This window comes from Streptomyces sp. NPDC055966, assembly GCF_042269865.1.
Classification (GTDB): domain Bacteria; phylum Actinomycetota; class Actinomycetes; order Streptomycetales; family Streptomycetaceae; genus Streptomyces.
Map to the genome: position 1 here is coordinate 110,026 of NZ_JBHJYK010000022.1, position 52,848 is coordinate 162,873.

Sequence of the window (52,848 nt, forward strand, 5' to 3'; positions counted from 1 at the left end):
ACGCACACCGACGAGGGCGTGCGCGCGGCCGTGCGGCTGCGCAAGACGTATCCGCGGCTCGGGGTGCTGGTGCTGTCGCAGTACGTGGAGGAGCGTTACGCCACCGAGCTGCTGGCCGGTTCCAGCCGGGGCGTGGGCTATCTCCTCAAGGACCGGGTCGCCGAGGTGCGCGAGTTCGTGGACGCGGTGGTGCGGGTCGCCGAGGGCGGTACGGCGCTGGACCCGGAGGTGGTCGCGCAGTTGCTCGGCCGCAGCCGCAAGCAGGACGTGCTGGCGGGGCTGACACCGCGCGAGCGCGAGGTGCTCGGGCTGATGGCCGAGGGCCGTACGAACTCGGCGATCGCGCGGCAGCTGGTGGTCAGCGACGGCGCCGTGGAGAAGCACGTCAGCAACATCTTCCTGAAGCTCGGCCTGGCGCCGAGCGACGGCGACCACCGGCGGGTGCTGGCCGTTCTCACGTATCTGAACTCCTGACGGCCGCCTCCTCCGTGCCCGCCCCGTCAGCTCCGCGTCAGACCGTCCGGCTTCTGTGGGAGGCGGGCGGGGAACCGTGGAACGTGCGGGGAGCGCCTTGACCGGTGCTCGAGCACGGCGGGACATCATGGAAGCCAGCTAGCCAAGCCAGCGCGACAGGCCGTCTCGAAATGTCGTCCAATCGGTGGATGGCCTCGGGAAGGCGACCCTAACCGACGTAGGGTTGATCTGGGATGGTCCGTGGGACGGCCAACCCCCGGACAGCCGCCTCGAAGGAGGTCCAGTTCAGTGACCAGCCAGGTCAGCAGCCCAGCGGAGCAGGCCGACGGAAACGTCGTGGGAGAGCAGCGCGATCCGGGCGACGCGAAGGACGTGCGGCGTCTGGACCGGGTGATCATCCGGTTCGCGGGGGACTCGGGTGACGGCATGCAGCTCACCGGTGACCGTTTCACCTCGGAAACCGCTTCCTTCGGCAACGACCTCTCCACCCTCCCCAACTTCCCCGCCGAGATCCGCGCCCCCGCCGGCACCCTGCCCGGCGTCTCCAGCTTCCAGCTGCACTTCGCGGACCACGACATCCTCACCCCGGGTGACGCGCCCAACGTGCTCGTCGCGATGAACCCGGCCGCGCTGAAGGCGAACATCGGCGACCTGCCGCGCGGCGCCGAGGTCATCGTCAACACGGACGAGTTCACCAAGCGCGCCCTGCAGAAGGTCGGCTACGACGCCTCCCCGCTGGACGACGGCTCGCTGGACGGCTACAACCTGCACCCGGTGCCGCTGACCACGCTCACGGTGGAGGCCCTGAAGGAGTTCGACCTCTCCCGCAAGGAGGCCGAACGCAGCAAGAACATGTTCGCGCTGGGCCTGCTGTCGTGGATGTACCACCGGCCGACCGAGGGCACCGAGAGGTTCCTGAAGTCGAAGTTCGCGAAGAAGCCCGAGATCATGGCGGCGAACATCGCGGCGTTCCGCGCGGGCTGGAACTTCGGCGAGACGACGGAGGACTTCGCGGTCTCCTACGAGGTCGCCCCGGCCGCCAAGGCCTTCCCCGTGGGCACCTACCGGAACATCTCCGGCAACCTCGCCCTCGCCTACGGCCTGATCGCGGCCTCGCGCCAGGCGGACCTGCCGCTGTTCCTGGGCTCGTACCCGATCACCCCGGCCTCCGACATCCTGCACGAGCTGAGCCGGCACAAGAACTTCGGCGTACGCACCTTCCAGGCCGAGGACGAGATCGCGGGCATCGGCGCGGCGCTCGGCGCGGCGTTCGGCGGCTCGCTCGCGGTGACCACGACGTCCGGCCCGGGTGTGGCGCTCAAGAGCGAGACGATCGGCCTGGCCGTCTCCCTGGAACTGCCGCTGCTGGTGGTCGACATCCAGCGCGGCGGCCCGTCGACGGGTCTGCCGACCAAGACCGAGCAGGCGGACCTGCTCCAGGCGATGTACGGCCGCAACGGCGAGGCACCGGTGCCGATCGTCGCCCCGAAGACCCCGGCGGACTGCTTCGACGCGGCCCTGGAGGCGGCCCGGATCGCGCTGACGTACCGCACGCCGGTGATGCTGCTCTCCGACGGCTACCTGGCCAACGGCTCGGAGCCCTGGCGGATCCCCGACCTGGACGAACTGCCGGACCTCACCGTCCAGTTCGCGCAGGGCCCGAACCACACCCTGGCCGACGGCACCGAGGTCTTCTGGCCCTACAAGCGGGATCCGCACACCCTGGCCCGGCCGTGGGCGATCCCGGGCACGCCGGGTCTGGAGCACCGCATCGGCGGCATCGAGAAGCAGGACGGCACCGGCAACATCTCCTACGACCCGGCCAACCACGACTTCATGGTCCGTACCCGCCAGGCCAAGATCGACGGCATCACCGTGCCGGACATCGAGGTCGACGACCCGGACACCGCGCGGACGCTGGTGCTGGGCTGGGGCTCGACGTACGGACCGATCACGGCGGCGGTACGACGCCTGCGCCGCTCCGGCGAGTCGATCGCACAGGCGCACCTGCGCCACCTCAACCCCTTCCCGCGGAATCTCGGTGAGGTGCTGCGGCGTTACGACAAGGTGGTGATCCCCGAGATGAACCTCGGGCAGCTCGCCACGCTGATCCGGGCGAAGTACCTGGTCGACGCCCACTCCTGCAACCAGGTCAACGGCATGCCGTTCAAGGCGGAACAGCTCGCCACGGCGCTGAAGGAGGCCATCCATGACTGACGCCGGCAACGGGCTGCTCCAGCTGGTCCCCAAGGCCGAGGCCAAGCAGTCGATGAAGGACTTCAAGTCGGACCAGGAGGTGCGCTGGTGCCCGGGCTGTGGTGACTACGCGATCCTGGCCGCCGTCCAGGGCTTCATGCCCGAGCTGGGCCTGGCGAAGGAGAACATCGTCTTCGTCTCCGGCATCGGCTGCTCCTCCCGCTTCCCGTACTACATGAACACCTACGGGATGCACTCCATCCACGGGCGCGCCCCGGCGATCGCGACCGGGCTCGCCACCAGCAGGCGGGACCTGAGCGTGTGGGTGGTCACCGGTGACGGCGACGCGCTGTCCATCGGCGGCAACCACCTGATCCACGCCCTGCGGCGCAACGTGAACCTGAAGATCCTGCTGTTCAACAACCGGATCTACGGCCTGACCAAGGGCCAGTACAGCCCGACCTCCGAGGTCGGCAAGATCACCAAGTCGACCCCGATGGGCTCCCTGGACGCCCCGTTCAACCCGGTGTCGCTGGCCATCGGCGCCGAGGCGTCCTTCGTGGCCCGCACGATCGACTCCGACCGCAAGCACCTGACCGAGGTGCTGCGCCAGGCCGCAGACCACCCGGGCACGGCCCTGATCGAGATCTACCAGAACTGCAACATCTTCAACGACGGCGCCTTCGACGCCCTGAAGGACAAGCAGCGGGCCCAGGAAGCACTGATCCGCCTGGAGCACGGGCAGCCGATCCGCTTCGGCGCCGACGGCGCGCGCGGTGTCGTACGCGACCGGGCCACCGGCGACCTCGAAGTCGTCACCGTGACCGCGGAGAACGAGGCGGACATCGTGGTCCACGACGCGCGCTCCGCGTCCCCGACCACCGCCTTCGCCCTCTCCCGCCTCGCCGACCCCGACACCCTGCACCACACCCCGATCGGCGTCTTCCGCAACGTCGAACGCCCGGTCTACGACACCGCGATGGCCGACCAGCTGGACACCGCCGTCGAGCAGAAGGGCAAGGGCGACCTCGCCGCGCTGCTGGCCGGGGGCGACACCTGGACGGTCGTCGGCTGAAGCGTCAGCTCTCGTCTCTCTCGCTCGGCTACGAGGCCCGGGACTGGATTTCCCGGGCCTCGTCGTATGCCCGCCGGGCACCGAGCACGTCGTCCATGCGCCGCGCGGTCCACTGCGCCAGCGCCCGCACCTGCTCCCCCGCCTCGCGGCCGAGGTCGGTGAGGGAGTAGTCGACACGGGGCGGGATGACGGGCTTGGCGTCCCGGTGGACGAGGCCGTCGCGCTCCAGGGTCTGGAGGGTCTGCGTGAGCATCTTCTCGCTGACCCGGCCGATCGCGCGGCGCAGTTCGCTGAAGCGGTACGGGCGGTCGAGGAGCTGGATCAGCACCAGCACACCCCAACGGCTGGTGACATGCTCCAGGACCAGGCGCTGGGGGCACATCGCCTCGCCGCCGCCCTTCCACTCACTTACCGACATGCGGGTACCTTACTTCAAAGTGGGTACTTTCCAACAGTTAGCGCCACTCCTAGGGTTAGCGAAGGACGCACCCGAGAAGGAGATCGCACATCATGAGCATCGTCGTCACCGGAGCCACCGGACACCTCGGCCGCCACGTCGTGGAGCAGCTGCTGGAAAAGGTTCCGGCGGAGCAGATCACCGCCGTCGTGCGCGACGAGCAGAAGGCCGCCGACCTCGCGGCCCGCGGCGTACGGCTCGCCGTCGCCGACTACAACGCGCCCGAGACCTTCGGCAGCCTCTTCGCCGCCGGCGACAAGGTCCTGCTGATCTCGGGCAACGAGTTCGACAAGGGCCGGGTGGCGCAGCACAAGGTCGTCATCGACGCGGCGAAGGCGGCCGGCGTTGCGCTGCTCGCGTACACCAGCGCCCCGGGCACCCTGAAGGCCGCCCTCGCGGACGACCACCGCGCGACCGAGGAGGTGCTGCTTGCCTCCGGCCTGCCGTACACGCTGCTGCGCAACGGCTGGTACTTCGAGAACTACACCGAGAACCTCGCACCGGTGCTGGAGCACGGCGCCGTCGTCCAGGCCGCCGGCGCCGGCCGGATCTCCGCCGCCTCCCGCGCCGACTACGCCGCCGCCGCGGTCGCGGTGCTGACCGGCGAGGGCCACGAGAACAAGACCTACGAGCTGGGCGGCGACGAGCCCTTCGGCTTCGCCGAGTACGCGGCCGAGCTCAGCCGGCAGACCGGCAAGGAGATCGCCTACACCCCGGTCACCCCCGAGGTGCTGACCGGCATCCTGACCGGCGCCGGGCTGCCCGCTCCGCTGGCCGGGATCCTGGCCGAAGTGGACGCCTCCATCGAGAAGGGCGAGCTGGTCGTCACCACCGGCGACCTCACCCGTCTGACCGGCCGCCCGGCGCAGTCGCTGGCGGAGGCGGTCAGCGCGGCCGTCAAGGGCTGACCCTTCCGCCTCCACCGGGTTTCCACCGGCTGTCATGACCGTATACCGATACGGGCATGACAGCCGGGGGTGCTCGGCACTACCTTCGTTCTCGCGCGCGCGTGTGCCGATGCACCACGAGAAGGAGGGGCCGTGAGCGGGACGTCCAAGAACTCCGGGAGCTCCGGAAGCGAGGACCGGACAGGCCTGCTGAACGGCTTCGCCGCCTATGGCATGTGGGGGCTGGTCCCCCTCTTCTGGCCGCTGCTGAAACCCGCCGGCGCGGTGGAGATCCTCGCCCACCGCATGGTCTGGTCCCTGGTCGTCGTCGCCGCCGCGCTGCTCTTCGTACGGCGCTGGGCCTGGGCCGGAGAGCTGCTGCGCCAGCCGCGCCGGCTCGCGCTCGTCGCCGTGGCGGCGACCGTCATCAGCGTGAACTGGGGCGTCTACATCTGGGCCGTGAACGCCGGCCATGTGGTCGAGGCCTCGCTCGGGTACTTCATCAACCCGCTGGTGACCATCGCGCTGGGCGTGCTGCTGCTCAAGGAACGGCTGCGGCCGGTGCAGTGGGCGGCGGTCGCGACCGGCCTCGCCGCCGTCGTCGTGCTGGCCATCGGCTACGGCCGCCCGCCGTGGATCTCGCTCGTCCTCGCCTTCTCCTTCGGCACCTACGGCCTGGTGAAGAAGAAGGTCGACCTCGGCGGCGTCGAGTCACTGGCCGCCGAGACCGCGATCCAGTTCCTGCCCGCGCTCGGCTATCTGCTCTGGCTCGTCGCCCATGGCGAGTCCAGCTTCGTGAACGACGGCTCCGGGCACGCCGCCCTGCTCGCCTCCACCGGCCTGGTCACCGCGCTGCCGCTGGTCTGCTTCGGCGCGGCGGCGATCCGCGTGCCGCTGTCCACGCTGGGCCTGCTCCAGTACCTCGCCCCCGTCTTCCAGTTCCTGCTCGGCATCCTGTACTTCCACGAGGCCATGCCGATGGAGCGGTGGGCCGGCTTCGCGCTGGTCTGGCTGGCGCTGATCCTGCTCACGGGCGACGCGCTGCGCTCCGCGCGCCGCACGCGGCGGTCGCTGGTGGTGGCGCGCGGCGGCCAGGCCGAGTCCGCCGCGGTGGACGCCTGACGGCTGTTCCACGGCCACGGCCGTCGTGGCGGGCCGCGGTCGTGTCCGACGGCCGCTGTCAGTGGCGCGCGCTATAAGTGACAGCCATGTCGACACAGACGCCCGCACCCCTGCACTGGAAGCTCGTCATCGACGCGGCCGACCCGCACGCCCAGGCCGACTTCTGGGCCGCGGCGCTGCACTACCCGGCCGAGGACAACAGCGCCCTGATCGAACGGCTGCTGTCCGCCGGCGCGCTGCCCGGCGAGGCCACGGTCGAGTACCACGGCCGCCCCGCCTTCCGTGACCTGATCGCCGTACGGCACCCCGACGACCCGTACGACCCCGCAACCGGCACCGGGCTGGGCCGGCGCCTGCTCTTCCAACGCGTCCCGGAGCCGAAGACGGCCAAGAACCGGCTCCACCTCGACCTGCACGCCGGCCCGGAGCGGCGCGCGCAGGAGGTGGCCCGGCTGGAGGCGCTGGGCGCGCGCGTGGTGCGCGAGGTGACGGAGCCCGCCGGGCAGTGGGTGGTGCTGACGGACCCCGAGGGCAACGAGTTCTGCGTGCAGTGAGCCGTGCGGTGAGCCCCGTGGGACCTCGCTCACGGCTGTACGGCGGCCGGGCTCACGGCTGTGCGGCGCGGGCCGCCCGGTCGGTCAGGCGGCCCATGCGGGCGCGGGCGGACTCCAGGGGGTGCAGGTCGTCGGCGGCGGGACCCGGCTCGGCGCTGAGGTCCGTCCACAGCTCGATCAGGTCGCGGCCCAGCCGCAGGCCCTCCTCGGGGTCACGCACCGCACGCCAGGCGGTCGCCGCGCTGCGGACGTTGCCGTAGGCGGCTTCCGCGTCCCGCGCCTGCCGGCGCAGCCGGGCGAGGTCCAGGGACTGCTCGAAGGCGCGGACCGGCTCGCCGCCCAAGTAGGCGATGTAGGCGGACAGTTCACGCAGGTGCAGCACCTCGGCATGGCCGGGGCCCAGCACGGTGGAGGCCTCGGTGACCGTACGGTCGGTGAGCTCCGCCGCCGCCTCGATCCGGCCCGCGCGCACGGCCTCGTTGATCCGCGTCATCGGCTCGGTCAGCAACTCGGCTCCCTCCGCCGTCTCCGTCAGCGGCCCGTCCCCGAGCACCTCCTCGGCGACGGCGTCGAACCCCCGGGCCGGCGTGTGGGCCGCGACCGGCGCCTCCGGCTCGGCGTACAGGGGGAGAGAGACCGAGAGGGAGGGGGAGGAGGCGGCGGGAGCAGGGATGTGGTCGGGGGTGGGGAGGGGTGCGGCTTCGGGCGCGGGGGCGACGGAAGAGGGAGTGGAGAGGGCGGAGGGAGCGGAGGGAGCAGCAGCCGTGGTGGCGGTTGTGGTGGCGGCGGCCGCCACCGGCGCGTCCATGACCGGCGGGGGGCCGAACTGCCCCGTCGGCACCCGCGCCGTCCCGGCCTTCGGTTCCGGGCACGACCCGGCCTGCTCCGCCGGCTGCGCCTTCTCCGCCTCGCGCGGCGGAGCCGTCCGCACCGGCTCCCCCATGACGCGGCTGGAACCGTCCGCCGAGACCTCCAGGGGAACCATGAGGCCCACCCGGTCGTCCTGGATCGTGGCACGTATCGGGGCGCCGAGGCTGATGGCGAGGCGCTGGAGGCGGTTCAGGACCGTCTGGTGGATCTCCTCGCCCGGCACGGCCGCCACCGACGTCCCGCCCACCGACGCGCCACCCGCGCCGAACACCCGGACCGGCACCGCCGCCCGGTGCTCCGCGGGCCGCTGCGCCCGCTTCTTCTCGAAGCTCAGTCGAGACATCGGTTTTCCCTCACTCCCCCGGCGTCGCGATTCCGGTCGTACGCGTCCTGCCCACCAGTGTCTCCGCTCGCCTCGGCTTCCGGGTCACCGCACCGTCACAGCCTCGCACCAGCCGCCTCCCGGGAGCATGCTCAGCGGCGGCGCGAAGACGCTCTTCGCGCGGGCCCGGCAGGGGCTCAGGCGCTGATGTCCTTCGTCGTGAACCTCGCCCAGGCCGCCGTGCCGAACACGGCCGCGTACAGCGCTTGGAGGCCGAGGTTCTTCTCCAGGCCGTCCCAGTAGACGGGGTCGCGGATCAGGTCGGCGAAGGACAGCCAGTAGTGCGAGAAGAAGTACGGCTGGAGGGCGTGCAGCTGGGGTATCTGGTCGAGGATCTGGACGGTGATGAGCAGCCCCACGGTGGTCGCCATCGCCGCGATGCCGCTGTTCGTGAGCGTCGAGACGAACAGGCCGAGGGCGGCCACGCCGACCAGGGAGAGGGCGACGACCAGGGCGATCAGCAGGGCTCGGCCGAGGCCCTCGGCGAAGCTGATCTGCGTGCCGGATATCGTCGTGAGGTCGCCCAGCGGGAAGAGCAGCACGCCGACGATCAGTGCCGAGACGGCGACGACCAGGGTGGCCAGCAGGCAGAAGGCCATCACCGTCGCGTACTTGGTGAGCAGCAGCCGGGTGCGGCCGGCCGGGGCGACCATCAGATAGCGCAGCGTGCCCGCGCCCGCCTCGCCCGCTATCGCGTCCCCCGCGACGACGCCGACGGCCATCGGCAGGAAGAACGGCAAGGTCGCGGCGAGTGCCGTGAACACCAGGAACAGGCCGTTGTTGGTGATCTGCGAGATGAACGCAGGGCCCTGGCCGCCGTGGTCCGCCGACCCGCCGCCGCGCGTCTCGATCTTCACCGCGATCCCGACCAGCACCGGCACCGCGGCCAGCACCCCGAGCAGGGCGAGCGTGCGCCAGCGTCGGACGGTCGTGACCAGTTCGCTGCGCAGCAGCCCGAACGTCCACAGCGGGCTCGGCCGGCGCACGGCGGGGACGAGGGCCGCCCCGGACCCGGGAGCCCTCTCGGACAGGGGATCCGTCTCAGCCCGCGACATCGAAGCCCTCCCCCGTCAGTGCCACGAACGCGTCCTCCAGCGAGGCCCGTTCGAGCGCGAGGCCGCGCACCCGCACGCCCGCCATGACCAGCGCGGCGTTCACCTCGGCGAGGTCCCGCGCGGGCGGTTCGCCGGTGACCCGGTCGCCGTCGGCGGTGACGTCCGCGACGCCCTGTTCCTTCAGCACCCGGGCAGCCTCGGCCGGATCCGGGGTGGTCACCACCAGCCGGCCGCGCGCCCCGGCAGCCAGGTCGGCCACCGCGCCCTGTGTGACGAGCCGGCCCTGCGCCATGACCGCCGCGTGCGTGCACACCTGCTCGATCTCGTCGAGGAGGTGGGAGGAGAGAAAGACCGTCGTGCCGTCGGCGGCCAGCTCTCTGATCAGGGTGCGGATCTCCCGCATGCCCTGCGGGTCGAGGCCGTTGGTGGGCTCGTCCAGGACGAGCAGCCGGCGCGGCTGGAGCAGGGCGGCCGCAAGACCCAGGCGCTGCTTCATGCCCAGCGAGTACGCTCTCGCCTTCTTTCCGGCGGCCGCCGCGAGGCCCACCCGGTCCAGGGCGGCGGCGACGCGGGCGCGCCGGGTGCGCGGGTCGGCGGTCGGGTCGGCGGCGTCGTAGCGCAGCAGGTTGTCCCGGCCGGAGAGGAAGCCGTACAGCGCGGGGCCCTCGATGAGCGCGCCGACCTCGGGCAGCACGGAGCGGGCCGCCCGGGGCATCGGGCGGCCCAGCACCCGGGCCGTGCCTGCGGTCGGCTCGATCAGGCCCATCAGCATGCGGATGGTCGTGGTCTTGCCCGAGCCGTTCGGACCGAGGAAGCCGAAGACACTGCCGGCCGGGACGGTCAGATCCAGACCGTCCACGGCGAGCTGTCCGCCGCGGTAGCGCTTGGTGAGACCGCGCGTGGCGATGACGCTCGCCTCGGCCTGCCCGGGGGCATGCCGCTCGGCGTCCCCCGCCTCCCGCTCCGTGGCGGACGGTCCGTCCATCGGCTCCCCCTCGGTTCGTGCTTCCGTAAAGGGTCAACGCACGATCACGGTCCGTAGTGCCCGGACAGGGTCACTTTCCTTCGTTCGCCGCCTTCACCAGGGCGTCCTTCGTCACCGCGCCGGCGTAGACCTTGCCGTCGTCGGTCATCAGGACGTTGACCAGGCGGGTGGAGAAGACCGTGCCCTTGCCGAACTTGCCCGAGACCTTGTCGCCGAGCGAGCCAAGGAAGCCGCTGAGGTCGCCGGCCTTGGAACCGCCGCTCGGCAGGCCGCCCTTGGCGCCCGTGTCGAACGTGGCGACGGACGTCCAGCCCTTGCCGATGACAGTGCCCTTGTCGTGGCCCTGGGCGAAGCCCCCGCCGGGCTTGAACCCGTCGTGCTCCCGGGCCGTGGCGCCCTTCTTCTGCTCCGTCACCTTCGCGCCCTTGGGCGGGGTGAAGGTGAACGTGGAGGCGGCCGGCCTGGCGAAGGAGACCTCGGTGAAGCCCGCGTCGACGACGGCGGCGCCGCCGCTCTTCGGGGTCAGCGTGAACTTCAGCGGCATGCCCGTCTTCGCGTCGACCGCGATGCTGATCGCGCCGACCGTGGTGCCCGACTGGCGCGGCTTGATCAGCAGCTTGTAGGCGGCGCGGCCGGCGACCTGCTCGGTGCCGTCGACGGTGACGGACGTGGTGCCGTCCACCGCCTTCAGCGCCTGGTCGGCGAAGTCCTTCGGCGTGGCCGGCGGCTGCTCGGCCCTGCGGTCCTTGCCCGTCTCGGGGGAGGTGCTGTGGGAGACGGAGTTGGTCTTGCTGTCGTAGCCCCAGACGTTCGTGCCGTCGTGGATGAGGCTGTACTCGGAGCCGCTCTCCAGCAGCGAGATCTTCTGCTTGTCCGGGCCGTCGGCGGCGACGCGCAGCGTGTGCGTGCCGGAGACCAGCTCGGTGAGCTTGGCCTGCGGGTCGGCGGAGGAGCCGGCGCCGGCGCCCTTGCCGGCCCCGGAGGCCAGGCTGCTCTCCAGGCCGCCGAGGTTCGGCAGGCCGAGGTCGGTGCTGATCTTCACCGTGCCGGACAGCTGCTGCACGTCCGACTTGGCGATCTTGTCGATGAGCTGCTTCGCGGTGATCTTGGGCAGGTCCGGGTCGCCCGAGGCGGCGAGCGCCGGGACCAGCCCGATCGTGGCCGCCGCCACGCCCACCACCGCGACCGGGACCGCGTAACGCGCGGCCTTGCGGCGTCCGGCGTGCGGGTTCTCGTCCCGCGCGACGTCCACCGCGTCATCGGATTCGTACGGTGCCATGTGTGCCTTACCTCCGTCGTCGGCGGCGGCTTTCCTCACGCTGGTCCACCCTGAGCCGCCATTCTCACCCGAATCGGTGAGGAGTGGTGATGTCCGTGTTCCCCATCTCACCAAATCGGCCATGAGGAAGCGTCAGACCACGGAGCCAACTCCGTGTACGCCTGCGGTATGACACGTAGGGGCGGCGACCACCGGGACCCCTAGGGGCCGGGCCCGGTCGCACGGATGCCGAAGGGCGCCGTACGGCCGTGTGCCATATCGCGGACACGTCAGCCACTGTCAGCGGGGACGAGCCGGTAGGCCGTCGCGGGCCGGCACGCCGTCGTGGGTGGCCCGGGGCCTCAGCCCGCGCGGTGCACCACCGCGTCGCACAGCTCCACCAGAGCCGCCTTGGCGTCGCAGTCCCGCAGCGGCGACAGCGCGGCCCGGGCCTCCTCGGCATAACGCACGGTGTCGCGGCGGGCCTGCTCCAGCGCGGGGTGCGCGCGCAGCGCGGTCAGGGCCTCGGCGTGCCGGGCGTCGTCGGTGAGGTCGGAGTCCAACAGCTCGCACAGCGCGAGGTCCTCGGGCAGCCCCAGCCGGGCCGCGCGCTCGCGCAGCCGGAGTACGGGCAGCGTCGGGATGCCCTCGCGCAGGTCGGTGCCCGGGGTCTTGCCGGACTCGTGCGAGTCGGAGGCGATGTCCAGGACGTCGTCGGCGAGCTGGAAGGCGACGCCGAGCCGCTCGCCGTACTGGGTGAGGACGTCGACGACCGTCTCGTCGGCGCCCGACATCATCGCGCCGAACCGGCACGAGACCGCCACCAGCGAGCCGGTCTTGCCGCCGAGCACGTCCAGGTAGTGCTCGACCGGGTCGCGGCCGTCCGAGGGGCCCGCGGTCTCCAGGATCTGGCCCGTGACCAGCCGCTCGAACGCGAGGGCCTGCACCCGGACCGCCTCGGGCCCGAGGTCGGCGAGGATCTGGGAGGCACGGGCGAAGAGGAAGTCGCCGGTGAGGACCGCGACGGAGTTGCCCCAGCGGGTGTTGGCGCTGTCCACACCGCGCCGCACGGCCGCCTCGTCCATGACGTCGTCGTGGTACAGCGTGGCGAGGTGGGTCAGCTCCACGACGACGGCCGACGGCACGATGCCCGGCGCGTAGCGGTCGCCGAACTGCGCCGCGAGCATCACGAGCAGCGGCCGGAACCGCTTCCCGCCGGCCCGTACGAGGTGCTGCGCGGCCTCCGTGATGAACGGGACCTCGCTCTTGGTGGCCTCGAGCAAGCCTTCCTCGACAGCCGCCAATCCGGCCTGGACATCGGCTTCGAGAGCCTGGTCCCGCACGCTCAGCCCGAACGGCCCGACGACGGTCACGAGGGGTCTCCTGTCTGCTGGTGTCTGCTGGCGATTACACGGTTTGTCGATAGGTCGCTGCCATCACTCAAGTCAGCGTATCCGGTCCTGTTTCGATCACCGATAGCGCCCACCGGTCCGGCCCGGGCGCTATTGGATCATGGCCGCTTTGTTTTCGATCAGATGGTAAGAACGGACATTCATCGACTTAACAGGACACCTTGCGCTTTGTCGCGAACCGAGGGGCGAGCGGAGTAACGGCTCCACCCTCACCCGCGGGCCATCTCACACCCACCCCTCACCCCATCCCTCGCCCACCCCCCTTTCCACGTCCCCCTTCACGACCGGCGCCACTCCGAGCGCGAGTCCCTGAAATCCGCTATGTCCCCTTTATGACTATTTGATACTTCGTGAGTTGGGTCACGGACGCCCATGTCCGCACACCGGCCGCCGAACCGCCCGTTCTCCTTGCCCGGCGCGCGAGTTGAGGGTTGGCAACCGCAAAGGATCAAGCACCACATAGGGTGCAGTTCAAGGTCAAACAGGACGTTGTGTGATTCCGGCACTTGTTCCCGACATGTGCTCTCGCATACGTTCCGGCTCGCTGGGCGGACGCCGAATCCTGCCGCCGCCCGCACAACCATCCGCGAACTCATTCGTACGGCAGGAGCGGGGGACCCAGGTAAGTCGCCGGACCGGTCGGCACACGTCGCACCGGAACGGCTAGGGGTGAAGCCGCGCCTTCTCGCGAAGGCACGGCCGGGCACCTCCCCGCCCGAACCCGACAGCTCACCTCGCAGGCGCCGGAGAGGAACTCCCCATGTCTGCTGCCGCTCAGCACAGCCGTACCCGCACCAGCCGTCTCATGCGCACCCTCGCCGTCGCCGGCACCGGTGCCGCCGTCCTCGCGATGCCGCTCATCGGCGCCACCAGCGCCTCCGCCGCCACCAGCACGCCCTCGACGGCCGCCGCGACCACGTCCCTCGTCCACACGTCCGGGTACACGAACACCCTCGACGGCTGGATCCGCGAGTCCCTCTCGATCATGGCCCAGAAGGGCATCCCCGGCTCCTACAACGGCATCTTCCGCAACATCATGCGGGAGTCCTCCGGCAACCCGCTGGCCATCAACAACTGGGACTCCAACGCCGCCGCCGGCATCCCGTCCAAGGGCCTGCTCCAGGTCATCGACCCGACCTTCCGGGCCTACCACGTGACCGGCACCGCGTTCGACCCGTACGACCCGGTCGCGAACATCACCGCGGCCTGCAACTACGCCGCCGCGCGCTACGGCTCGATCGACAACGTCCACAGCGCGTACTGAGACACCGGTCAGCCGGTCGGAAACAGTCTTTCGAGGACGACGGCGACGCCGTCGTCCTCGTTCGACATGGTGATCTCGTCGGCCACCGCCTTCAGTTCGGGATGCGCGCCGGCCATGGCGACCCCGTGCCCGGCCCAGTCGAACATCGGGATGTCGTTGGGCATGTCCCCGAAGGCCAGCGCCTGTCGGGCACCGACGCCGAGCCGCTCCGCGGCGAGCGCCAGCCCGGTCGCCTTGGTCACCCCGGACGGCTGGAGCTCCACGGTCCCCGGCCCCGACATGGTGACCGTCGCGAGCGAACCCACCACCGCGCGCGCGACGGCCGCCAACTCGTCGTCGGACAGGGCGGCATGGCGCAGCAGCACCTTGCTGATGGGCTTGTGCCACAGGTCGTCGCGCCGGTCGACCCGCACCGAGGGCAGGGTCGGGTGCGGCATCCGGTAGCCGGGCTCGATGAGCGTGAGCCCGTCGACGCCGTCCTGGTCGACGGCCGCGTAGACCTGCCCCACCTCGGCCTCGATCTTGCCGAGCGCCTCCTCGGCCAGTTCCCGGTGCAGCCGGACCGACCAGAGCAGGCGCCCGCCCCCGGCGTCGTAGACCTGCGCGCCCTGTCCGCACACCGCGAGCCCCGCGCAGCCGAGGCGCGCGAGCAGCGGCCGTACCCGAGGGGCCGGACGGCCCGTCACCACCAGATGCCGGGCACCGGCCCGCGCCGCCCGCGCGAGCGCGGCGAGCGACCGGTCGGAGACCGTGTCGTCGCCCCGCAGCAGCGTGCCGTCCAGGTCAGTGGCGATCAGTGCGTATGCGGCTGCCATGATCAGAGAATACGGACGCGGGGCCTGTCCGACTCACCTTGCCGTACTGCGTACTTACGTGCTCATCACCCCCAAGTGGCGCCCGCCGTCGGCCTGATGACACTGTCGGGGTCCCCTGTATGCCGTCGCCGTCCCCGGATGCGGCCGCTTCGTCAGCCGTGGGCCGCCGCCAGGTGCTTCGCCAGTCGCGGCGAGGCGAACTCCGTGCCGCACACGAAGCGCATCACCGGGCCGTACGACGCCGCCGCCGGCAGGCCGGTGAAGTACAGGCCGGGGACGGAGGAGACGCAGCCGGGGCCGAGCCTCGGCGCGCCGCGGCTCACGGCCAGCCGGGTGCGCAGGCCGTGGCCGAGGAAGTCCATCGCCGCGATGTCGACGCGGTAGCCGGTGGCCGCGATGACGTGGTCGGCGGCGAGCCGTTCCACGCCGTCGGCAGGGGTCTGCCCGCGCGGGCCGGTTCGGGAGCGGGAGAACGTGCGGACGGTGAGGACGGGGCTGCCGTCCGACGCCTCCGCGCGGACGATCCGCTCGACTTCCTGCACCTGTACGGCGCTGTCGAACCGCTCGCGCAGCCACCAGGCGCCGAGCGGTCCGAGGACGCGGCGGACCAGGTAGTGACGGGCGGCCTCGGGCAGGTGGCGGTAGGGGTGCGGGTAGTAGCTGAGCGCCCACAGCGACCAGGCGCGGCCGAAGGGGGATGCGGGGCGCAGCCTCGGCTGCTCCCAGGGCGGGGCGCCGAAGGCGACCCGGCCGCGGCCGCGCGCGACCACGCGCACGCGTGCGCCGGCTTCGGCGGCGAGCGCGGCCGTCTCCAGCGCGGACTGGCCGGCGCCGACGACGATCAGCTCCCGGCCGGCGAACCGCCCGAGGTCGTGGTGCTGGGAGCTGTGCGAGAGCGGTCCGGTGGCGGAAGGCCCGTCGGGTGCCGCGCCCGCGAGTTCCGGCGGAAGGTGGGCGAGGCCGGACAGGCCGGTGGCGACGACGACCGCGCGCGCGGTGCACAGCTCTCCCGAGTCCAGCTTGAGTTCGAAGCCGCCGCGCGCGTCACGGTCGACGGACACGACCCGCACCCGCTCCAGGCCGGGCAGCAGCTTCTGCTGGAACCACTCGCCGTAGGCGACGAAGGTCTCCACCGGGATGATGTCCTCGTCAGCCACCAGGCGGCGGATGCCGGCCGCGTCGCAGTAGTCGGCGAGGGTGTGGCCGGGCTGCGGGCAGTCCAGGCTCGACGCGGCGGGTGTCGACTTCAGGAGCATGCCCTCGGGCATGTGGGCGCGCCAGCTGACCATGGGGTCGCCGAAGACGCGGACAGGGATGCCGCGCGCGCGGAGATGGGCGGCGGTGGACAGGCCGAACGGCCCGGCCCCGATGACTGCAACCGGTCGAGTCACGAAGTCCCTCCCCAGGACACGGTGCGCCACTCTTGCTCGTCTTGGTGGCTTGGCCTACTTCGTGGAGGTGTTGCCGCCGCGGCGGTTGGTCCGCCACAGCTGATACAGGTGCTTCGCGCCCGGGCGCACGAAGCGGGCGAGCATCGTGAGGAACGGCAGCGGGTCGTCACCCGCGAACCAGGCCAGCTCCGTCCCGCTCGCCTTCGCCGGTGCGTGCGGCGTCGTGTAGCCGCTGCGGCGGTAGGCGAGGAGGGCGGGCAGGTCGATGTTCTCCACGACGTAGCGGTGGCCGGCGCGCTGTTCCCCCTCCGGTACGGCGCGGCCGGTCAGGTGCAGGTGCAGGGCGCGGACCACGTCCACCCCCGACTCGTTCTCGAAGAGCCGGAACTGGGCGCCCATGCGGGGGTTGAAGTCCAGGAGTTTGTACTGTCCGTCGCGCCGGTCGAAGCGCAGGTCGAGGTCGATGATGCCGCTGAAGCCGATCTGTTTGATGAAACGCGCGGCGAGGTCGGCGAGTTCCGGGTTGTCGACGACGTAGGCGTTCGCCGTCATCCCGGCGTGCGGCGGCCACGAGCGGACCTTGACGCCGGTGAACAGCGTGAGCGGGGTGGAGTCGGGGCCGAAGCAGGCGTGCACGATCCAGTCCTCGGCCTCCTCGCGCGGGAGGTACTCCTGGAGGATCACGCCCGGCTCGTCGCCCCAGTCGCGGGCCAGGGCGAGCAGGCCCTCCCGGGTGGCGATCCGTGTGGTGCCGTTCACGGCGGGCCGGCGCCGCCGTACGAACGCCTCGCGGTTCTTGGCCACCACCGGGAAGCGGGCCGTGTCCGCGAAGGCGACGATGTCGTCGTACGACTCCGGGAACGCGGCCGACGGGCTGGCGATGCCGTGCTCGACGCACAGTTCGTGCAGTCCCTGTTTGCTGGCGAGCCGGCGCGGCAGCCCCGGCTCGACCCTCGGGAAGAGAAAAGATCCGGCCAGCTCGTCCTGGTGCTCGGCGATCAGGACGGCGGCCTCTTCGTCGGTCGGTATCAGGACGGTCGGGCGGCCGATGCGACGGCCGACGCGCAGCAGCCCGTCGACCAGGTGGCTCGGGTCCTCCGCGCCGGTCGTCGGCCACACGAACGCCTTCTTCAGATAGCGCGAGGACGCCGCCGGCGTGTACGGATCCTCGGTGATGGCGTACATGGGCACGCCGAGGCGGCCCAGACTGCGAATGGCGCCGACACCGCCGTGGTGCAGCGGATAATCGCCGAACTTGACGATCAGCCCCGGCACGTCACGGTCGGCCTCGAACGGCACACTGACGGCGTCTCCGGCCACGGGTCCCCCCACGTGTCCCCCCAAACGGAACGGATCCAGCCCGTCCGTGTCCCCAAAGGACGCTAAGCCGGAATTGCCCACTCCGACAAGGCCTATTCGGAGCCTATTCGGACATTGCGAACCCTTTAGGTATCGTGCGGGCAACCTTCGGGGCACCTGGCGGGACGTGCACCGGGGCACGCCTCGGGGCTCTGCCCAAGACATGCGTCACGGCCGTAACGTGTGGCGCGACCACATGGAACGCATCGCCATGCATGGCCCGGATGAGAGTGAGGCAGCACCCCATGCCCCCCTTCGACGTCCCCGAGGGCGACCCCTTCGGCCCGCACAACCTTCCCTATGGCGTGTTCTCGCCCTCCGGCAGCACGGAGCGGAGGGTCGGCGTCCGGCTCGGGGACCACGTCCTCGACGCGGGCGCGGCGGCCGCCGCCCTCGGCTCACCGCACCAGGCGCTGCTCGCCCGCCCCACCCTCAACGCCCTCATGGGCGCCGGCCGCGCGACGTGGTCGGAGGTACGGGACGCCGTCACGGCCTGGGTCACGGACCCCGCGCACCGCGAGGCCGTGGAACCGCTGTTCCGCCCCTTGTCCGAGGTGACCCTGCACCTGCCCTTCGAGGTCGCGGACTACGTCGACTTCTACGCCTCGGAGAACCACGCGAGGAACGTCGGCCAGATCTTCCGCCCGGACGCCGCGGACTCCCTCACTCCCAACTGGAAGCATCTGCCGATCGGTTACCACGGCCGCTCCGGCACGGTCGTCGTCTCGGGCACGGACGTCGTACGGCCCTCGGGGCAGCGCAAGGGCCCGGACGACCCGGTGCCCGTGTTCGGCCCGTCGGTCCGGCTGGACATCGAGGCCGAGGTCGGCTTCGTCGTGGGCGTCCCGTCCGCACTGGGCAGCCCGGTCGCACTCGGCGACTTCCGGGAGCACGTCTTCGGCCTCTGCCTGCTGAACGACTGGTCCGCGCGGGACATCCAGGCCTGGGAGTACGTCCCCCTCGGCCCGTTCCTCGGCAAGTCCTTCGCCACCTCGGTGTCCGCATGGATCACCCCGCTGGACGCGCTGGAGCACGCGCGCGTGGCCGCACCGGAGCGCACGCACCCCCTGCTGCCCTATCTGGACGACGCGGCGCCGGGCATCGAGCCGGGCGGCTACGACCTGCGGATCTCCGTCGCGATCAACGGCCATGTGGTCTCCGAGCCGCCGTTCTCGACCATGTACTGGACCGCTGCCCAGCAACTCGCCCACATGACGGTGAACGGCGCCTCGCTGCGCACCGGCGACCTGTACGGCTCGGGCACGGTGAGCGGTCCCGAGGAACGCCAGCGCGGCTCCCTCCTGGAGCTGACCTGGAACGGCCGCGAGCCCCTCGAACTCCCCGACGGCAAGCGGGCCTTCCTGGAGGACGGCGACGTGGTGACGCTGTCCGCGTGGGCCCCCGGCCCGGACGGACGCCGGGTCGGGCTGGGGGAGGTCAGCGGCCGCGTCGTATCGGCGTGAGCCACGCGGTCGCCACGCGCGCGCGTGCGTGCGTGGCGGCGCGTGCCGGCGACGTCCGGCGCGGCGGCCCCGCCGGACGGCCTGGACCGGCCGGGCCGCCAACCGACCGTGACCTGCGACGGGACCGCGGGCACCGTGTCCACCGCGGTCCCGGTGCCGCTGTCCCCGGTCGCGCTGGTGACTTCGGACGGATCCGCGCCCGGCTCGCCGCCCGGGCTGGCAGCGGGCGACCGCCGGAGGGCGAACGACTGCCGACGCTACGGCGGCGGGCCCCATGGCGCGCGCGTGCCGCGAGCCGGAGGCGGCGTCGCTGGTCCGCACCCGGCGCGGCGCGGGGACGCCGGTCGCTCCACCGCCGCCGGGCGCCCGACACCGCGAGACGGCGGAACTCGCCGACGGTACGAGGGACTTCGCGGCCTGGACGCCCGCGCCGGGATTCGGGCCGGACGACGTGCTGGAGGCGGTGCGGCGGGCCGTGCGGAAGCGGGAGACGCAGGGCTTCCGCCCCCGGAGGCCGGCCGAGCCGGACGCGACGGAACGATGCGGCAGGGAGCGCGGGACAGATCACTGCCGAGACCTGCCTCTCACCGCTCCTCCCCGGCATACTGGGCGGACAACGCACCATGCGACGCGCCCCCGGCCCATCGCCCCGCACCACCCGCACCCGCGCCCCTCTCCGACCAGGAACCGGAGCCCCGGCATGACCGTCTGCCTGCTCCTGCTGAGCGTCGTCGCCCTGACGTCCGCGCTGCCGGCACCGCGCGCGCTGACCCGTGCCGCCTGGCCCGAGCGGGAACCCGTGGTCGCGCTGTGGGTGTGGCAGTGCCTGGTCGCCACCGTCCTGTTGTGCTGTCTGGCCGCGCTGGTCCTGGGCACGGCGGCCGTCTTCCACACCGTCCGCGACCGCGTGTTCGCCCCCGCGCCGCCCTCCGTCACCGCCGCGTACGACCTGTCCGCCACACCGGTGTGGGCCACCGCCCTCACCCTGCTGCTGGCCTGCGGGGCCGCGTGGACGACGGCGATGCTGGCCCGGGAGATCGTCGAGGCCCGCCGCAGCCGCGGCCAGGCTCGCGCACAACTGCGCGAACGAGCCCCCGACCTGCCGGCCGGACTGCCTGCGGCGCGGGGCCCGATGCTCGTGCTGGAGGACGAGTACCCGGACGCCTGGTGGATGCCGGGCCACCCGCCACAGCTGGTCGTCACCACGGGCGCGCTGCAACGCCTCACCGACCATCAGCTGGACGCCGTCCTCACACACGAACGCGGGCACGCGCGTGCCCACCACGACTGGCTGCTGCACCTGTCCACCGCGCTCGCCACGGGCTTCCCGCGCGTGCCGCTCTTCGCCCACTTCTGCGACCAGACGCACCGCCTGGTCGAGCTGGCCGCCGACGACACGGCGTCCCGCCGCTGCGGACACCTCACCACGGCCCTCGCGCTGATCGAGCTGAACCAGCATCGGGGTGTCCTCTCCTGCGACTCCAGCCGCCGCCTGCTGGGCGAGCGCGTGGACCGCCTCCTGGAGCCCCCGCCGCGGCTGCTGCGCCGACACCGGGCCCTGACGACGACGGTGGCCGCCCTGGTGCCGCTGCTGCCCCTCCTGATCACGTTCGCCCCGGGGCTGACGGCGCTGTCCTGACAGGCCCGCCGGTGGCAGATCTTCCCGCCCGCTGAGCGAGAACCGCAGCTCAGCGGTGTATCCAACATCCCCTCACCTGGCGCAACACTGCGGCAACACGCCTTTCCCCACCACATCGGTATGGTTCCAGCCATGCCACCCACCGACCGCCCCCGCGACCACGCCGGTCAGGGCGCCGCGACCACCGTCGCAGCCCACCGCGCACGTCGCCGGCTGCGTGCGGACCGGGCCCGGCAGCTCGCCGACCTGCTGCGCCACCAGCTCCTCACCGGCGCCTTCCAGGACGGCCCCCTCCCCCACGAGTCGATCCTCGCCGCCGACTACCGCGCCTCCCGCAACACCGTCCGCCAAGCCCTGGATCTGCTCCGGGCCGAAGGGCTGGTGGAGCGGCAGCCGGGGGTCGGCACCGTGATCGTCGCCCGGAAGTACCCGCACGGGCTCGACCGTCTGCTGGGCCTCGCGGAAACCCTCCGCGAACACGGCCGCGTCACCAACGAGGTCCGCACCATGGGCCCCGCTCCCGCACCCGCCCCGGTCGCCGACCGCCTCGGCGTACCGGCCGGCGCCGACGTGCTCTACATCGAGCGCCTGCGCCGCCTGAACGGCCTCCCCCTCTCCCTCGACCTGACCTACATCCCGCTCGACATCGGCACCGCCCTGCTCGGCGCCGACCTGGAGAACACCGATGTCTTCCGCCTTCTGGAAGCCATCACCGGCCAGCGCCTCGGCCACGCCGAGATCACCCTGGAGGCGGTGAACGCGGACGCCCACTCCGCCGCCGTGCTCCAGGCCCCGCGCGGCGGCGCCGTACTGATGCTGGAACGCCTCACCCACCTCGCCGACGGACGCCCCGTCGACCTGGAGTTCATCCGCTTCCGCGGCGACCGCATCACCATGAGCGGCCTGCTCCACCGGTCATAGCAAAGGCCGCCGTACCTCACCCTGCCTGCACGTTTCCTGGAGACAGCCATGCCCTTGGCGCCCCAGCGGGCCGACGTGCCCGTCACCATCGACGAGTCGAAGTGCATCGACGGCTGCACCCTCTGCGTGGACATGTGCCCGCTGGACTCCCTCGCCATCGACGAGAGCAACGGCAAGGCGTACATGCACGTCGACGAGTGCTGGTACTGCGGCCCGTGCGCGGCCCGCTGTCCCACCGGAGCCGTCACGGTCAACATGCCCTACCTGCTCCGGTGAGAGGTACAACCCCCATGAAACGCACGGCAGTTGCCTTGTCCGCCGCCGCACTCCTGCTCCCCCTGTCCGCCTGCGGCGGCAGCGCCGAGGCGGGCAGCGGCTCCACGGTCACCGTGACCGTCGGCTACCAGTCCAAGACCATCAACACCGTCACCGCGGGAACCCTGCTGCGCTCCCTCGGCTACTTCGAGCAGCAGCTCGACTCCCTGCACGACGGCCACACCTACAAGGTCGACTGGCAGGACTACGCCACAGGCGCCCCGATCACCGCCCAGATGACCGCCGGGAAGATCGACATCGGCTCGATGGGCGACTTCCCGCTCCTGCTCAACGCGGCCCGCGGCAAGCAGCTCGGCCGCCCCACGCACCTGGTCTCGGTCACCGGCTACAACCTGCGCGGCGGCCTCAACACCGTAGTCACCGCCCCTGATGCGAAGCTGGCCTCGCTGACGGACCTGAAGGGCAAGACGGTCTCCACGAGCATCGGCTCCGCCGCCGACGGCACGCTCGTACGTGCCCTTCAACGCGCCGGCATCGACCCGGACAAAGGCATCTCCAAGCTCAACCAGCAACCCGCTGTGGGCGCCTCGGCGCTGGCCTCCGGCAGCGTGGACGCCCTGTCGCAGTTCGTCGCCTGGCCCGGGCTGCTCGCCTACCAGGGCAAGGCGAAGGCCTTGTACGACGGCGCCCAGCTGAACCTGCCCACCTTCCACGGTGTGACCGCCCGCGAGGACTTCGCCCGGCGGCATCCCGCCGTCCTGGAGGCCTTCCTCAAGGCCCAGGCCGAGGCGACGGACTACCTCAACGCCCACCCCGTCACCGCCGCCGAAAAAGTCGCCCGGGCCACGGGCCTGCCCGCCGAGGTGGTCTACCTCTACAACGGCGCCCACGGCATCGCCACCTTCGACCCGGCCGTCAAGCCCCAGCTCGTCTCCGCGCTGAAGCAGGACGTGTCCGTGCTGAAGGCCGCCAAGCTGACCGGCGACATCGACGTGGACTCCTTCGTCGACGACCAGTACGTGAAGAAGGCCCTCGGCACCTCCTACGCACAGCGGCTCACCGCCGCGCCCGCGCCGGCCGCGAGCGAGGTGTGGGCCAGGAACAGCGACAAGACCCTCACCTTGAAGTCCCCGAGAGCGCTGCTGGCCTACGTGGCCGGGCACCAGGACGGCATCCGTGCCGCCTACGTGCCCGACGCCACCACCGGCACGCTCTGGTTCGCCGACAAGGCGGTCTGGGTGGCCGACGGCGACCGATTGCTGCCCTTCGTCACCCCGGACACCGCGCAGGCCTACGTCGCCGCCCACGGCGGCGCTCGCACCGTGTCGTACCGCGAGGCCCTGGAGCGGGCCTCATGACCCGCCGGCCCCTGACGCGATATGCGCTGCGCACCGCCTCCCTGGCGGCCTTCCTCGGCCTGTGGCAGCTGCTGACCGGCCTGAAGGTCGACCTGTGGCTGCGCTTCTCGCAGTTCCCGACCGCCACCGACGTGGCCCGTGCCTTCGCCGGCCGGCTCTCCGGTGACGACTACTGGACCGACCTCGCCGACAGCCTCACCCGGATCCTCACCGGCTTCGCCCTGGCCGCCGTCCTCGGCGTGGCGACAGGCGTGCTGGTGGCCCGCTCGCGGCTCGCCGAGGATCTGCTCGGTCCGGTCCTGGAGGTGATCCGCCCGATCCCGGCGATCGCCCTCGTCCCGGTCGCGATCCTCCTCTTCCCCTCCAACGAGCAGGGCATTGTCTTCATCACCTGCACCGCTGCCTATTTCCCCGTGCTGGTCTCCACCCGGCACGCGGTCCGCGCGCTCACCCCCGTCTGGGAGGAGGCGGTGCGCACCATGGGCGGTCGCCGACTGCGGATCCTCGCGTCGGTGGTGCTGCCGGGCGCGCTGCCCGGGATCTTCGGCGGGCTGTCGGTCGGTATCGGCGTGTCGTGGATCTGCGTGATCTCCGCCGAGATGATCTCCGGCCAGTACGGGGTCGGTTACCGCACCTGGCAGGACTACACGGTGGTGAACTACCCGGGTGTCTTCGTCGGCATGGTCACCATCGGCGTTCTCGGCTGGGTGACCTCCACGGCCGTGGAGCTCCTCGGCCGGCGTCTGACCCGCTGGCTGCCCCGAACCTCGTACGTCCCCGGCGGCCGCACCCGCGCGGCCCGGCCCGCTGTCGTCCCCGTTCGCGGCGGCCGCGATCCCGAGCAGCACGCCCAGCCCGAGCAGCAGGACCACCAGGACACCGAGGAGGCCCGCGATGACCACCTCGTCTGAGACCGTCACCGCTCCCGTCACCACGCCGGCGCCGGGGAGCGCACGTGGTACCCGGCTCACGTTCCGTTCCGCCGTGCTCGGGCGGCCGGACGCGCCGGTGCTGTCCGAGGTCGACCTGGACGTCGATCCCGGCGAGATCCTCACCGTCGTCGGCCCCTCGGGCTGCGGCAAGTCCACGCTGCTGCGCACGCTCGCCGGGCTGCTGCCCGTGCTGGGCGGCACGGCCGAAGCGGAAGGCAGTCCCCTGACCGGGCCGTCGGCCGACCGCGCGCTGGTCTTCCAGGAGGACGCGCTGCTGCCCTGGCGCACCTTGCGGGGGAACGTCGAACTGCCGCTCGCCATCAGCGGCGTACCGCGCGGTGAACGCCGTGCCCGGGCCGAGTCCTGGCTCGAACGCGTCGGACTCAGCGCGCAGGCGGGGCAGTTGCCGCACCGCGTGTCCGGCGGGCAGCGCCAGCGCGCCCAGTTGGCTCGCGCGCTCGCCGACAGTCCACGCGCGGTCCTGATGGACGAGCCCTTCGGCGCCCTGGACGCCCAGACCCGCTCCGGCATGCAGGACCTGCTGGTGGAGGTGCTCCGCGGCACGGGCGCGACCGTCGTCTTCGTCACGCACGACGTGGACGAGGCCCTCTTCCTCGGCGACCGCGTGGCCCTCCTCGGCTCCGGCCGGGTGGTGGCCGTGCGCGACGTCCCGGGCCCCCGCGACCGCGGGGCTGTGGACGCTCCCGCCCGTGTGGCCCTGCGCCGCGACATCCTGACCTCGCTCGGCTCCTGAAAGGCACCCCGGTGACCACCCCCGCGCCCACCCTCCCGGAGATCCCCGCCGTCACCGACGCCGAGGAGCTGACCTGCGACGTCCTCGTCATCGGCGGTGGCACCGCCGGCACCATGGCCGCGCTGACCGCCGCCGAGCGCGGCGCCGACGTCCTGCTGCTGGAGAAGGCCCACGTCCGTCACTCCGGCGCGCTCGCCATGGGCATGGACGGCGTCAACAACGCGGTTGTCCCGGGCCGCGCCGAACCCGACGACTACGTCGCCGAGATCACCCGCGCCAACGACGGCATCGTCGACCAGTCCACCGTCCGCCAGACCGCCACCCGAGGTTTCGCGATGGTGCAGCGGCTGGAGTCGTACGGCGTCAAGTTCGAGAAGGACGAGCACGGTGAGTACGCGGTGCGCCAGGTGCATCGCTCCGGCTCGTACGTACTGCCGATGCCAGAGGGCAAGGACGTCAAAAAGGTCCTCTACCGACAGCTGCGGCGGCGCGAGATGCGGGAGCGGATCCGCATCGAGAACCGGGTGATGCCGGTCCGGGTGCTCACGGCGGGCGGGCGGGCCGTGGGCGCCGCCGGCTTCCACACCCGTACCGGCGCCTTCGTCACCGTCCGCGCGGGGGCGGTCATCCTCGCGACCGGCGCCTGCGGCCGGCTCGGGCTGCCCGCCTCCGGCTACCTGTACGGCACCTACGAGAACCCCACCAACGCCGGTGACGGATACGCCATGGCCTACCACGCGGGCGCCGAGCTGACCGGCATCGAGTGCTTCCAGATCAACCCGCTCATCAAGGACTACAACGGGCCCGCCTGCGCCTACGTCGCCAACCCCTTCGGCGGCTACCAGGTCAACCGGCACGGGGAGCGGTTCGTCGACTCCGACTACTGGTCCGGGCAGATGATGGCCGAGTTCGCCGCCGAGGTCGCCGGTGACCGCGGCCCGGTCTACCTCAAGCTCAGCCATCTCCCCGAGGAGTCGGTGTCCGCGCTGGAGTCGATCCTGCACTCCACAGAGCGCCCCACCCGGGGCACCTTCCACGCCGGGCGCGGGCACGACTACCGCACCCACGACGTCGAGATGCACATCTCCGAGATCGGCCTGTGCGGCGGCCACTCCGCCTCCGGCGTCCGCGTCGACGACCACGCCCGCACGACCGTCCCCGGCCTGTACGCCGCCGGTGACCTCGCCTGCGTCCCGCACAACTACATGATCGGCGCCTTCGTCTTCGGCGACCTCGCGGGCGCGGACGCCGCACAGTACACCGCGTACGCCGGGGAGCTTCCCGCGGACCAGGTGCGCGAGGCGCACGAGCTGATCTACCGTCCGCTGCGCAACCCGGACGGCCCGCCGCAGCGCCAGGTCGAGTACAAGCTGCGCCGCTTCGTGAACGACTACGTGGCACCGCCGAAGTCCGGCGCGCGGCTCTCCCTCGCCCTGGAGGCCTTCGAGCGGATGCGCGCCGACATCGCCGCCATGGGCGCCCGTACCCCGCACGAGCTGATGCGCTGCGCCGAGGTCACCTTCATCCGCGACTGCGCCGAGATGGCCGCCCGCGCCTCCCTCGCCCGCACCGAGTCCCGCTGGGGTCTCTACCACGACCGTCTCGACCATCCCGGACGGGACGACGCCTCCTGGTTCCACCATCTCGATCTGCACAAGTCCCCCTCTGGTGCGATGGAGTTCACGGCCCGTCCCGTGGCTCCCTATCTGGTCCCGGTCGAGGAGTTCGCGCCCGTCGGCGGTCCCTCCCGGCGGATCGGTGAGGTCCGCCCCGAGCACGTGGCGACGGCCGGTCCGCGCGAGGCGACACCGGTCGCCGCGGGACCGGCCCCCGCACGCGCCGCTGCCTCCGGCGCGCGGGCCGGCGCCCACGGCTCCGCCTCGCCCCGACTCCTCCAGCTGCTGGAGCTGGCCGAGGCGGAGCCGGAACTCGCCGCTCTGGAGCCCTACTTGACGGACTCCGACCCCGCTGTGCGCCGTACGGCCGTCGCGGTGCTCACCGAGACCGTGCCGTCCGGCGGTGGGCTGGCCCTGGCCGGTGCGCTCGCCGACCCCGACGCCGGGGTCCGCGCGGCCGCCGCGGCCTCCCTGCGCGAGCTCGTCGAGACCCTGCCGCCCGACCCCGCCCTGGGCGGCGCCCTCACCGGTGCGCTCGACCAGGCCGACCCCGTGGTCCGGGCCGCCGCGCTCGATGTGCTGCGCGCCCTGCGGCTCGGCCGAGCCGGTGTGTTCGCTGCGGCACTGGACGACCCCGACATCGCCGTCCGCACCGAGGCCGTACGGGCGCTGGTCTCCGTCGACGCCGTCCGCCCGCTTGCCGGTGCCGCGGACGATCCCTCCCGGGAGGTCCGGGTCACGGTGGCCAGGGCGCTGGCCGCCGTCGCCCCGGCGGCGTCGGCGGAAGCCGACCAGCAGCTGCTCAGGGCCACCCTGGACCGGCTGACGGAGGACACCGATGCCCTGGTGCGCGGCGCCGCGCTCGGCGCGCTGGCCGGCACCGGCTGCCCGGCGCCGCTCGCCGCCCGGGCCGTGGCCGCCCTGTCCGACCCGGCCTGGCAGGTCCGCTCCGGCGCCGCCACCGCGCTGTCGGCCGCGACCGCCGACGCGGCCGTACCCGCGCTGGCCGAGGCCCTGGGCGACGCCAATGCCGACGTACGCAAGGCGGCCGTCCTGGCCCTGACGCGGCATCGGGGCACGGCACAGGCCCGCGCGGCTCTCGCCACGGCCGCGACCGACTCGGACGCGGACGTCAGGGCCTACGCGGCACGGGGGCTGTGACGATCCCCCGCGTCTCCTCAGGCCGACCTGCTCGACCTGCTCGGCCCGCTAGATCCAGTCGTCGGGCTCCGGCTCCTCGTCGGGCTCCGGCCAGTCGGCGTCCTGCACGGCACCGACGGCCGGAGCCGAGCCCCCCGCGCCCGTCGGACCCGCCGGATCGTCCAGGGAAGCCAGCACCGCCAGTACGCCCTCCCCGTACGTGGCCAGCTTCTTCTCGCCGACGCCGCTCACCGTGCCCAGCTCGCGCACCGAGGTGGGATTCAGGGTGACGATGGCGCGCAGGGTGGCGTCGTTGAAGACGATGTACGGCGGGACACCCTGCTCGCGGGCCTGTTCGGTGCGCCAGGCGCGCAGGGCCTCGAAGGCGGGCAGCAGCTCGTCGGGCAGTTCGGCCGCGGCGGCCTTGGCCTTGCTGCCGCCGGACGCGCCCGCCGACCGCGACCGGGCCACGGCCGGCTTCTTCGGCTCCTTGCGCAGCGGCACCTCCCGCTCCTGCCGCAGCACCGAGCCGCTCTCCTCGGTGAGCACCAGCGTGCCGTACTCCCCCTCGACCGCCAGCAGCCCCTGGGCCAGCATCTGGCGGATGGCGCCCCGCCACTCGGCCTCGGTGAGGTCCGTACCGATACCGAAGACGGACAGCTGGTCATGGTCGAACTGGATGACCTTGCCGGTGCGCTTGCCGAGCAGGATGTCGACGATCTGCACGGCGCCGAACTTCTGCCCGCGCTCGCGCTGGAGCCGTACCACGGTCGACAGCACCTTCTGCGCGGCGATCGTGCCGTCCCAGGTCTCCGGCGGGGTCAGGCAGGTGTCGCAGTTGCCGCAGCCCGCCGGATCGGGGTCCTGGCCGAAGTAGGCGAGCAGCTGGCCGCGGCGGCACTGGGCCGTCTCGCACAGCGCGAGCATCGCGTCGAGGTGGGCGGAGGCACGGCGGCGGAAGGCGTCGTCGCCCTCGCCGGACTGGATCAGCTTGCGCTGCTGTATGACGTCGTTCAGGCCGTAGGCCATCCACGCCGTGGACGGTTGTCCGTCGCGGCCCGCGCGGCCCGTCTCCTGGTAGTAGCCCTCGATCGACTTGGGCAGGTCCAGGTGGGCGACGAACCGTACGTCCGGCTTGTCGATGCCCATGCCGAAGGCGATGGTCGCCACGACGATCAGGCCGTCCTCGCGCAGGAACCGGGACTGGTGGGCGGCGCGCACGCCCGCGTCCAGGCCCGCGTGGTAGGGCACCGCCTCGATGCCGTTGGCGGCCAGGAACTCCGCCGTCCGCTCCACCGAGTTGCGTGACAGGCAGTACACGATGCCCGCGTCGCCCGTGTGCTCCTGCCGAAGGAAGGCGAGCAGCTGCTTCTTCGGGTCGGCCTTGGGCACGATCCGGTACTGGATGTTGGGCCGGTCGAAGCTGGCGACGAAGTGGCGGGCCGTCGGCAGGTTCAGCCGTTGGGTGATCTCCTGGTGGGTGGCGCGGGTCGCCGTGGCGGTGAGGGCGATCCGCGGGACGTCCGGCCAGCGCTCGCCGAGGAGGGACAGCGCGAGGTAGTCAGGGCGGAAGTCGTGGCCCCACTGGGACACGCAGTGCGCCTCGTCGATCGCGAAGACGGAGATCTTGCCGCGCGAGAGAAGGTCGAGCGTGGTGTCCAGACGCAGCCGCTCCGGGGCCAGGTAGAGCAGGTCCAGCTCGCCGGACAGGAACTCGGCCTCGACCAGGCGGCGCTCGTCGAAGTCCTGCGTGGAGTTCATGAAGCCGGCGCGCACACCGAGGGCGCGCAGGGCGTCGACCTGGTCCTGCATCAGGGCGATCAGTGGGGAGATCACCACGCCTGTACCGGGTCTGACCAGGGCGGGGATCTGGTAGCAGAGCGACTTGCCGCCGCCGGTCGGCATGAGGACGAGGGCGTCGCCGCCGGCCACCACATGCTCGATGATCGCTTCCTGCTCGCCGCGGAAAGCCTCGTATCCGAAGATCCGGTGCAGCGTGGCCAGCGCCTCGCTGTCGGCCGCGCCCGGCCCCTCGGTCACCTGTGGCATCTCGCTGATCCCGCCCGTCGCTTTCATGGTCCTGTCCCCCGCCGGTCCCCCGTGTGTCGTATCCCGACCGCTGCCTCCACGATAGGGGGCCGCACCGACAGCCACGGAGTTATCCACAGGCTCACTCCATTCTCCTGCGTGACTGCCGCTAACCTGACGCAACCATCCGGTCTCCGCCGCGGGAGCACACATGAACGTTGCCGTCGAGACTTCGGCACCCCCTGGCCCGTTCCTCGCGAAGGCGGATGGACGGCCGACGATCTGGACTCCCTTCCGGACCTTCCGCCCCGCACGCGGCTGATCGACGCGGTGCGCGAGACCAAACCCGTCAAGTACGCCCGCGTGAGATCCCCCACTGCTGGCGGGTCGAGAACGAGGACGGCCGGGCCGCTGTACACGTCTTCGAACTGGAACCGACGACCGGCGCCTGCACCGGCACCGCGGCCCGGCACCCGCCTCATGAGGGGTGCCGGGCCGCGGCATGTACAAGCAGAGCGTCAGCGCACGAAGACTCCCGCCTGGCTCGCCAGGTTCAGGAAGTACTGCGGGGCCACGCCGAGCACCAGGGTCACCGCCACGCCCAGGCCGATCGCGGCCATGGTCAGCGGGGACGGGACGGCCACCGTCGGGCCGTCCGGGCGCGGTTCGCTGAAGAACATCAGGACGATCACGCGGATGTAGAAGAACGCGGCGATCGCCGAGGAGATCACACCGATGACGACCAGCGGGGCCGCGCCGCCGGCCGCCGCCGCCTTGAACACGGCGAACTTTCCGGCGAAGCCGGAGGTCAGCGGGATGCCGGCGAAGGCGAGGAGGAAGACCGCGAAGACGGCTGCCACCAGGGGGGAGCGGCGGCCCAGCCCCGCCCACTTGGACAGGTGGGCGGCCTCGCCGCCCGCATCGCGCACCAGCGTGACCACCGCGAAGGCGCCGATCGTCACGAAGGAGTAGCCGGCCAGGTAGAAGAGGACGGACGAGACACCGTCCTTCGAGGTGGCGATGACACCCGCGAGGATGAATCCGGCGTGTGCGATCGAGGAGTACGCCAGGAGGCGCTTGATGTCGGTCTGGGTGATCGCGACGATCGCACCGCCCAGCATGGTGACGATCGCCACCGCCCACATGACCGGCCGCCAGTCCCAGCGCATGCCCGGCAGGACGACGTACAGCAGGCGCAGCAGCGCGCCGAACGCGGCCACCTTCGTCGCCGCCGCCATGAAGCCCGTCACCGGGGTCGGCGCGCCCTGGTAGACGTCGGGCGTCCACATGTGGAACGGCACCGCGCCCACCTTGAACAGCAGACCCATCACGATCATGGCACCGCCCATGAGCAGCAGGGCGTCGTTGCCCATGGTGTTGGCGAGTGCCGGGTCGACGTTGGTGACCGTGCCGTCGACGACCTGCGCGATGCGCGCGTACGACACCGAGCCCGCGTAGCCGTAGAGCAGGGCGATGCCGAACAGGGTGAACGCCGAGGCGAACGCGCCGAGCAGGAAGTACTTGACCGCGGCTTCCTGCGACATCAGCCGCTTGCGGCGGGCCAGCGCGCACAGCAGGTACAGCGGCAGGGAGAAGACCTCCAGGGCCACGAACAGCGTCAGCAGGTCGTTGGCCGAGGGGAAGACCAGCATGCCCGCGATGGCGAACAGCAACAGCGGGAAGACCTCTGTCGTGGTGAAGCCCGCCTTCACCGCCGCCTTCTCGCCGTCGCTGCCCGGCACCGCGGCGGCCTGTGCGGCGAAGGAGTCGACGCGGCTGCCGTGCGCGGCCGGGTCCAGGCGGCGCTCGGCGAAGGTGAACAGGGCGACCAGTCCGGCCAGCAGGATCGTGCCCTGGAGGAACAGGGCCGGTCCGTCGACGGCGATCGCGCCCATGGCCGCGATGTGCGCCTTGGTGGTGCCGTAGCCGTCGGCCGCGAGCCCGACCACCGCGGCGAACGCGGCGCACAGGGCGACGACGGACACGAACACCTGGGCGTAGTAACGGGACTTGCGCGGGACGAACGCCTCGATCAGCACGCCGACCAGCGCGGCACCGACGACGATCAGCGTCGGCGACAATTGTCCGTATTCGATCTTCGGCGTCGGGATCTTAGCGATCGGATCGGCCGCGGTTGTCCACAGGCTGTGGACGGCTGCTGTGCTCACTTGGCCGCCTCCACCGAGGGCTTGGGGTCGGTCTTGTGTACGTCGGACATGGTCTGTTTGACCGCCGGGTTGACGATGTCCGTGACGGGCTTCGGGTAGACGCCCAGGAAGATCAGCAGCACGATCAGCGGGGCGACCACCATCAGCTCGCGCGCGCGGAGGTCGGGCATCGCCGAGACCGCGGGCTTCACCGGGCCCGTCATCGTCCGCTGGTACAGCACGAGGGTGTAGAGCGCGGCGAGGACGATGCCGAAGGTGGCGATGACGCCGATCGCCGGGTAGCGCGTGAACGTGCCGACCAGGACGAGGAATTCGCTCACGAACGGTGCGAGGCCGGGCAGGGAGAGGGTGGCCAGGCTGCCGATCAGGAACGTGCCGGCGAGTACCGGGGCGACCTTCTGCACCCCGCCGTAGTCGGCGATGAGCCGCGAGCCGCGCCGGGAGATGAGGAACCCGGCGACCAGCATCAACGCGGCTGTGGAGATGCCGTGGTTGACCATGTAGAGCGTGGCGCCGGACTGGCCCTGGCTGGTCATCGCGAAGATGCCCATGATGATGAAGCCGAAGTGCGAGATCGACGCGTACGCCACCAGGCGCTTGATGTCCCGCTGCCCGACGGCGAGCAGTGCGCCGTAGACGATGCTGATCAGGGACAGGACGAGGATGACGGGCGTCGCCCACTTCGACGCCTCCGGGAACAGCTGGAGGCAGAAGCGGAGCATCGCGAAGGTGCCCACCTTGTCGACGACCGCGGTGATCAGGACGGCGACCGGGGCGGTGGCCTCCTGCATGGCGTTGGGCAGCCAGGTGTGCAGCGGCCACAGCGGCGCCTTCACCGCGAAGGCGAAGAAGAAGCCGAGGAACAGCCAGCGTTCGGTGCTGGTCGCCATGTGCAGCGAGCCCGTCGCGCGCGCGTGCGCGATGTCGGCGAGGCTGAAGCTCCCGGCGACGACGTAGAGGCCGATCACCGCGGCGAGCATGATCAGGCCGCCGACGAGGTTGTAGAGGAGGAACTTCACGGCCGCGTACGACCGTTGCGTCGAAGCCGCCGCCTCGCCCTGTGCGTGGGCGCGGTCGCCGAAGCCGCCGATGAGGAAGTACATCGGGATGAGCATGGCTTCGAAGAAGATGTAGAAGACGAAGACGTCGGTGGCCTCGAACGAGATGATCACCATCGCCTCGACGGCGAGGATCAGCGCGAAGAAGCCCTGTGTGGGCCGCCAGCGCCGGCTTCCCGTCTCCAGCGGGTCGGCGTCGTTCCAGCCGGCGAGGACGATGAACGGGATCAACAGGGCGGTCAGCGCGACCAGCGCCACCGCGATGCCGTCCACGCCCAGCTCGTACCGCACCCCGAAGTCCGCGATCCAGGCGTGGGACTCGGTGAGCTGGTAGCGGGCGCCGCCCGGGTCGAAGCGGACCAGGATCGTGATGGCCAGGGCGAGTGTGGCGAGCGAGACGAGCAGCGCCAGCCACTTGGCGGCGGTACGCCGCGCGGCCGGTACGGCGGCCGTGGCGACGGCTCCCACGGCCGGGAGCGCCGCCGTCGCTGTCAGCAGAGGAAAGGACATCGGTATCAGACCGCCCTCATCAGCAGGGTCGCGGCGACGATGAGTGCCGCGCCGCCGAACATCGAGACCGCGTAGGAGCGGGCGAAGCCGTTCTGGAGCCGGCGCAGCCGCCCGGACAGGCCGCCGAAGCCGGCCGCCGTGCCGTTGACGACACCGTCGACCAGGGTGTGGTCGACGTACACCAGGGAGCGCGTCAGGTGCTCGCCGCCACGGACCAGGACCACGTGGTTGAAGTCGTCCTGGAGCAGGTCGCGGCGGGCCGCGCGGGTGAGCAGCGAGCCGCGCGGGGCGACGGCCGGGACGGGCCTGCGGCCGTACTGCGCCCAGGCGATGCCGACGCCGATGACCAGGCAGACCATGGTCGCCCCGGTGACTGTCCAGGCGCTGACCGGGGAATGGCCCTCGCTGTGTCCGGTGACCGGCTCCAGCCAGTGCAGGAAGCGGTCGCCGATGCTGAAGAAGGCGCCACCGAAGACCGAGCCGACGGCGAGCACGATCATCGGGATCGTCATGACCCTCGGGGACTCGTGCGGGTGCGGCTCGTTGCCGTTCGCGTCGGGCTGCCAGCGCTTCTCGCCGAAGAACGTCATCAGCATCACGCGCGTCATGTAGAAGGCGGTGATGGCCGCGCCCAGCAGGGCCGCGCCGCCGAGGATCCAGCCCTCGGTGCCGCCCTTCGCGAAGGCCGCCTCGATGATCTTGTCCTTGGAGAAGAAGCCGGACAGGCCCGGGAAGCCGATGATGGCGAGGTAGCCGAGGCCGAAGGTGACGAAGGTGACCGGCATGTACGTCCTGAGGCCGCCGTACCTGCGCATGTCGACCTCGTCGTTCATGCCGTGCATGACCGAACCGGCGCCGAGGAACAGCCCGGCCTTGAAGAAGCCGTGCGTCACCAGGTGCATGATCGCGAAGACGTAGCCGACGGGGCCGAGGCCCGCGGCGAGGATCATGTAGCCGATCTGCGACATGGTCGAGCCGGCCAGCGCCTTCTTGATGTCGTCCTTGGCGCAACCGACGATCGCACCGAACAGGAGCGTGACCGCGCCGACGACGGTGACCGCCAGCTGCGCGTCGGGAGCGGCGTTGAAGACGGCTCCGGAGCGGACGATCAGGTACACGCCCGCGGTCACCATCGTCGCCGCGTGGATCAGGGCCGAGACCGGGGTCGGGCCCTCCATGGCGTCCCCGAGCCAGGACTGCAGCGGCACCTGGGCCGACTTGCCGCAGGCGGCGAGCAGCAGCATCAGGCCGATCGCGGTGAGCCTGCCCTGGGAGGCGTCGGTCGCGTGGCCGAGGACCGGCCCGAAGGCGAACGTCCCGTACGTCGCGAACATCAGCATGATCGCGATCGACAGGCCCATGTCGCCGACGCGGTTGACCAGGAAGGCCTTCTTCGCGGCCGTCGCGGCGCTGGGCTTGTGCTGCCAGAAACCGATCAGCAGGTACGACGCGAGACCGACGCCCTCCCAGCCGACGTACAGCAGCAGGTAGTTGTCGGCGAGGACGAGCAGCAGCATCGCCGCGAGGAACAGGTTGAGATAGCCGAAGAAGCGGCGGCGCCGCTCGTCGTGCTCCATGTACCCGACCGAGTACAGGTGGATCAGCGAGCCGACGCCCGTGATGAGCAGGACGAACGTCATCGACAGCTGGTCGAGGCGGAGGGTGGCGTCCGCCTGGAAGCCGGCCACCGGGACCCAGCTGAACAGGTGCTTGATCAGGGTGCGGTGTTCGGCGTTCCTGCCGAGCAGGTCGGCGAAGAGGATCAGGCCGAACACGAAGGAGGCGGCCGACAGGAGCGTGCCGATCCAGTGGCCGACGCGGTCCAGGCGCCGGCCGCCGGTCAGCAGGACGGCCGCTCCGAGCAGGGGCGCCGCGATGAGCAGCGCGATCAGGTTCTCCACGATTCTTCCGACCCCTTACAGCTTCATCAGGCTGGCGTCGTCGACCGAGGCCGAGTGGCGGGTACGGAACAGCGACACGATGATCGCGAGGCCCACCACGACCTCCGCGGCGGCGACGACCATCGTGAAGAACGCGATGATCTGGCCGTCGAGGTTGCCGTGCATCCGGGAGAAGGTGACGAACGCGAGGTTGCAGGCGTTCAGCATCAGCTCGATGCACATGAAGACCACGATGGCGTTGCGCCGGATCAGGACGCCGGTCGCGCCGATCGTGAACAACAGGGCCGAGAGATACAGATAGTTGACCGGGTTCACTTCGACGCCTCCTCGGACCGCTTGAACGTCGTCGGTTCGATCGCCGTACGCTCCAGGCGTTCCTGCGAACGCTGCTCCAGCGCCCGCAGGTCGCCGAGCGCCTCCGCCGAGACGTCGCGGATCTGACCGCGTTCGCGCAGCGTCTTGCTGACGGTCAGCTCGGACGGGGTGCCGTCGGGCAGCAGGCCGGCGATGTCCACGGCGTTGTGCCGGGCGTAGACACCGGGGGCGGGCAGCGGCGGGACGTGCTTGCCCTCGCGGATGCGCTGTTCGGACAGCTCGCGCTGGGTCTTGGCGCGCTCGGTGCGCTCCCGGTGCGTGAGCACCATGGCGCCGACGGCGGCCGTGATCAGCAGAGCGCCGGTGATTTCGAAGGCGAAGACGTACTTGGTGAAGATGAGGGAGGCGAGGCCCTCCACGTTGCCGTTCGCGTTCGCCCGGCCGGTGCCGTTGAACTCCTTCAGCGAGGCGTTGCCGATGCCGGCGAACAGCAGCACGCCGAAGCCGACCCCGCACGCAAGGGCCAGCCAGCGCTGACCCTTGATGGTCTCCTTCAGCGAGTCCGCGGCCGTCACGCCGACGAGCATCACCACGAACAGGAACAGCATCATGATCGCGCCGGTGTAGACGACGATCTGCACGATGCCGAGGAAGTAGGCGCCGTTGGCGAGGTAGAACACCGCCAGGACGATCATGGTCCCGGCGAGGGAGAGGGCGCTGTGCACGGACTTCTTCATGAAGACGGTGCACAGGGCGCCGATCACCGCGACGGTGGCGAGCACCCAGAACTGGAAGGCCTCGCCGGTGGAGGTGGTGTAGGCGGCGAGCTGCGCGCTCATGCGTCCACCTCCCGCTCCTGGCCCTGGCCCTGGCCCTGGTCCTGGTCCTGGTCCTGCTGCCGGTCCTCGGGGGACTCGCCCTTGGAGACGGCGACCTGCCGTACGGTGCCGGGCGCGGCCTGGGTCACCAGACCGCGGTAGTAGTCCTGTTCGTCGGTGCCCGGGAAGATCGCGTGGGGCGTGTCGACCATGCCGTCCTCAAGGCCGGCGAGCAGCTGCTCCTTGGTGTAGATGAGGTTGGCGCGGCTGGAGTCGGCCAGCTCGAACTCGTTGGTCATCGTGAGCGCGCGCGTGGGGCACGCCTCGATGCACAGGCCGCACAGGATGCAGCGGGCGTAGTTGATCTGGTAGACGCGGCCGTACCGCTCACCCGGCGAGTAGCGCTCCTCGTCGGTGTTGTCGGCGCCCTCGACGTAGATCGCGTCGGCGGGGCAGGCCCAGGCGCACAGTTCGCAGCCGACGCACTTCTCCAGGCCGTCCGGATGGCGGTTGAGCTGGTGCCGTCCGTGGAACCGCGGGGCCGTGGTCTTCTTCTGCTCGGGGTACTGCTCGGTCAGCCGCTTCTTGAACATGGCCTTGAAGGTCACGCCGAAGCCGGCCACGGGGTTCAGGAAACCGGGCTTGGTCTCCTTGGGCTCCTCAGCCATCGGACGCCTCCTTTCCATCCGAAGATCCGTCACTGACAGTGTCCGACCCGCCACTGACAATCAGCTCCCGCTCGCTGCGGGGGCGGCGCCTCGGCACCGGCGGGAGCTCCTGCCCGGGCAGCGGCGGGACCGGGAATCCGCCCGCCATCGGGTCGAACCCGGCCTCCTGCGCGGCGGGCGGCTCGGTTTCCTTCGTCTTCTCGCGGAACATGTCGGCGACGAAGGAGAGCAGCAGCAGGGCGAGGACTCCGCCGCCGACGTAGAGGGCGATGTCGGCGAAGTCGTAGTGCTCGTTGCGCAGGGCCCGTACCGTCGCCACCAGCATCAGCCAGGTCACCGAGACCGGGATGAGGACCTTCCAGCCGAGCTTCATCAACTGGTCGTAGCGCACGCGCGGGAGCGTGCCGCGCAGCCAGATGAAGAAGAACAGCAGCAACTGGACCTTGATCACGAACCAGAGCAGCGGCCACCAGCCGTGGTTGGCGCCCTGCCAGAAGGTGCTGATCGGCCAGGGGGCGCGCCAGCCGCCGAGGAAGAGCGTGGTCGACACGGCCGAGACCGTCACCATGTTCACGTACTCGGCGAGCATGAACATCGCGAACTTGATGGACGAGTACTCGGTGTTGAAGCCGCCGACCAGGTCGCCCTCGGACTCCGGCATGTCGAAGGGGGCGCGGTTGGTCTCGCCGACCATCGTGACGATGTAGAGGATGAAGGAGACCGGCAGCAGCAGGATGTACCAGCGGTCGTGCTGCTGCTCCACGATCGTGGACGTCGACATCGACCCCGAGTAGAGGAACACGGAGGCGAACGCGGCGCCCATGGCGATCTCGTAGGAGATCATCTGTGCGCAGGAGCGCAGGCCGCCGAGCAGCGGGTAGGTGGATCCGGAACTCCAGCCCGCCAGCACGATGCCGTAGATGCCGACGGAGGCGACCGCGAGGATGTAGAGCATCGCGATCGGCAGGTCGGTGAGCTGCATCGTGGTGCGGTGGCCGAAGATCGAGATCTCGTTGTCGGCCGGGCCGAAGGGGATCACCGCGATCGCCATGAAGGCCGGGATGGCCGCGACGATCGGCGCGAGGACGTAGACCACCTTGTCCGCGCGCTTGACGATGAGGTCTTCCTTGAGCATCAGCTTCACGCCGTCGGCGAGCGACTGGAGCATGCCCCAGGGGCCGTGCCGGTTGGGGCCGATGCGCAGTTGCATCCAGGCGACGACCTTGCGCTCCCAGACGATGGAGAACAGCACGGTCACCATCAGGAAGGCGAAGCAGAACACCGCCTTGACGACGACCAGCCACCAGGGGTCGCGGCCGAACATCGAGAGGTCTTCAGCGGCGAGGAACGGGCTCATGCCTCCACCTCCTTGGGGGCCTCTTCGGCGACTGCCGCCGGGCCGATGCGGACGAGGGAGCCGGGCTGTGCCCCGGTGTCGGAGGCGACGCCGGCACCGGCGGAGTTCAGCGGGAGCCAGACCACGCGGTCGGGCATCTCGGTGACCTGGAGCGGGAGTTCGGTGGTGCCGGCCGGGCCGGTGACGGCGAGGAGTTCGCCGTCCCGCACGCCCGCCTCGGCGGCCGTGGCCGCCGACACGCGCGCGCGTGCGGCGTGCCGGGTGCCGGCGAGCGCGTCGTCGCCCTGCTGGAGGACGCCCTGGTCGAGCAGCAGCCGGTGCCCGGCGAGCACGGCCTCGCCGACGGCCGGACGCGGCAGCACGCCCGAGGACTCCTGGGGCTCGGTGGCGTGCGGGCCGTCCCAGGAACCGAGCCGGTCGATCTCCGCGCGCGCGGTGCGCAGATCCGGCAGACCGAGGTGGACGTCCATGGCGTCGGCGAGCATATGGAGCACGCGCGCGTCGGTCGGCGCGAGACGGCGGGTCATCTGGTCGGGCTTGAGGGCGGCCTCGAAGAGCCGCACCCTGCCTTCCCAGTTGAGGAAGGTGCCCGCCTTCTCTGCGGCCGCGGCGACCGGCAGGACGACGTCGGCGTGCTGCGTGACCTCGCCGGGCCGCAGCTCCAGCGAGACCAGGAAGCCGACGCTGTCCAGTGCCTCACGCGCGCGTGCCGGGTCGGGCAGGTCGGCGACCTCCACGCCGGCGACGACGAGCGCGGACAGTTCGCCCGTGGCGGCGGCCTCCAGGATGTGGTGCGTGTCGCGGCCGTAGCGCAACGGGAGTTCGGCCAGCCCCCAGGCGGCGGCGACCTCCTCCCGCGCGCGCGGGTCGGTCGCCGGGCGGCCGCCCGGCAGCAGCGACGGCAGCGCGCCGACCTCGACGGCGCCGCGTTCACCGGCCCGGCGTGGGATCCACACCAGCCGGGCGCCGGTCGCGGTGGCGGCGCGGACGGCGGCGGTGAGGCCGCCCGCGACCGAGGCAAGCCGTTCGCCGACGACGATGACCGCGCCGTCGCCGCGCAAGGCCTCCGCCGCGCGCGCGCCGGGCTCCTCCAGGCCGACGCCGCTCGCGAGGGCGTCCAACCACTCGGTCTCGGTGCCCGGCGCGGCCGCCAGCAGCGTGCCGCCCGCCTTCTGGAGGCCCCGCGTCGCGTGCGTGGCCACCGCGAAGACCTGCTGCTTGTGCCTGCGCCAGGCCTTGCGCAGCCGCAGGAAGACGCCGGGCGCCTCCTCCTCGGACTCGAAGCCGACCAGCAGGACGGCGGGCGCCTTCTCCAGGGAGGTGTACGTGACGCCCGTACCGTCGAGGTCACGGCCGCGGCCGGCCACCTGGGACGCCAGGAAGTCGGCTTCCTCGCCGCTGTGCACGCGCGCGCGGAAGTCGATGTCGTTGGTGTCGAGCGCCACGCGCGCGAACTTGCTGTACGCGTAGGCGTCCTCGACGGTGAGCCGGCCGCCGATGAGGACGCCGGCCCGGGAGCGGGCTACGCTCAGCCCGCGCGCGGCCGCGTCCAGGGCCTGCGGCCAGGAGGCTGGCTCCAGGACGCCGTCGGCATTGCGGACCAGCGGGGTGTCGAGGCGGTCCTTCGCCTGCGCGTACCGGAACGCGAAGCGTCCCTTGTCGCAGATCCACTCCTCGTTGACCTCGGGGTCGTTCTCGGCGAGCCGCCGCATGACCTTGCCGCGCCGGTGGTCGGTGCGGGTGGCGCAGCCGCCGGAGCAGTGCTCGCACACCGAGGGCGAGGAGATGAGGTCGAAGGGGCGGGAGCGGAAGCGGTAGGCGGCCGAGGTCAGGGCGCCGACCGGGCAGATCTGGATGGTGTTGCCGGAGAAGTACGACTCGAACGGGTCGCCCTCGCCGGTGCCGACCTGCTGGAGTGCGCCCCGCTCCAGCAGCTCGATCATCGGGTCGCCCGCGATCTGGTTGGAGAACCGGGTGCAGCGGGCGCACAGCACGCACCGCTCGCGGTCGAGCAGCACCTGGGTGGAGATCGGTACGGGCTTCTCGTAGGTGCGCTTCTTCCCGTCGAAGCGGGACTCGGCGTTGCCGTGCGACATGGCCTGGTTCTGCAGCGGGCACTCGCCGCCCTTGTCGCAGACCGGGCAGTCCAGCGGGTGGTTGATGAGCAGCAGCTCCATCACGCCGTGCTGGGCCTTCTCGGCGACCGGCGAGGTGAGCTGGGTCTTCACCACCATGCCGTCGGTGCACGTGATGGTGCAGGACGCCATCGGCTTGCGCTGGCCCTCGATCTCGACGATGCACTGGCGGCAGGCGCCGACGGGGGCGAGGAGGGGGTGGTCGCAGAACCGGGGGATCTCGACGCCGACCTGCTCGGCGGCCCGGATGACCAGGGTGCCCTTGGGCACGCTGATCTCGATACCGTCGATCGTCAGCGTGACGAGGTCCTCCGGCGGGACCGCCGCCTGCCCCCCTCCGGTGGGGGCGCTGGTGGTCACGGTCATGCGTTCACCTCCGGGCGGTCCGCCCAGGCCGTCGACTTGGCCGGGTCGAAGGGGCAGCCCCGGCCCGTGATGTGCTGCTCGTACTCCTCGCGGAAGTACTTCAGCGAGGAGAAGATCGGGGACGCGGCGCCGTCACCGAGGGCGCAGAACGACTTGCCGTTGATGTTGTCGGCGATGTCGGCGAGCTTGTCGAGGTCGGACATGACGCCCTTGCCCGCTTCGATGTCCCGCAGCAACTGCACCAGCCAGTACGTCCCTTCGCGGCAGGGCGTGCACTTGCCGCAGGACTCGTGCGCGTAGAACTCGGTCCAGCGGGTCACCGCCCGCACCACGCAGGTCGTCTCGTCGAAGCACTGGAGCGCCTTGGTGCCGAGCATGGAACCAGCGGCGCCCACTCCTTCGTAGTCGAGAGGGACGTCGAGGTGTTCGTCGGTGAACATCGGCGTCGAGGAGCCGCCGGGCGTCCAGAACTTGAGGCGATGGCCGGGCCGCATCCCGCCGCTCATGTCGAGGAGCTGGCGGAGCGTGATGCCGAGCGGTGCCTCGTACTGGCCGGGGCTCGCGACGTGGCCGCTGAGCGAGTAGAGCGTGAAGCCCGGGGACTTCTCGCTGCCCATCGACCTGAACCAGTCTTTCCCATTTTTCAGGATGGCGGGAACCGACGCGATCGACTCGACGTTGTTCACAACAGTCGGGCAGGCATAGAGCCCTTCGACAGCAGGGAAGGGAGGACGCAGCCGCGGTTGACCACGGCGGCCTTCGAGCGAGTCCAGCAGTGCGGTCTCCTCACCGCAGATGTACGCGCCCGCGCCCGCGTGCACGGTGAGCTGGAGGTCGAGCCCGCTGCCCAGGATGTTCTCGCCGAGGTAGCCCGCCGCGCGGGCCTCGCGCACGGCCTCGTGCAACCGCCGTAGAACGGGGACGACTTCACCACGCAGATAGATGAAGGCATGCGACGACCTGATGGCGTAACACGCGATCACAATGCCCTCGATGAGGCTGTGCGGGTTCGCGAAGAGGAGCGGGATGTCCTTGCAGGTCCCTGGCTCCGACTCGTCGGCGTTGACAACTAGATAGTGCGGTTTTCCATCACCCTGCGGAATGAACTGCCACTTCATTCCGGTCGGGAACCCCGCGCCACCGCGGCCGCGCAGACCGGAGTCCTTGACGTACGCGATCAGGTCGTCCGGCGACATGGCGAGTGCCTTGCGCAGCCCCTCGTACCCCTCGTGCCTCCGGTAGACGTCCAGCGTCCAGGACCGGTCCTCGTCCCAGAAGGCCGACAGCACGGGTGCGAGCAGCTTCTCGGGGCTGGTGTCCTTGAGTTCGGCTGCCACGGTCATCACTCCCCCTCCTCTGCGTCCTGGTCGGCGGACGGCGTGTCCTGGGGTTCCTCGTGCGGACCTCCGCGCGGATGGACCACGCGCGCGGGTGCGGCCTCTCCCCTTGCCAGGCGAAGGCCCACCAGCGACGCGGGTCCCGCACTGCCGCCCTCCTCGACGGCCCCGGGCCGCTCGTCGGGGAAGCCGGCCAGCATCCGCGCGGTCTCCTTGAAGGTGCACATCCGCGCCCCGCGCGTGGGCTGCACGGGCCGCCCCGCGCGCAGGTCGTCGACCAGGCGCTTGGCGCTGCCGGGCGTCTGGTTGTCGAAGAACTCCCAGTTGACCATCACGACCGGCGCGAAGTCGCAGGCCGCGTTGCACTCGATGTGCTCCAGGGTGACCTTGCCGTCACCGGTGGTCTCGCCGTTGCCGACGCCCAGGTGCTCCTGGAGGGTCTCGAAGATCTCGTCGCCGCCCATCACCGCGCACAGCGTGTTGGTGCACACGCCGACCTGGTAGTCGCCGGACGCCTTGCGCCGGTACATGGTGTAGAAGGTGGCGACGGCGCTGACCTCGGCCGTGGTCAGGTCCAGCACGTCCGCGCAGAACCGCATTCCGGTGCGCGTGACGTGGCCCTCCTCCGACTGCACGAGGTGGAGCAGAGGCAGCAGGGCGGAGCGGGAGTCCGGGTAGCGCGCGACGATCTCGCGCGCGTCCGCCTCCAGCCGGGCCCGGACGTCGTCCGGGTACGCGGGCGCGGGCAGTTCGGGCATGCCCAGGCCGACGCCCCGCTCCGAAGAAGAGGTGGTCACCGGTCGACGCCTCCCATCACGGGGTCGATGGACGCGACGGCGACGATCACGTCGGCGACCTGGCCGCCTTCGCACATCGCCGCCATGGCCTGCAGGTTGGTGAAGGACGGGTCGCGGAAGTGGACCCGGTAGGGGCGGGTGCCGCCGTCGGAGACGGCGTGCACGCCGAGTTCGCCCTTGGGGGACTCGACGGCCGCGTAGGCCTGTCCCGGCGGGACGCGGAAGCCCTCGGTGACGAGCTTGAAGTGGTGGATCAGGGCCTCCATGGAGGTGCCCATGATCTTCTTGATGTGGTCGAGGGAGTTGCCGAGTCCGTCCGGTCCCAGGGCGAGCTGGGCGGGCCAGGCGATCTTCTTGTCAGCGACCATGACCGGTCCGGGCTGGAGCCGGTCCAGGCACTGCTCGACGATCCCGAGCGACTGGCGCATCTCCTCCAGGCGGACCAGGAAGCGGCCGTAGGCGTCGCAGGTGTCGGCGGTCGGGATCTCGAAGTCGTACGTCTCGTAGCCGCAGTACGGCTGGGCCTTGCGCAGGTCGTGCGGCAGGCCCGCGGAGCGCAGGATCGGGCCGGTGGCGCCGAGGGCCATGCAGCCGGCCAGGTCGAGGTAGCCGATGTCCTGCATGCGGGCCTTGAAGATGGGGTTCCCGGTGGCGAGCTTGTCGTACTCCGGGAGGTTCTTCTTCATCTTCTTCACGAACGCGCGGATCTGGTCCACCGCGCCGGGCGGCAGGTCCTGGGCGAGTCCGCCGGGCCGGATGTACGCGTGGTTCATGCGCAGGCCCGTGATGAGCTCGTAGAGGTCGAGAATCATTTCACGATCGCGGAATCCGTAGATCATGATCGTGGTGGCGCCCAGCTCCATGCCGCCGGTGGCGATGCACACCAGGTGGGAGGAGAGCCGGTTCAGCTCCATCAGGAGCACCCGGATGATCTTGGCGCGCTCGGTGATCTCGTCCTCGATGCCGAGGAGTTTCTCGACGGCGAGACAGTAGGCGGTCTCGTTGAAGAAGGACGTGAGGTAGTCCATGCGCGTGACGAAGGTGGTGCCCTGCGTCCACGTGCGGAATTCGAGGTTCTTCTCGATGCCGGTGTGCAGATAGCCGATGCCGCAGCGGGCCTCGGTGACGGTCTCGCCCTCGATCTCCAGGATCAGGCGAAGCACTCCATGGGTGGACGGGTGCTGCGGACCCATGTTGACGACGATGCGTTCGTCGTCGGCGCGGGTCGCGGACTGGACGATCTCGTCCCAGTCGCCACCGGTGACCGTATATACGGTGCCCTCGGTGGTCTCGCGCGCCGATGCGGCGTCGGCCGCGGATGCTGACTGCGTGCTCACGAGTACGACCTCCGCTGGTCCGGAGCCGGGATCTGGGCGCCCTTGTACTCGACGGGGATGCCGCCGAGGGGGTAGTCCTTGCGCTGCGGGTGGCCCTGCCAGTCGTCCGGCATCATGATCCGCGTCAGGGCCGGGTGACCGTCGAAGACGATCCCGAAGAAGTCATAGGTCTCGCGCTCGTGCCAGTCGTTCGTCGGATAGACGGGGACCAGGGACGGGATGCGCGGGTCGCTGTCGGGAGCGCTGACTTCGAGGCGGATCAGCCGGTTGTGGGTGATCGAGCGCAGGTGGTAGACGGCGTGCAGCTCGCGGCCCTTGTCGTTCGGGTAGTGGACGCCGCTGACGCCGGTGCACAGCTCGAAGCGCAGGGCCGGGTCGTCACGCAGGGTGCGGGCGACACGGACCAGGTGCTCGCGTTCGATGTGGAAGGTCAGCTCGGCGCGGTCGACGACCGTCTTCTCGATGGCGTTCTCCGGGAGGAGTCCCTGTTCCTCCAGGGCGCCTTCGAGTTCGTCGGCGACCTCGTCGAACCAGCCGCCGTAGGGCCTGCTCGCGGGACCCGGGAGGCGGACCGAGCGGACCAGTCCGCCGTAGCCGGAGGTGTCGCCGCCGTTGTTGGCGCCGAACATGCCGCGCTGGACGCGGATCTCCTCGCCGCCCTGGCCGCGCTGGCCGGGGAGGTTGGAGGCGGACAGGTCCTTCTCCGGGTTGACGCCGTTCGCGGATCCGTTCGCGCCGCCCGTGCCGTTGCCGTTCGCGTCGCTCACCGCAGCAGCCCCTTCATCTCGATCGTGGGCAGGGCCTTGAGCGCCGCCTCCTCCGCCTCGCGGGCGGCTTCCTCGGCGTTCACGCCGAGCTTGGAGGTCTGGATCTTCTGATGGAGCTTGAGGATCGCGTCCATCAGCATCTCGGGGCGGGGCGGGCAGCCCGGCAGGTAGATGTCGACCGGGACGATGTGGTCGACGCCCTGGACGATCGCGTAGTTGTTGAACATGCCGCCCGAGGAGGCGCAGACGCCCATGGAGATCACCCACTTGGGGTTGGGCATCTGGTCGTAGACCTGCCGGAGCACCGGCGCCATCTTCTGGCTGACCCGGCCGGCGACGATCATCAGGTCGGCCTGGCGCGGCGAGCCGCGGAAGACCTCCATGCCGAAGCGCGCCAGGTCGTAACGGCCGGCGCCGGTCGTCATCATCTCGATGGCGCAGCACGCGAGGCCGAAGGTGGCCGGGAAGACGGACGCCTTGCGCACCCAGCCCGCGGCTTGCTCGACGGTGGTGAGCAGGAAACCGCTCGGCAGCTTTTCTTCGAGTCCCATGTCGTTAAAGGCCCCTCAGTCCCATTCCAGGCCGCCGCGCCGCCATACGTACGCGTACGCGACGAAGACGGTGAGCACGAAGAGCAGCATCTCCACGAGCCCGAAGATCCCCAGGGCGTCGAAGGTGACGGCCCAGGGGTAGAGGAAGACGATCTCGATGTCGAAGACGATGAAGAGCATCGCCGTCAGGTAGTACTTGATGGGGAAGCGCCCGCCGCCGGCCGGCGTGGGGGTCGGCTCGATACCGCATTCATAGGCCTCGAGCTTCGCGCGGTTGTACCGCTTCGGCCCGATCAGCGTGGCCATGACCACGGAGAAGATCGCAAAGCCTGCCCCGAGGGCTCCCAGTACGAGGATGGGCGCATACGCGTTCACCGCTCCTCGCTCCTCTCAGTCGGCGCTGACTGCTGGCGGTTCACAGGGCCCACACCCGCCTCACCGGTCCCACGCGCCCCGCTCGTCCCGGGCGAAGATCGAGAACATGTGAAGCAGGTCACAAGCCCAACTGCCTCGCATCTTATGCCCGCCGCTCTGTGATCTGCGACACGGGGTATTCCACAAGCTTTGTGATCTCCACCACCTGACGAAGGATCATGAAGTCGGATGATGGGTGATCTTCATACGCGAAGCGTTCAGTTGATCACCAGAAGTGACATTCCGGCTTGTCGTCGCAGGCCGGAGGGGGCGTCTCAATATCAAGAGACTTCGCTTGCATGCAAATTGGTGCTGGACGCGACTGCCTGCTAGAGAGCCGCGTTCACACATCAGGGGGAGCGCGGAGCGCGATGTGGACGCGTGCACGCGTTCACGAGCTCCGCGCACACGGGACGCCACCCTTCCGGTAACCGTTCCGTGACCTCCGCCACATCGATGAGAGGGTCATGAGAACCGGGGTTGGCCAACCATCCCAACCGGTGGTAGGTGCGGGGCAATTCGGACGTAATGATCAAAGACCGTGATCAAGGGCTTGATCGCCAACGTCCGCTATGTCCGTTACGGCGTCAATAAAGAGCGACACACCCGAGATTCAGGGTCTCGATTGAGCAACTGTGGCGCAGCACACGTTTCTTGAAGATATGAAGGAGCCCCTGGTACCCGTTGTCCTCATGTCCCACACCGCTCACATACGCAGCCACCGGAAGCCCCGCCGCAGCGCGTCGACCTTCGCGATGCGGGCCGGAGTTGCCGGTGGCGTCCTCGGCACTCTGGCAGTCGCCGGGGCGTCCGGCTCGGCGAACGCGGCCGAGCCGGTGACGCAGACCCTCGAACTGCCCACCCTGACGGCCGACCTGGCCGCCCAGGCCGCCCAGTCCGCGGACGCCACGCAGCAGGCCGCCGCGAACTACCAGCTCCAGGCGGAGCGCGACGCGGCCGCCGCGAATGCCGCGAAGCAGGCCAAGGCGGACCTCGCCGAGGCCCAGCAGAAGGCCGCGGCGGCCAAGAAGAAGGCCGAGGAGCAGGCCCGCATCGAGGCCGCCGCCCGTGCCTCGCGCAACGCGGAGCGCACCACGCTCTCCGCCTCGTCGAGCACCGGCACCTCCTCCACCGACACCGGCTCCGCGACCGGTTCGGCCGCCACGGTCATCGCCTTCGTGAAGGCGCAGATCGGCAAGTCCTACGTCCTGGGCGCCTCCGGCCCGAGCGCCTACGACTGCTCCGGCCTGGTGCAGTCCGCCTTCAAGCAGATCGGCGTCGACCTGCCGCGCGTCTCCCAGGACCAGTCGACCCAGGGCACTCAGGTCTCGCTGAGCAACCTCCAGCCGGGCGACATCCTCTACTGGGGCGGCGCGGGCAGCGCGTACCACGTGGCGGTGTACGTCGGCGACGGTATGTTCGTCGGCGCGCAGAACCCGTCCACCGGCATCGTCGAAAGGCCGCTGTCGTACGACCCGCCGACCGGCGCCGTGCGGGTGCTCTGAGGGCACCGGCACCACTCAACGCGCGTAGGGCCGCAGCCGCTCGGGGGCAGCGGCCCTTGCGCCGTACCTGCGTGCGGGCCGGTCCTTCCTGACATGCTCGGTCCGGGCCGTCGTACGGCGGTCCGGTCACGAGCGAAGGAGACCGCGCGATGCCACGCGTGTTCGTACAGGGAAGTCCCGTCGACTACTACCCGCGCCACGCCCCCGAGTCCGGGCGTGGGACGGTGCGCCGGGTCACCGAGGTCGGCGAGGAGGTCCTGCACAAGCCGTGCCGGGACGTCACGGAGTTCGGGCCCGACCTCGCCGCGCTCATCGACGACATGTTCCTCACCATGTACGTCGCCGAGGGAGCCGGCCTCGCGGCCAATCAAGTGGGCGTCGATCTGCGTCTGTTCGTGTACGACTGCCCCGACGACGATGGTGTCCGACATGTCGGGCACATCGTCAATCCCGTGCTGGAGTCCGCCCCGGCCGGGCGTCGGCTGATCGACGAGGGCGAGGGCTGTCTGTCGGTGCCGGGCGCCGTGATGGCCGTACCGCGGCCGGAGCGCGCCGTCGTGCGCGGGCAGGACAGGGACGGCCGTCCGCTCGTCATCGAGGGCACGGGATATTTCGCCCGCTGTCTGGCCCACGAGACCGACCACACCCACGGGCACGTCTACCTGGACCGGCTCTCCACACGCGAGAAGAAGAACGCGCTGCGGCAGATGGCGGACCGGCGGGACGAGGTCTTCGCCCGCCGGGCCGCCCGCACCGGGGAACTGAGCCGGCCCTAGGGGGTGCTCACGCCTTCGGGGCCACCCGGCTCAGGCCGTTGATCACGCGGTCCATCGCGTCGCCGCCCGTGGGGTCGGTGAGGTTCGCGAGGAGCTTGAGGGTGAACTTCATCAGCATCGGGTGTGTGAGGCCGCGCTGGGTGGCGATCTGCATGACCTTCGGGTTGCCGATGAGCTTCACGAAGGCGCGGCCGAGCGTGTAGTAGCCGCCGTAGGTGTCCTTGAGGACGCGCGGGTACCGCTGGAGGGCGATCTCGCGCTGGGCGGGCGTGGCCCGCGCGTGGGCCTGGACGACGACGTCGGCGGCGATCTGGCCGGACTCCATGGCGTAGGCGATGCCCTCGCCGTTGAAGGGGTTCACCAGGCCGCCGGCGTCACCGACGAGCAGCAGCCCGCGCGTGTAGTGCGGCTGGCGGTTGAAGGCCATGGGCAGGGCGGCGCCGCGGATCGGGCCGGTCATGTTCTCGGGGGTGTAGCCCCAGTCCTCGGGCATGGAGGCGCACCAGGCCTTGAGGACCTCGCGCCAGTCCAGTTCCTTGAAGGAGGCGGAGGTGTTCAGCACACCGAGGCCCACGTTCGACGTGCCGTCGCCCATGCCGAAGATCCAGCCGTAGCCGGGCAGCAGGCGGTCCTCGGCGCCGCGGCGGTCCCACAGTTCCAGCCAGGACTCCAGGTAGTCGTCGTCGTGGCGGGGCGAGGTGAAGTAGGTGCGCACGGCGACCCCCATCGGGCGGTCCTCGCGGCGGTGCAGGCCCATCGCGAGGGACAGCCGGGTGGAGTTGCCGTCGGCGGCGACGACCAGCGGCGCGTGGAAGGTGACCTCGCGCTTCTCCTCGCCGACCTTGGCGGTCACACCGGTGATGCGGCCCGTGCGGTCGTCGATGACCGGGGCGCCCACGTTGCAGCGCTCGTACAGCCGCGCCCCCGCCTTCTGCGCGTTGCGGGCGAGCTGCTCGTCGAAGTCGTCGCGCTTGCGGACGAGTCCGTAGTTCGGGTAGGCGGCGAGATCCGGCCAGTCCAGCTGGAGGCGGGAGCCGCCCCCGATGATGCGCAGGCCCTTGTTGCGCAGCCAGCCGGCCTCCTCGGAGATGTCGATGCCCATGGCGACGAGCTGCTTCACCGCGCGCGGGGTGAGGCCGTCGCCGCACACCTTCTCGCGCGGGAACGCGGTCTTCTCCAGGAGCAGGACGTCGAGACCGGCCTTTGCAAGGTGGTAGGCGGTCGTGGAGCCGGCCGGCCCCGCGCCGACGACGATCACGTCGGCGGTGTTCTCGGAGAGGGGCTCCTTCACGACGGTCACGGCGGGATCTCCCCAAGTTCGAAATCTGCGTGCCGACCGGCACTGGACATGGGCAGTCTATTCAGCAGAATTGATCACCCGGATGAAGGGCTGCCCTGTGAACCGACCCCTCCCCGCGGTACGACTGCGCGTCCCTACGCACGAGGACGCCGTCGCCTGGCACCGGCTCTTCGGAGATCCCGAGGTCATGGAGTTCTACGGCGGCAGGCCGGCGGCCCTCTCCGTCTACGAGGAACTCACCGCGCGCCAGCGGCGGCACGACGCGGAGCTCGGCTTCTGCCTGTGGACGATGCTGGACGGGACCGGCGAGGTCATCGGGTTCACCGGCGCCCAGCCCTGGCGGCCCGCCTGGGGTCCGGTCGGCGAGACGGAGATCGGCTGGCGGCTCGGTCGCACGCACTGGGGCAAGGGGTACGTCACGGCGGCCGCGCGCGAGACGCTGGAGCGGGTGCGGGCGGCCGGGGTGAAGGAGGTCGTGGCGATGGTCCGGCCCGGCAACGAGCGGTCGATCGCGGTGACCCGGCGGCTCGGCATGCGGCCGGCGGAGACCTATCCGCACCCGACCCTGGGCGAGCGGGCCCTCTGCTTCCGGCTCGCCCTCGACTCCCCCGTCGCTCCCGTCGTCAAGGGCGACAAGGGCGACAACGGCGACCGCCTCAATAACGCAGAGTAGTCATCTGTTACAGAAAGACACCGGATCCTTCCGGCCGGGAGGCGCGGGAGTTACCCTTCCAGTACCGCTGGGGGTGACATCTGTGCGCATAACACCCAAAACACCCGAAGTGCGTGTGCCACGGCTGGTCGGACTGATGGCCGTGGACGCGCGCGAAACGGCCCGGGCGCGGGGCCTGTTCCTCAACGCGCCGGACCGCCCGGACTTCCACCACACCGTTGTCGACTACGTCGTACGCCAGTATCCGCCGCCCGGCGCCGAGGTGCCGCCGGACTCAATGGTGTACGTGTGGTTCGACTTCGGGGAAGGCGAGGGCGGCGGAGGCGTGCGCGAACCGCGTATCCCGCGCCCGCCGAGCGGCGGGATGCAACGCGAACTCGGCGAGCCCGGCGACGCCTTCGAGATGATCAACCGGTGAGACACCGACGGGGGTTCAGCTCTCCTTGAAGCCCCGGTGCAGCGCGACCACACCGCCGGTGAGGTTGCGCCACGCCACCTTCGTCCAGCCCGCCTTGCGCAGCCGTTCGGCGAGGGCGGGCTGGTCGGGCCAGGCACGGATGGACTCGGCGAGGTAGACGTAGGCGTCCGGGTTCGAGGAGACCGCGCGCGCGACCGGCGGCAGCGCCCGCATCAGGTACTCGGTGTAGACGGTGCGGAAGGGCGCCCAGGTCGGCGTCGAGAACTCGCAGATCACCACGCGGCCGCCGGGGCGGGTCACCCGGTGCATCTCCCGCAGGGCCGCGTCGAAGTCTTGGACGTTGCGCAGTCCGAAGGAGATCGTCACGGCGTCGAAGGTGTCGTCCCTGAACGGCAGTCGCGTCGCGTCCCCGGCCGTGAACGGCAGCCAGGTGTGCTTCCGCTTGCCGACCCGGAGCATCCCGACCGAGAAGTCGCAGGGGACGACGTACGCGCCCGTCCGCGCGAAGGGCAGCGAGGAGGTGGCCGTACCGGCCGCGAGGTCGAGGATCTTCTGCGCGGGGCGCGCGTCGACCGCCTTCGACACCTCCTTGCGCCAGCGCCGGTCCTGGCCGAGCGACAGCACGTCGTTGGTCAGGTCGTACCGTTCCGCCACGTCGTCGAACATCGAGGCGACTTCGTGCGGCTGCTTGTTCAGGGAGGCGCGGGTCACCCGCCCATTGTTGCAGCCCGGCCTCCGGGGACGAGGGCGGGCTTCCTGACGCATCAGCGGCAGCCCGAACCGCAGGTACGTGCGCAGGTACCAGAGTCCGGCCGTGGACGGCTGGGCCCGGTCAGCGGCCCCGGTACACCAGCCGGCCGCCCAGCACGGTCGCCACGCAGGTCACCGCGCCGCGCTCGCTCAGGGCCGGCTCGTCGGGGACGTCGAACACGGCGAGGTCGGCCCGGCCGCCGACGGTCAGGGGGCCGTGGACCGTGCCGGCGAGGTCGTACCCCTCGGCGAACGGGTCGAGGTCGGGACACTCGCCCAGCAGCATGCCGGGGGCGCCCTGGACACCCACGACCGTCAGCCCGGACCGGGCGACGGCCGTGGCCACCAGCGGATCGCCGAAGCGTGCACCCGGGGACGCGACCGCCGTCGTGCCGTACCGCAGCATCCGCTGCACACCCCGCCGGACACTGCCCGACCAGCGGCTCTCGGCGAGGTCGCCCAGTGCGGCCAACCGCTCGCCCCACAACGGCAGTTCGCCCAGCTCGTCGGCTTCGCGCGGGTCGGGATGGTAGCAGCGGCGCAGCAGCCACAGCGGGTGCCACTGGCGCAGCCCCGGGGTGAGCACGCCCGGCCAGCGCCGTACCCGCGCGCCCGGAGCCGCGGCGACGGCCTCCTCGTACGGCCCGACGGCCGTGATCCGGTCGCCGTCCACCACCACGGCCCCGTCCTCGACGGGTGCCGCGCCCACCGGCAGGACCAGCGGGGCGGCGTGGATCGTCAGCACGGCGGCGTCAGTTGGACGTCAGCAGCTTCAGCTCGGGGTGGGCCGTGCCGCCCTCGATGGCCGTGGACGAGATGTGCGAGACGACGCGGTCGTCGACGGGGTCGTTGGCCGGGTCGTCGTGCACGACCAGGTGCTCGTACGTCGTCGCGCGCTGCGCCGGGACGCGGCCCGCCTTGCGGATCAGGTCGATGATCTCCAGCCGGTTCGAGCGGTGCTTGGCACCGGCCGAGGAGACCACGTTCTCCTCCAGCATGATCGAGCCGAGGTCGTCGGCGCCGTAGTGGAGCGACAGCTGGCCGACTTCCTTGCCGGTGGTGAGCCAGGAGCCCTGGATGTGCTGGACGTTGTCGAGGAAGAGGCGGGCGATGGCGATCATCCGCAGGTACTCGAAGAGGGTGGCCTGCGTGCGGCCCTTGAGGTGGTTGTTCTCGGGCTGGTAGGTGTACGGGATGAAGGCGCGGAAGCCGCCCGTGCGGTCCTGGACGTCGCGGATCATCCG

Annotated in this window: 46 protein-coding genes, 2 pseudogenes and 1 riboswitch (1 of these 49 only partly in view); of the genes and pseudogenes, 20 read left to right on the forward strand and 28 right to left on the reverse strand. The window is 71.0% G+C overall.

Annotated elements, in window-relative coordinates; all coding sequences use genetic code 11:
* From ACFC8N_RS37265 to ACFC8N_RS37275, 3 genes are all read left to right on the forward strand, one after another.
* Positions 1–474: the 3' portion of a response regulator transcription factor gene (locus ACFC8N_RS37265; RefSeq protein WP_356027510.1), read on the forward strand. It extends 216 nt beyond the left edge of the window; only the last 474 of its 690 coding nucleotides appear in the window; its start codon lies off the left edge, out of view; its stop codon occupies positions 472–474.
* A gap of 288 nt (positions 475–762) precedes the next feature.
* Positions 763–2,691: a 2-oxoacid:acceptor oxidoreductase subunit alpha gene (locus tag ACFC8N_RS37270; protein WP_376293454.1), complete on the forward strand. Its 1,929-nt coding sequence runs from the start codon at positions 763–765 to the stop codon at positions 2,689–2,691.
* Complete coding sequence (locus tag ACFC8N_RS37275) at positions 2,684–3,745, forward strand: 2-oxoacid:ferredoxin oxidoreductase subunit beta (RefSeq protein WP_356027515.1); 1,062 nt, start codon at positions 2,684–2,686, stop codon at positions 3,743–3,745. Before ACFC8N_RS37270 ends, ACFC8N_RS37275 begins: the two co-directional genes overlap by 8 nt.
* A gap of 28 nt (positions 3,746–3,773) precedes the next feature.
* On the opposite strand, the gene ACFC8N_RS37280 is transcribed toward ACFC8N_RS37275, so the two are convergent.
* A complete protein-coding gene (locus tag ACFC8N_RS37280) occupies positions 3,774–4,163 on the reverse strand; it encodes a helix-turn-helix domain-containing protein (RefSeq protein ID WP_356027517.1) in 390 nt (129 codons plus the stop codon).
* Between the two features lie 92 nt (positions 4,164–4,255).
* Here ACFC8N_RS37280 and ACFC8N_RS37285 point away from each other — a divergent pair, with 92 nt between their 5' ends.
* From ACFC8N_RS37285 to ACFC8N_RS37295, 3 genes are all read left to right on the forward strand, one after another.
* On the forward strand, positions 4,256–5,110 hold the full coding sequence (locus ACFC8N_RS37285; protein WP_376293457.1) for an SDR family oxidoreductase: 855 nt from the start codon (positions 4,256–4,258) through the stop codon (positions 5,108–5,110).
* Positions 5,111–5,242: 132 nt separating this feature from the next.
* Positions 5,243–6,211 (forward strand): EamA family transporter RarD, encoded by a 969-nt coding sequence (gene rarD / locus ACFC8N_RS37290; RefSeq protein WP_356027523.1) that lies wholly within the window; start codon positions 5,243–5,245, stop codon positions 6,209–6,211.
* Between the two features lie 86 nt (positions 6,212–6,297).
* The gene (locus tag ACFC8N_RS37295; RefSeq protein ID WP_376293460.1) at positions 6,298–6,765 is read left to right on the forward strand and encodes a VOC family protein; all 468 of its coding nucleotides are present in this window, start codon (positions 6,298–6,300) and stop codon (positions 6,763–6,765) included.
* A 52-nt stretch (positions 6,766–6,817) separates the two neighbouring features.
* On the opposite strand, the gene ACFC8N_RS37300 is transcribed toward ACFC8N_RS37295, so the two are convergent.
* From ACFC8N_RS37300 to ACFC8N_RS37320, 5 genes are all read right to left on the reverse strand, one after another.
* The gene (locus tag ACFC8N_RS37300) at positions 6,818–7,978 is read right to left on the reverse strand and encodes a hypothetical protein (protein WP_376293463.1); all 1,161 of its coding nucleotides are present in this window, start codon (positions 7,976–7,978) and stop codon (positions 6,818–6,820) included.
* Positions 7,979–8,154: 176 nt separating this feature from the next.
* The gene (locus ACFC8N_RS37305) at positions 8,155–9,072 is read right to left on the reverse strand and encodes an ABC transporter permease (protein ID WP_376293466.1); all 918 of its coding nucleotides are present in this window, start codon (positions 9,070–9,072) and stop codon (positions 8,155–8,157) included.
* Positions 9,059–10,057 carry an ABC transporter ATP-binding protein gene (locus ACFC8N_RS37310; RefSeq protein ID WP_362822969.1) on the reverse strand — a complete coding sequence of 333 codons (999 nt, stop codon included), beginning with the start codon at positions 10,055–10,057 and terminating at the stop codon, positions 9,059–9,061. Before ACFC8N_RS37310 ends, ACFC8N_RS37305 begins: the two co-directional genes overlap by 14 nt.
* Before the next feature lie 70 nt (positions 10,058–10,127).
* Complete coding sequence (locus ACFC8N_RS37315) at positions 10,128–11,336, reverse strand: outer membrane lipoprotein carrier protein LolA (protein WP_376293468.1); 1,209 nt, start codon at positions 11,334–11,336, stop codon at positions 10,128–10,130.
* 341 nt (positions 11,337–11,677) lie between these two features.
* Positions 11,678–12,688 (reverse strand): polyprenyl synthetase family protein, encoded by a 1,011-nt coding sequence (locus tag ACFC8N_RS37320; protein WP_356027538.1) that lies wholly within the window; start codon positions 12,686–12,688, stop codon positions 11,678–11,680.
* Between the two features lie 614 nt (positions 12,689–13,302).
* Positions 13,303–13,483, forward strand: a riboswitch (cyclic di-AMP (ydaO/yuaA leader).
* Positions 13,484–13,487: 4 nt separating this feature from the next.
* Between ACFC8N_RS37320 and ACFC8N_RS37325 the strand changes: the two genes are divergently transcribed.
* A complete protein-coding gene (locus ACFC8N_RS37325) occupies positions 13,488–13,991 on the forward strand; it encodes a transglycosylase SLT domain-containing protein (protein WP_376293469.1) in 504 nt (167 codons plus the stop codon).
* An 8-nt stretch (positions 13,992–13,999) separates the two neighbouring features.
* On the opposite strand, the gene ACFC8N_RS37330 is transcribed toward ACFC8N_RS37325, so the two are convergent.
* From ACFC8N_RS37330 to ACFC8N_RS37340, 3 genes are all read right to left on the reverse strand, one after another.
* Positions 14,000–14,806: an HAD family hydrolase gene (locus ACFC8N_RS37330; protein WP_376293472.1), complete on the reverse strand. Its 807-nt coding sequence runs from the start codon at positions 14,804–14,806 to the stop codon at positions 14,000–14,002.
* A gap of 152 nt (positions 14,807–14,958) precedes the next feature.
* Positions 14,959–16,197 carry an FAD-dependent oxidoreductase gene (locus ACFC8N_RS37335; RefSeq protein WP_356027545.1) on the reverse strand — a complete coding sequence of 413 codons (1,239 nt, stop codon included), beginning with the start codon at positions 16,195–16,197 and terminating at the stop codon, positions 14,959–14,961.
* Positions 16,198–16,251: 54 nt separating this feature from the next.
* Positions 16,252–17,496: an ATP-grasp domain-containing protein gene (locus tag ACFC8N_RS37340; RefSeq protein ID WP_376293513.1), complete on the reverse strand. Its 1,245-nt coding sequence runs from the start codon at positions 17,494–17,496 to the stop codon at positions 16,252–16,254.
* 305 nt (positions 17,497–17,801) lie between these two features.
* Here ACFC8N_RS37340 and fahA point away from each other — a divergent pair, with 305 nt between their 5' ends.
* From fahA to ACFC8N_RS37380, 8 genes are all read left to right on the forward strand, one after another.
* The gene (fahA, locus tag ACFC8N_RS37345; protein WP_376293474.1) at positions 17,802–19,019 is read left to right on the forward strand and encodes a fumarylacetoacetase; all 1,218 of its coding nucleotides are present in this window, start codon (positions 17,802–17,804) and stop codon (positions 19,017–19,019) included.
* 700 nt (positions 19,020–19,719) lie between these two features.
* The gene (locus ACFC8N_RS37350) at positions 19,720–20,658 is read left to right on the forward strand and encodes a M56 family metallopeptidase (RefSeq protein ID WP_356027549.1); all 939 of its coding nucleotides are present in this window, start codon (positions 19,720–19,722) and stop codon (positions 20,656–20,658) included.
* Positions 20,659–20,790: 132 nt separating this feature from the next.
* The gene (locus ACFC8N_RS37355) at positions 20,791–21,579 is read left to right on the forward strand and encodes a GntR family transcriptional regulator (RefSeq protein ID WP_356027552.1); all 789 of its coding nucleotides are present in this window, start codon (positions 20,791–20,793) and stop codon (positions 21,577–21,579) included.
* A 48-nt stretch (positions 21,580–21,627) separates the two neighbouring features.
* Positions 21,628–21,855: a ferredoxin family protein gene (locus tag ACFC8N_RS37360; RefSeq protein WP_010986276.1), complete on the forward strand. Its 228-nt coding sequence runs from the start codon at positions 21,628–21,630 to the stop codon at positions 21,853–21,855.
* Positions 21,856–21,869: 14 nt separating this feature from the next.
* Positions 21,870–23,213, forward strand: coding sequence for an ABC transporter substrate-binding protein (locus ACFC8N_RS37365; protein WP_376293478.1), 1,344 nt, complete (start codon positions 21,870–21,872; stop codon positions 23,211–23,213).
* The gene (locus ACFC8N_RS37370) at positions 23,210–24,124 is read left to right on the forward strand and encodes an ABC transporter permease (RefSeq protein WP_376293481.1); all 915 of its coding nucleotides are present in this window, start codon (positions 23,210–23,212) and stop codon (positions 24,122–24,124) included. The genes ACFC8N_RS37365 and ACFC8N_RS37370 overlap by 4 nt, the downstream gene beginning before the upstream one ends.
* Positions 24,108–24,899 (forward strand): ABC transporter ATP-binding protein, encoded by a 792-nt coding sequence (locus ACFC8N_RS37375; RefSeq protein WP_376293483.1) that lies wholly within the window; start codon positions 24,108–24,110, stop codon positions 24,897–24,899. The genes ACFC8N_RS37370 and ACFC8N_RS37375 overlap by 17 nt, the downstream gene beginning before the upstream one ends.
* 11 nt (positions 24,900–24,910) lie before the next feature.
* Positions 24,911–27,676, forward strand: a complete 2,766-nt coding sequence (locus tag ACFC8N_RS37380) for a fumarate reductase/succinate dehydrogenase flavoprotein subunit (protein ID WP_376293486.1) — start codon at positions 24,911–24,913, stop codon at positions 27,674–27,676.
* Positions 27,677–27,724: 48 nt separating this feature from the next.
* On the opposite strand, the gene recQ is transcribed toward ACFC8N_RS37380, so the two are convergent.
* Positions 27,725–29,731: a DNA helicase RecQ gene (recQ, locus tag ACFC8N_RS37385; RefSeq protein WP_376293489.1), complete on the reverse strand. Its 2,007-nt coding sequence runs from the start codon at positions 29,729–29,731 to the stop codon at positions 27,725–27,727.
* Positions 29,732–29,894: 163 nt separating this feature from the next.
* On the opposite strand from recQ, the pseudogene ACFC8N_RS37390 reads away from it, so the two are divergent.
* Positions 29,895–30,156: pseudogene (locus ACFC8N_RS37390) on the forward strand (hypothetical protein); the annotation flags it as partial.
* Positions 30,157–30,201: 45 nt separating this feature from the next.
* Here the strand turns inward: ACFC8N_RS37390 and nuoN are convergent.
* From nuoN to ACFC8N_RS37460, 14 genes are read right to left on the reverse strand one after another with little or no spacing between them, the layout of a single operon-like run.
* The gene (gene nuoN / locus ACFC8N_RS37395) at positions 30,202–31,851 is read right to left on the reverse strand and encodes an NADH-quinone oxidoreductase subunit NuoN (RefSeq protein WP_376293491.1); all 1,650 of its coding nucleotides are present in this window, start codon (positions 31,849–31,851) and stop codon (positions 30,202–30,204) included.
* Complete coding sequence (locus ACFC8N_RS37400; protein WP_356027565.1) at positions 31,848–33,419, reverse strand: NADH-quinone oxidoreductase subunit M; 1,572 nt, start codon at positions 33,417–33,419, stop codon at positions 31,848–31,850. The genes nuoN and ACFC8N_RS37400 overlap by 4 nt, the downstream gene beginning before the upstream one ends.
* Positions 33,420–33,424: 5 nt before the next feature.
* Entirely contained in the window at positions 33,425–35,320 is a 1,896-nt protein-coding gene (gene nuoL, locus ACFC8N_RS37405; RefSeq protein ID WP_376293493.1) for an NADH-quinone oxidoreductase subunit L, read from the reverse strand.
* 15 nt (positions 35,321–35,335) lie between these two features.
* Entirely contained in the window at positions 35,336–35,635 is a 300-nt protein-coding gene (gene nuoK / locus ACFC8N_RS37410) for an NADH-quinone oxidoreductase subunit NuoK (protein WP_071384283.1), read from the reverse strand.
* Positions 35,632–36,474 carry an NADH-quinone oxidoreductase subunit J gene (locus ACFC8N_RS37415; protein WP_356027570.1) on the reverse strand — a complete coding sequence of 281 codons (843 nt, stop codon included), beginning with the start codon at positions 36,472–36,474 and terminating at the stop codon, positions 35,632–35,634. The genes nuoK and ACFC8N_RS37415 overlap by 4 nt, the downstream gene beginning before the upstream one ends.
* Positions 36,471–37,121, reverse strand: a complete 651-nt coding sequence (nuoI, locus tag ACFC8N_RS37420) for an NADH-quinone oxidoreductase subunit NuoI (RefSeq protein ID WP_376293496.1) — start codon at positions 37,119–37,121, stop codon at positions 36,471–36,473. The genes ACFC8N_RS37415 and nuoI overlap by 4 nt, the downstream gene beginning before the upstream one ends.
* Positions 37,114–38,478 carry an NADH-quinone oxidoreductase subunit NuoH gene (gene nuoH, locus ACFC8N_RS37425; protein ID WP_356027575.1) on the reverse strand — a complete coding sequence of 455 codons (1,365 nt, stop codon included), beginning with the start codon at positions 38,476–38,478 and terminating at the stop codon, positions 37,114–37,116. Before nuoH ends, nuoI begins: the two co-directional genes overlap by 8 nt.
* A complete protein-coding gene (locus ACFC8N_RS37430; protein WP_376293497.1) occupies positions 38,475–40,979 on the reverse strand; it encodes an NADH-quinone oxidoreductase subunit G in 2,505 nt (834 codons plus the stop codon). The genes nuoH and ACFC8N_RS37430 overlap by 4 nt, the downstream gene beginning before the upstream one ends.
* Positions 40,976–42,325: an NADH-quinone oxidoreductase subunit NuoF gene (nuoF, locus tag ACFC8N_RS37435; RefSeq protein WP_356027579.1), complete on the reverse strand. Its 1,350-nt coding sequence runs from the start codon at positions 42,323–42,325 to the stop codon at positions 40,976–40,978. The genes ACFC8N_RS37430 and nuoF overlap by 4 nt, the downstream gene beginning before the upstream one ends.
* Positions 42,322–43,113 (reverse strand): NADH-quinone oxidoreductase subunit NuoE, encoded by a 792-nt coding sequence (nuoE, locus tag ACFC8N_RS37440; protein WP_356027582.1) that lies wholly within the window; start codon positions 43,111–43,113, stop codon positions 42,322–42,324. The genes nuoF and nuoE overlap by 4 nt, the downstream gene beginning before the upstream one ends.
* Positions 43,110–44,450, reverse strand: a complete 1,341-nt coding sequence (locus tag ACFC8N_RS37445) for an NADH-quinone oxidoreductase subunit D (RefSeq protein ID WP_356027584.1) — start codon at positions 44,448–44,450, stop codon at positions 43,110–43,112. The genes nuoE and ACFC8N_RS37445 overlap by 4 nt, the downstream gene beginning before the upstream one ends.
* Complete coding sequence (locus ACFC8N_RS37450) at positions 44,447–45,217, reverse strand: NADH-quinone oxidoreductase subunit C (protein WP_356027587.1); 771 nt, start codon at positions 45,215–45,217, stop codon at positions 44,447–44,449. Before ACFC8N_RS37450 ends, ACFC8N_RS37445 begins: the two co-directional genes overlap by 4 nt.
* Positions 45,214–45,768 (reverse strand): NADH-quinone oxidoreductase subunit B family protein, encoded by a 555-nt coding sequence (locus ACFC8N_RS37455; protein WP_003998928.1) that lies wholly within the window; start codon positions 45,766–45,768, stop codon positions 45,214–45,216. Before ACFC8N_RS37455 ends, ACFC8N_RS37450 begins: the two co-directional genes overlap by 4 nt.
* 15 nt (positions 45,769–45,783) lie before the next feature.
* Positions 45,784–46,143 (reverse strand): NADH-quinone oxidoreductase subunit A, encoded by a 360-nt coding sequence (locus ACFC8N_RS37460; RefSeq protein WP_003992243.1) that lies wholly within the window; start codon positions 46,141–46,143, stop codon positions 45,784–45,786.
* Positions 46,144–46,874: 731 nt separating this feature from the next.
* Here ACFC8N_RS37460 and ACFC8N_RS37465 point away from each other — a divergent pair.
* Positions 46,875–47,687, forward strand: a complete 813-nt coding sequence (locus tag ACFC8N_RS37465; protein WP_356027590.1) for a C40 family peptidase — start codon at positions 46,875–46,877, stop codon at positions 47,685–47,687.
* A gap of 149 nt (positions 47,688–47,836) precedes the next feature.
* Positions 47,837–48,463 carry a peptide deformylase gene (gene def / locus ACFC8N_RS37470; protein ID WP_356027593.1) on the forward strand — a complete coding sequence of 209 codons (627 nt, stop codon included), beginning with the start codon at positions 47,837–47,839 and terminating at the stop codon, positions 48,461–48,463.
* Between the two features lie 7 nt (positions 48,464–48,470).
* On the opposite strand, the gene ACFC8N_RS37475 is transcribed toward def, so the two are convergent.
* Entirely contained in the window at positions 48,471–49,763 is a 1,293-nt protein-coding gene (locus tag ACFC8N_RS37475; RefSeq protein ID WP_376293502.1) for a geranylgeranyl reductase family protein, read from the reverse strand.
* A gap of 97 nt (positions 49,764–49,860) precedes the next feature.
* Here ACFC8N_RS37475 and ACFC8N_RS37480 point away from each other — a divergent pair, with 97 nt between their 5' ends.
* Together ACFC8N_RS37480 and ACFC8N_RS37485 are read left to right on the forward strand one after the other, a co-directional pair.
* Positions 49,861–50,436, forward strand: a complete 576-nt coding sequence (locus ACFC8N_RS37480; protein WP_376293505.1) for a GNAT family N-acetyltransferase — start codon at positions 49,861–49,863, stop codon at positions 50,434–50,436.
* Between the two features lie 109 nt (positions 50,437–50,545).
* On the forward strand, positions 50,546–50,854 hold the full coding sequence (locus tag ACFC8N_RS37485) for a PASTA domain-containing protein (RefSeq protein ID WP_356027600.1): 309 nt from the start codon (positions 50,546–50,548) through the stop codon (positions 50,852–50,854).
* Between the two features lie 15 nt (positions 50,855–50,869).
* Here ACFC8N_RS37485 and ACFC8N_RS37490 read toward each other — a convergent pair whose 3' ends face one another.
* From ACFC8N_RS37490 to ACFC8N_RS37500, 3 genes and pseudogenes are all read right to left on the reverse strand, one after another.
* Complete coding sequence (locus ACFC8N_RS37490) at positions 50,870–51,565, reverse strand: demethylmenaquinone methyltransferase (RefSeq protein ID WP_356027602.1); 696 nt, start codon at positions 51,563–51,565, stop codon at positions 50,870–50,872.
* A gap of 121 nt (positions 51,566–51,686) precedes the next feature.
* Complete coding sequence (locus ACFC8N_RS37495; protein WP_376293508.1) at positions 51,687–52,349, reverse strand: hypothetical protein; 663 nt, start codon at positions 52,347–52,349, stop codon at positions 51,687–51,689.
* A 7-nt stretch (positions 52,350–52,356) separates the two neighbouring features.
* Positions 52,357–52,848, reverse strand: a pseudogene (locus ACFC8N_RS37500) (dehypoxanthine futalosine cyclase); the annotation flags it as partial.

What these genes read in the sequence shown, in the direction of transcription:
- ACFC8N_RS37285 (WP_376293457.1), top strand. Translation starts at nt 4,256, where the DNA reads ATGAGCATCGTCGTCACCGGAGCCACCGGACACCTCGGCCGCCACGTC.
- ACFC8N_RS37375 (WP_376293483.1), top strand. Translation starts at nt 24,108, where the DNA reads ATGACCACCTCGTCTGAGACCGTCACCGCTCCCGTCACCACGCCGGCG.
- ACFC8N_RS37415 (WP_356027570.1), bottom strand. Translation starts at nt 36,474, where the DNA reads ATGAGCGCGCAGCTCGCCGCCTACACCACCTCCACCGGCGAGGCCTTC.
- ACFC8N_RS37305 (WP_376293466.1), bottom strand. Translation starts at nt 9,072, where the DNA reads ATGTCGCGGGCTGAGACGGATCCCCTGTCCGAGAGGGCTCCCGGGTCC.
- ACFC8N_RS37350 (WP_356027549.1), top strand. Translation starts at nt 19,720, where the DNA reads ATGACCGTCTGCCTGCTCCTGCTGAGCGTCGTCGCCCTGACGTCCGCG.
- ACFC8N_RS37310 (WP_362822969.1), bottom strand. Translation starts at nt 10,057, where the DNA reads ATGGACGGACCGTCCGCCACGGAGCGGGAGGCGGGGGACGCCGAGCGG.
- nuoH (WP_356027575.1), bottom strand. Translation starts at nt 38,478, where the DNA reads ATGAGCCCGTTCCTCGCCGCTGAAGACCTCTCGATGTTCGGCCGCGAC.
- recQ (WP_376293489.1), bottom strand. Translation starts at nt 29,731, where the DNA reads ATGAAAGCGACGGGCGGGATCAGCGAGATGCCACAGGTGACCGAGGGG.
- fahA (WP_376293474.1), top strand. Translation starts at nt 17,802, where the DNA reads ATGCCCCCCTTCGACGTCCCCGAGGGCGACCCCTTCGGCCCGCACAAC.
- ACFC8N_RS37365 (WP_376293478.1), top strand. Translation starts at nt 21,870, where the DNA reads ATGAAACGCACGGCAGTTGCCTTGTCCGCCGCCGCACTCCTGCTCCCC.
- ACFC8N_RS37295 (WP_376293460.1), top strand. Translation starts at nt 6,298, where the DNA reads ATGTCGACACAGACGCCCGCACCCCTGCACTGGAAGCTCGTCATCGAC.
- nuoI (WP_376293496.1), bottom strand. Translation starts at nt 37,121, where the DNA reads ATGGCTGAGGAGCCCAAGGAGACCAAGCCCGGTTTCCTGAACCCCGTG.
- ACFC8N_RS37360 (WP_010986276.1), top strand. Translation starts at nt 21,628, where the DNA reads ATGCCCTTGGCGCCCCAGCGGGCCGACGTGCCCGTCACCATCGACGAG.
- ACFC8N_RS37400 (WP_356027565.1), bottom strand. Translation starts at nt 33,419, where the DNA reads ATGTCCTTTCCTCTGCTGACAGCGACGGCGGCGCTCCCGGCCGTGGGA.
- ACFC8N_RS37300 (WP_376293463.1), bottom strand. Translation starts at nt 7,978, where the DNA reads ATGTCTCGACTGAGCTTCGAGAAGAAGCGGGCGCAGCGGCCCGCGGAG.
- ACFC8N_RS37370 (WP_376293481.1), top strand. Translation starts at nt 23,210, where the DNA reads ATGACCCGCCGGCCCCTGACGCGATATGCGCTGCGCACCGCCTCCCTG.
- ACFC8N_RS37275 (WP_356027515.1), top strand. Translation starts at nt 2,684, where the DNA reads ATGACTGACGCCGGCAACGGGCTGCTCCAGCTGGTCCCCAAGGCCGAG.
- ACFC8N_RS37465 (WP_356027590.1), top strand. Translation starts at nt 46,875, where the DNA reads ATGTCCCACACCGCTCACATACGCAGCCACCGGAAGCCCCGCCGCAGC.
- ACFC8N_RS37315 (WP_376293468.1), bottom strand. Translation starts at nt 11,336, where the DNA reads ATGGCACCGTACGAATCCGATGACGCGGTGGACGTCGCGCGGGACGAG.
- ACFC8N_RS37280 (WP_356027517.1), bottom strand. Translation starts at nt 4,163, where the DNA reads ATGTCGGTAAGTGAGTGGAAGGGCGGCGGCGAGGCGATGTGCCCCCAG.
- ACFC8N_RS37455 (WP_003998928.1), bottom strand. Translation starts at nt 45,768, where the DNA reads ATGGGACTCGAAGAAAAGCTGCCGAGCGGTTTCCTGCTCACCACCGTC.
- def (WP_356027593.1), top strand. Translation starts at nt 47,837, where the DNA reads ATGCCACGCGTGTTCGTACAGGGAAGTCCCGTCGACTACTACCCGCGC.
- ACFC8N_RS37355 (WP_356027552.1), top strand. Translation starts at nt 20,791, where the DNA reads ATGCCACCCACCGACCGCCCCCGCGACCACGCCGGTCAGGGCGCCGCG.
- ACFC8N_RS37430 (WP_376293497.1), bottom strand. Translation starts at nt 40,979, where the DNA reads ATGACCGTGACCACCAGCGCCCCCACCGGAGGGGGGCAGGCGGCGGTC.
- ACFC8N_RS37325 (WP_376293469.1), top strand. Translation starts at nt 13,488, where the DNA reads ATGTCTGCTGCCGCTCAGCACAGCCGTACCCGCACCAGCCGTCTCATG.
- ACFC8N_RS37330 (WP_376293472.1), bottom strand. Translation starts at nt 14,806, where the DNA reads ATGGCAGCCGCATACGCACTGATCGCCACTGACCTGGACGGCACGCTG.